We start from the raw sequence: 47,187 nt of genomic DNA on the forward strand, positions 1-47,187 counted from the left end.
TCCTTTAATGCTACGATTTTCTTTTCCATTTCGTTAATGCTCATAATTTGTAATCTCCTTTAATTTTTTTATTTGCGCCGCTTGCCTTGCCCTGTCTTATGCGCTGTCAGGTGTAACGTAATCGCAAGATAACGAGCCGTTTGTCATCGGGTGTTCGCTTTCCCTTTCACTGTCTATATTATACACCGAAATCCGTGAATAGTCAATGTGTTAAACTGCACAAACATTCACCGAATTTAATGTATAATTTGTACATTGAAATTCGTGCATATTTGTGCTATAATGTGTATAGTGGAATAGAGGGCTTATAAATTTCAGCCCAGAAAGGAGCATAATATGTCATTAAGCTATGAAAAATTATTTATATTGATGAAAGAAAAAGGTCTAACAACATATAGAATAAGAAAAAAAAATATAATATCTCAAAGTGCATTATCAGCATTGAAAAATGGTAAAAGCGTAACGACTGAAACCATTGAAAAATTGTGTAGAGCATTAGGATGTCAACCCGGAGATATTATGTCATATATAGATGATAAGCAAGAAAATTTTTTTGACGATAAGAAATAATTTTGAGCAATTCAAAAATCAACAACTAAATTCTATTTTTATTTTAATTTTGTTAGTTTGGAGGTATTATTATGAGTAACAGAGAAATAGCAATGAACATTGTTAATACATTGACCGATGAGCAAATAGAGGCTTTTATTACTCTTTTTGCCTCCGAAAATGCACAGGCAATGATGGAGACTGAAAAAATTGCAAATGACCCGAACAGAAAACATTATAACAGTTTTAACGAGATAAAGAAGGAAATATTTGCAAATGAGTAAGAAATACAAAATTGATTTTACCTCTGCATTTTCAAAGGATTTGAAGAAAATCAAGAAAAGAGGATATAATATTGACTTGCTGGAGTCGGTAGTTGATAAATTGCAAACAGGCGAACAGCTCGAACCAAAGTATAAAGACCATTTGCTAACTGGTAATTGGAAGGGCTTTAGAGAATGTCATATCCAGCCTGACTGGTTACTTGTTTACAGAATTTACGATGATAAATTGTTGTTAGTTCTGACTCGCACAGGTACACATAGCAATTTAAGATTAACATAGTTAGTTTTGCAAAACAGATAGGAGTAATGATAAATGAAAAACAAGAGTTTACAACATCCATTCCCGACTTTTGCTGACAAATTTTTTGACAAGAACAAGGACGGCAAGCTCGGAACGGTAGAAACCATTTTTAGAGACGCTTATATTAACGAATCCAAGAAAAAGCAAAGTGATTTCAAAAACAAAAAGTAATTGCTTGACAAATTAAGATATTACATCTATACTAAACATATCCATAAAGAGTGCGTAAGGGAGCAAGCCCAATGACCGCACACCAACCTACCGATAGGCAAGGTGGTAATGCTTGACCGATGGAATATATAAAAATCTATCCCCATCGGAAACGATGGGGATTTTTTCTGCACTCTTTATGTAAAACTTAAAGGAGTGTTAATTGATGACAAAAAGAAATTTATCGGAGCTGTTGAAATTCGAGGGTTTAATTTACATTTACCTGAAAGATTCAAAAATTTGCAAAAGGTTTTATAGTCAAGCTGAATCTGAAGGCTTTATGTTCGGAGATGGTAAACCGACAGAAAAGCACACAACAGATTTAGTGAGATTGTATAACGATAAGCGAATCAGTTATTGTTCTACGAATGGGCGAATTGCCTTCGGCAGAGGTAAAGGCACAAGTGGAAATATATTAAGAATGGATTATTCAAAATTTATATCCGGTGAAAATTATTACTTGTTCCGCTGCGATAACAAATAAATTAGAATGCCCCATACAATCCGAGAATTGACCTGTATGGGGATTTTTATGCTTATTTGTAAAATTTCATCACTAACAAAATAATGCGATACAATCGGAATAACACGATGATTTTATTGTCGTAAAATTTGTATCAATTCTGGGCGGTTCAGTAAAGACAATTCCTGATTTCATCAATTCAATAATAGTATTATTCAAATAAAGATAAACCTATTTGTGCATCATTACTATATGATTAACCATAGAGAAGCAAATTGGTTTATCTCATACAATTTCTTATTTATATATAATACAATAATATATATAAGAATCGTATTAAATAAGGAATTGTATGTAAATCAATATTATTCTTAATTTCTATAAGAATAATGAATAGTATATAAGTAATACTATACATAAAGGCGTATTATTGCTGTATGGTAATTCCGCATATCAAACTATTGGTTACTATTGACATAGTTACAACCTATGTTGCACTATAAATTTATTGATACTATACAATATTTTTGATTTTTGCTATTGACAAATCAAAAAGATATGTTATAATAAAGAAAATTAAATCAATCTTAACCGCAATGTGCGGAGTGATTTCCTTCATATTTAAGTATGTTAAGGCTGTGCTTGATTGAGTATAGAATGTTAGCCGATTTTGGCTAATAAAAAAAATCATACCAAGTCTATATTTTGAAAAAATTAGACTTGATATTGATTTGATTCTGTATTCAATTCTGCATAGCCTTTTTTGCGTTTATGCGGAAAATTTCAAAAAAAAGAAAGGATGTATAAGCAATGACAGAAAGAACTCTACGAAACAGAATGAAAAACGAGGGTTACAGATTGAGAAAAGGTCGTGATGCTTACGGTATGATAGGCTATCAGATTATCGACTGCAACTATATTATAATTGCCGGCGAACACTTTGAGCTGGATTTATATGATGTTATTGATTTTCTAAATAAATAAGCGTGTATTTTAGTTGATTTACTCAATTTATATTTCCAAAATTCAAATGTTAAAAATTTTTCAAAGGAGCAAACGAAATGAACGGAAAAAGTCAAATGATAACACAGTCAACAATCCTTGCTATGGGTTGGACAAAAACAATGATTAAAAACCTGTTGCCTGAACCAACGGAAAGACCGAATCCGCATTACAAGTGTGCCGCCCCTATGAAATTATGGGAGCAAGGAAAAGTGCTTGAAATAATGGAAACGGAAGATTTTAAAAGGGCATTGGAGAAAGCAAGTAAAAGGAAAAATGCAGCGAAATCAGCGGCAAAGACAAAGGAAAATTTATTATTAAATGAAATAAACAAATTGGTTGAAAATATAGAAATCAAAGTAATACCCGATGATAAACTTATCAAAAAGACGGTTGCGGCTAAAAATTTATGGTATAGCTATCAAGACGATATGCGAGGAACTTTTTATGAACATCGGGTTAATTGTAATAATATTGACGATTATACTTTAGCAAGATGGATAGTAAATTATATTCGACATAATTTAGTAAAGTATGACCAAACCATAGAAAACCTAAAAGGCAAAATCGGCAAAGATAAAGCATATTTTGTATTCAAAAAAGCCGTACTTGATAAGATAGCCTCTGTATATCCGAAGTATGCCGCTGAATGTCAAAAGCAAGCGGAAGCAATAGGAGTTGCTTGTTATGCCTGATATTCCATTCAGAACAAGTTGCACAGACTGCAAATTTTATGATTTCAAATGTTTACTTGATGTGAACAGTAGGATGGTTAAAAAGAGATGTTATATTGATACAATAGCGGAAAAGTTAAAAATTAAACCAAAAACAGTTGTTGCAAGATGTAATTCGGTTTTAAGAAAAATTGGTATGGATAATTTCTCATTTATACCCAAAACAAAAGAGGAAGGATGGTTCAATAAAGAAGAATGGACAATTTTAAGCAATACGCAGAGAATACAAAAAATAGATAATATGTTATACTATTTATCTAATCAGTTATCAGATGATACTCTTCCTGATGTAGATTTACCAACATTTTCCGAAATAAAAGTAGTTGTTGCTATATTGAACTGCTATTTTTCAGCGTGGAAAGATGAGCAATATATTCGTTGTGTTGGTTGCGGCGAACTGATTAAAAACAGCAAACAGCGAAATCGGAAATATTGTGATAACTGCAAAGTAAATAGCAGAAAAACTAATAATAAATCCGAAATCTTAAAGACTTGTATTGACTGTGGGGTGAAATTTTATCCGAATAGTAATCGAGAAGTAAGATGTATAGACTGCCAAATCAAGGCTAATAAAGCATCTGCAAGAGAACGAGCAAGACGATACAGAGAAAGAAAGCGTAACGGTTTAGAAAGCAAAAGTTAAAGACATAAAACCGTAAAAACGCCTATAATAAAGGCTTTTTTTGAAAACTCCTTTTTTGGTCTAATGGAAGGGAGATAGAGAAAACAAAAATAATCTCGCTCTAAAATCGGACATAAAATAAAATATCTCCCTTCTTTATATTTTTTATCACACATATAAACATAAATATATGTGTAAAATTTGGAAAAGGAGGACAATATATGAGCTTAATTGAAAGATGTCAAAAAATGCTTGATGAGTTAGGGATTCCTATTACTTCATTCTGTCGAAAAGTAGGAATATCAGCATCCTACTTTTACGCTTGTAAAAAAGGAACTCTTAACTTTTCAAAAGAAGTTGATGAACGAATTAACGATTATTTGACAAAGTACGGATTTTAACAAATCACATCAAAATATCAAAATGAAAGGAATATCAAAAATGCAAAACAGAGAAAATAATTTAATCAAAGTGAAAGAGGCTGCGGAATTTTTAATCCGCACAGAATTTGAAAATGCAGACAAAAAAGATGAGCAATACAAATTGGCGTTAAAAAAGGCAAAAGCAAAAATTTACACAGCAATTAAAAAGCATCAGTTAGATATATTCGGAGAAACAACAATATTGCTAAATAGAAATCAAGTTAAAGATTTCAAGGACGGAAAAATAACTGCAAGAAGTATATATTCTCCATTCGGAAATATGGAACTTGACTTTGACGAGTCTGTTAAATTCATTGAAAGTTTCCACAATCCAAACAGCATTAAAGAGCCGTTAAAATATAAAAGCCGATGCCAATATGGAGTTACAAACAAAGGAAGAGTGTTAGATTTAACATATCGCAGAGAATTAAGTCAAAATAAAGCGGCTCACGATTATTTGCAGGTGAATATAAGAGCCAACAATAAATCATTCCCTGAAAGAACACACGTATTAGTTGCTTTTACTTGGTGCGAAAATGGAAAACTAAAAAATGAGGTGCATCACATTGACGGAGACATTTTTAATAACAATTTCATCAATTTAATATGGATGACACACTCTGAACATCTGAAAGCCCACAAATTGTTAGATGATGCAAAAGTAAGTAATGACTTTACAGAATACAATAACTATATTGATGAGATACGTAAAGATAACAAATGGGAAGAAGAATACCGCTGTATAGCCTTTGAAAAAGATAATGCTATAATTTTTGTTTGGATTACTAAAAAGGCATATACCGATTACAAGAACGGTATTAGAACATTGGACGAGATATATTTTGACGAGATAAAATCTGAAAGGATAGTGAGAAAATGGTCGACAGAGAAACAAGTTTAATGACGATTTACAGCCAGCGTTTAGCTGGCTATTTAATGCTCCACGGCTTTGTTTTGATACGATTATTGCCGAACGAAACCGATAACCGTAACCGTTTTTTATTTGCCAATACGCTGGCATTAAGAGATTGTATTGATAAATGGCAAATTCAAAAATTGGAAAGAATAAAAAATAATGAGTGAATTAAAAGGATATGAATATATCGTAGATGCCTCCGGTGAAACAAAAGCAGTACAGCGTTCAACCGGTGAAATCACAGAAACAGTCTGGATGTGTGTACCTATTGGCTCGCAAATTTGGACTCCTGATGAAATAGTTGCACAAACTGAATATCTTAAACTAAAAGAGCAAAATGAGTTAAGGCGATTATCAAATAAAGATTTAGGTAAATTCTTTTTTATATCAAATGATGAAGATTTCAAGGACTTGCTACCTCAAACCGTTACAAGGCTGATATACCTGAATACATATACTCATTTTGGCGATAACAAGTTAATGCCAACGGAACGTACACCGATAAAAAGAAAAGATTTAGCCAAAATTCTTGGTGTTTCAAAGGCTGTAATAACAAAGTTTTGGAAAGAAGTCAGTCCTAAATATATACAAGAACAAGATGACGGATTGATATTTACAAACACAGATATATTTATTAAAAGAAAATTAAGCCAAAGAGGAAAATATAATCCATACCAAAAGTTTTATATCAAAGGTATAAGAACATTATATAAGGCTACTAATATATCAAATCATAAGCATTTAGGCTATATATTTAAGATGTTACCATTTATAAATCTTGAATATAATGTACTATGTAAAAATCCAATGGAAAAGGATTTAGACAAAATTCAATTCCTGTCGTTAGCGGAATTTTGTAATATTATAGGCTATAACATATCTCAACTTAATAGGTTGCTAAATATATACAAAAATATTACATTCGATACATTCGATGTAAAAGGTAAACAAGAAATTTTTTGTGCATTTGCTTATAGCGGATTAGACCGCAAGACTTCAAGAATATTTGTCAACCCTCACATCTTATATAACGGCACAAATTACAACAAGGTTAAAGTGTTAGGAGCATTCTGCAAAGAGTGATTTTCTCGACATTTTGTAAATGCTATGTTTTTGCCGGTTTTAAGCAAAATCGGAAGAACAACTGCTCAATTATTGAGTGTTTGTATATTAGAATATGGCTTTTTTACAGTAAAATAAGCTCGACATTTTGTAAACGCACGAAAATGCCTGAAAGCCTTATAATTACTGGGTTTTCGGGCATTTTTCGAATGACGAGTTATCTATTCTATGTATCTTAATAAATAATTAAATATTGATTATTTTATGCACAAAAATAAAGCATAAGCCTATTTGTTAAATAAAAATTAAGATATACCAATCATCAATAACAAATGGGATTATGCCCTATACCTTAAATAAAATACATTATAGTAAAAAGTCGAGGTATAGGTAAATATTTAAGAATAGTCTTAATCCTTTTACAATTCCTTATTTAATACGATTCTTATATATGTGATATAGTATAAAATTAAATAATGAATTGTACGATAACCCTATTACACTTATTCTCTGGTTTATCAAAAATTCATAAGTGAAATAGGCTTATCGAATCAAAGCATTGTAATACAATTATGGAATTGACAAATCAAGAATTGTCTTTACTGATACGCCACATATGATTGTTTTCGGTGATTTTCGGTGGGATGAATTAGTAACCATTATTCGAGGATTTATTGCCTCAATTTTTCGGAGTCGGAGAAAAAATTTCATTAACAGAAAGAAAAACATAATAAAAACACCCTATTTAAAGCAAAGGAGGACAAATGTACAACTACGCAAATAAATTACTATACAGTGCGAAAAATCGCAATAACATAAAAAATGGAAGGTTGAAATACTGCATTTGTCGAGAATTTGACGGCAAAAATCTTTACATTGAAAAAATTAAGAGTCTGCCTATGAATATGGCTATTTCCAATTCCAAAATAGAGCGATTATATTGGTATATTCACAATTTAGACATTCTTGCAGAAAAATATAAAATTATAGTAATTGATAATGAACTTGATAGCGAGGATAACAACAATGGAAGTTAAACAAGGATTTTATATAGGAGAAAATTTGAATAATAATCATTATTTGATTTTAGATGTAGATAATAAACACATTAAAGTTGTGAACTATGGTGGAACTCCATTAAATGCTACTATTTTTGATTATGAGAATTTAATTGCCGATGGATATACAATAGATATAATGAATAAAAAAGATGTTGATTGCACCACAAAATACAATACATATTTGAAAAATGGAATACCTTCCTCTTATCCTGCGGCTATACAATATCGGTGGAGCAACAAAGAATATACTATCCCATTAAAGCAAAAATACTGGAATGGCTCAAAATGGGCTGAAATCCCTGAAGGTTTTTACAAATGAAACCTGAAACAAAAAGAATAAAAGAGTTAGACCGGCAGCAAAGAGAAAAAATTATTAGAGAAGCAAGGAAAATTGCATATGATTTCAAACGGTGGGGATTTCGTCTTGATATATTTCCGCTGCATCCACATACTGGGTGGGCGAAAATGACACCCGAGCAAGTATATACACCCGAAATATACAATTTATACTTGAATGATGAGTGCGTTGCAGAGGATATGTATATTACAGATTTAAGAAAAATTCATCTTGAGGCAAAACGGTATAGACACGACCACGGCATTAAAAAACTACAAGAAAATATTGAGGATATATTAAAATGATAAATAAAGATAAGATTAAATATAATGAACCAATATACTATATGCCAACATATGGCGGAACGATGAAAATATCCGTTATAAAGGCAAAAACCGACAATCTGATGTTGGTTAAGCAATATTCAAAGAAAAAGGATTTCAAGGCTTTTGTTACTCCGATTGAGCATATATTCAATAAGCCTGAACACGCACAGCGTGGAAGTCGTGAATGGGAACATTATATGCGACATCGAAAAAACAATAAAAAAAGTAAATAAAACTACGATTTTATAGTCAGCCTTCGGGCTGGCTATTTTCTTTTGTAAAGGAAGTGATATATATGAGCAATTTTGAAGCAAGAATTACCGCAAAACTTGATACTTCAAAGTTTGAGCAACAAATGAATAAGCTTCAAAACAAGAAATTTAATTTAAATGTTGATACAACCAACGCCCTGCAAAGATTAACTGCATTAAGGCGTGAACTGGATGAACTTATCAACGCTGCAAATAATATCCGTGTCAATCTTTCAAACGGAAATAACACAAATAACGTATTTACAAATGTTGTAAATCAGGGTACATATGCTTACCGACAATTACTTGATATACAGCGTAGAATTGGCAACATTTCAATTAAACTTAACGGTTTAGATACTACCAAAAATACAAATCAAATATCTGTACTGTCACGGCAACTAAACCAATTAAGGGCTGATTATCAAGCGTTACAGCGGATTTTTAATGTTCATTTGAATACAGACCAAATGGGCAGAATACAGACAGTCATTGAAGATACGGAACTAAAGCTTCAAGAACTTAATGCAAAAATGCAGGACACAAGAAATAATCTTGCTAACAGCATAAATGTTCAGATGAATAACGGTAAATTCAAATCTGAAATATCAGATATTAGTGTTCAAATTTCTAAACTTTCAGGCGAATATGCTAATATAAATTCTCTATCAGCGGAGCTAAATAATAACTTGCGAGCTATGGAGAACTCCCGAACTCCTGAACAACTCACAACCGCATATCAGAATTATGAGAACACATTAAAGCGTATTAAAAACGAGTTAAAAGAAGTTGCAAATCAGGATAAAATTGCAAATAATGCAACGACACTTCAACAGCAAAAGAACAATCTTTCTTTGGGAATGGATGTGTGGTTGAAGAAAAATTCCGCTGCCGCAAAGGAATTTGGAACAAGAATACAAGAACTGCAAGCCGAGTTAAAAAATTGCGATGCAACAAGATTGAACGGTATTAAGACTGAATTTCAGGCAATAACCAAAGAGGCTACAATAGCCGGCAAATCCACATTATCTTTCAGCGATAAATTATCGGCACAAATAAAAAGGTTAAGTGCCTATTTCAGTGCAACAATGCTGTTTATGGAGTCAGCAAGAGCAATCAGGGCAATGTATGACAATGTGCTTGATGTAGATACCGCTATGACTGAACTTTATCGTGTTACTGATTTGACTAATAGCCAATACGATAAATTATATCAGGATATGATTAGCGGTGCAAAAGCCTATGCTTCAACGCTGGATACTATCATAAACTCAACAGCCGAATGGGTAAGATTAGGTTTTGATGCAGATACAGCGGAACAATTAGCTGAAATCTCAACTATGTATCAAAATGTAACTGACCTTGATGAAAGTACAGCTAATGAAAATCTTGTGACGGCTTATAAAGGTTTTGAGAAACAACTCCTTGAATTAAGCAACAATGACTCCGCTGCCGCTATTGAGATGATAACGGATATTTATGATAAGCTCGGTAACGAATTTGCTGAATCCGCTGCTGATGTTGGCGATGGTTTGTCAAAGTCTGCTTCTGTATTGTCGCAAGGCGGTGCATCAATTCAAGAAGCAGCCGGTATGTTTACCGGCATTCAAGAAGTCCTTCAGAATAGCTCGACATCCGGTACTGCATTAAAAATTTTGACCTTGCGTATTAGAGGTATGAAAGGTGAGCTTGAAGAACTTGGAGAAGAAGTTGATGATAATGTTGATTCAATTTCTAAAATCCAAACTCAAATATTAAATCTGACTCACGGAAAAGTTAATATTTTTGATGATGAAGGTAACTTTAGAAATATTTATGACGTTATGGCTGATATTTCTAAAATATATGATGAATTATCCGATGCGAACAGAGCTTCTTTGCTTGAAATCATTGCAGGTAAAAATAGGGCAAATGCAGTTCAGGCTCTAATCAATAACTGGGGTAATGTTGAAAAAGCAACCGAAGCAGCATATAACTCTGCCGGCACAGCATACGCCGAAAACGAAAAATATCTGAGGTCATTAGAAGGTCATATTGCACAGCTTGAAACAACGTGGCAATATCTTTCAAACGATGTATTAGATTCCGAATTTGTAAAAGGATTAGTGGACGGACTTGCAAATGTATTAGATACGACCGATGACATCGTAAAGACGATTGGTACACTCCCTACATTATTAGCCGGCATTGCCGCTGCACTATCATTGATAAAAAATAAAGGTATATTTACCGTTGATGCTGCAAATAAAATTCAGCTGTTGGGAAATAATCTTGCAGGAACAAAAACAAGAATCTCTGAATTGTCGTTTGCAATGCAAAGATACAATAATGTTTCTTCTAAATCTGCAAGTTTTCAAGCATCCTATAATCAATCCTTGCAAAATAGCAAATCATCAATGGCGCAGTATTTGCGTAGCTTGAACGGTGCTAATGCTTCATTATCCGGTTATGCGACTTATTTGCTTAAAGCAAAAGTTGCGACCATTGCATTAAGAGTTGCATCCGCTGCATTAAACACAGTTGTAACTATGGGTATAAGCTGGGCTATTTCTGCTTTAATTTTCAAAATCGGAGAATTGATTAATGCAGAAGAAACAGCATACAATCAAGCAAAGGAAGTCGCAGAGGCATCAAGAGAAAAGGTTGAAAATATATCTAATGAGCAAAATTCTTTATCAGAGTTAATAGAAAAATACAAAGAATTGGCTAAATCTGATATGACTGACTCAACTAATAGAGCAGAAATTAAAGATATTCAAGATGAAATTACTAAATTAGTTGGTGCGCAAGCTGATAATCTTGACCTTGTAAACGGCAAACTTGATGAAGAACTTGCAAAATTAAAGGATATACAATCAACACAATTACAGACTAATATTTCCACTTTTGAAAAAGCCTATGTAGATGCCGCCGATGAAGCATCAAAAAAAACATTCCACGAAGGAAATATTGTTTCGGACTGGAACGATGATAACAATGTTATAACCTTTGATTATTGGGGCGATGCTGAAAGCAGAGATAAAGCCGCTGAAATTATTGATAAGGTTTGGAAAGAAAAAGGTTATGGCAGTACTTTTGTTGATTATGAAGAATATATATTGGGTTTTGGTGACAGATTTACAAAACTCATATTCAATGCGGATTTAACTTTGCAGGACAAAATCAATGCTATCAATGACGCCATAGATGCATTAGAAAATACAGACGGATTTGATTATAACAATAATCAGACCTGGAAAAAGTTAGTTGAAATCAAAGATGCTCTGGCAGGCGGAGAAGGCGTATTCACAAAACAGGTTGAGGCTGCAAAAACATTGCTTGATGAACTTACGACATCAGAGGTTGCAAACAATAACGCTGATATTGATTCTCTTGAAGATTACGAGAAATACAGACAAGAAATTATTGATAATATTACCAATAATAAAACGATTTCACAAGCAATAAAGGATAAAGCGTTAAGTAGTGATGCTATCGAAACAGAGGTAGATAATTATTTAAGTACGCTTGAAGGATTTTCTAAATACTATAATGAATGGTACGATAAATTTGCTTCTGATACCGCAAAAGGTGCAGAAGAAGTCAAAAACAGATTCCGCAAATCTATTGAAAGTGATACTAATAATTTCAATTTTCCAGACTTGAATAGTAAAGCAAGTGGAATAGAGATTTTCACTAATCCGGAACTTACATTCCCTACCCCTAAACTTTCAGACGAAGCAAAGCAAGAAATCAACGATTTTAATAATTGGATAGATAGTTTATCTAATTCCGATAAAGATATAGTATATAAAATTTCTACTGATTTTACTTCTGCCAATGTTGAAAATCAGTTAAAGAATTTATCTGAAGGCGATTTTGATAAATGGAAACAAGCTGTAGCCGATTACGAAATCCCAGAAGTAGATAAATTCCATTTTTCAGACCTTGTAGCGACAGAAGATTTTCAAAATAGTGTTAAGGATTATGAAGATAAAATAACTAAATTAGCGGATGCTCTGAAAAATTTGAGAAATGGTGAATTATCCGAATCCGACAAAATTGAACTATTTGAAAATTTCCCTGAATTGGCGAGTCAAGCGGATAATCTTGATGGAGCTATTGTTTCTCTATTAGATAATCTTGATGCTGATATAGTTGAAGATTTTAATAATAAACTTAACTATATGGAAACCGATGATGATGTTGCAGCACTAAATAATTTGAAAGATAGTATTCTAAATATATCAAGTGGTGCGAGACAAATATCTAATGTTACATCCGAGATTACTTTATTAAGAGATTCATTGAGCAACCTAAAAGATACTTATAATAGCGTAACAGATATAATGGATAATTATAATAAAAACGGTTATTATTCATTAGAAAATCTACAATCCCTATTAGAGTTAGAACCCGAATATATCAATACCTTAATTGACGAAAACGGACAAATCAATCTAAACTCTCAAGCATACAAGGATTATGTAGCCGCAAAAGCAAAAATGCTTGTTGTTGACCAAATTAAATCTCTTTATGAAAACATACTTGCTATGACGGCAGAGGAAGCACAAGCCTATGCTAATGCCACCGCTTATCAGGTTGAAAGTGGTAGTTTGCAGGATTTAATTACAACCACAACGCAATATTATCTTATGTTGGCAAAGACAAAGGATGCCGAAAGCGGAACAACTGTATATACAGAAAGCCTTCAAAAATCTTTTGGCACAGTTGCCAATTATGCGGCGGTATATGATAGTTGGTTGAGTAGTTTAAATTCATCTACCAATGAATTTACAAATCAGACCAATAAAGCAACTTCCGCTCTTGAAAATAAGAAAAACGCTCTTGAAGATATTAAAAGCGGTTATGAAAATGCCATTGATTCTATTAAGTCTTTAATTGATTGGACTGAAAAGTATATCAAGCAAACCAAAGAAGATGAAATTAAATCTTTAGAGGATAAAAAGAAAAGCGTTGATGACCTTATTGAATCCCAAAAAGAACTTTTGCAAGCACAAAAAGATGAATATGATTGGAACAAGGAAATTTCAGACAAACAAAATACTGTTGCCAAAGATGCGTTAGCAGCTTCAATAGCAAATCTTGATGATAGCAGTGCTGGCAAGAAATCTCAAAAGGAAGCTACTGATGCATTATCTGAAAGCCGTTCAGATATGACAGATTCTTTGTATGAACATTCGATTGACTCTCGTATTGATGCTCTTGATAAATTAAAAGATTCATCAGACGAATACTACGATAGTGAAATTGATAAAATTAATGAATTTCTTGATAACGAAGTCACTTTATATAAAGCCGCTTGCAGTATGATTGACAACGATAACGGCACATTATATGGTAATCTGCTTAATTATTGTAAAACTTACACAACAACAAGTGAAGCAGAATTTAACTATATGTGGACTTCTGCACAGTCAGCAATGCAAGACTATAATATTGCTAACCTTGATACATTTAATCTGCTCAATAATTTACAAGTTCATATATATGAAGTTGATACAGCCATAGATACAATAGCAGATAGCATACAATCATATGAAGATAAAATCAGCGGTGTGCAAACTAAATTAGACAGCTTGAGTGATTCTGCACAAACAGCAGTATCTAATATTTCTGCCGCATTAAATAAAGAGAGTGAGCTTAATAAAGCCAAATGGTATTATGATTGGCAAGGAAAAAGATACGAATCAAGTTTGAGCGATAAAGATTCGGCAATTCAAGATATTTTACGAAGAATTGAAAATAAATATGGTGGTAGATTTCCAGCAAGTGCGGCCACAATTTATGGCACAATTAAGCATTATGCGAAGGGCACACGCAATTCTAATGGTGGTTTATCGGTAACACAGGAAGATGGTTTTGAAGCGATATTCGGTAAATTACAAAGTGGAGAATATACTATGATGCCAGAAGGCTCACAAGTGTTCAGCAACAAAATGACGGATAATCTTTTTAATTTCTCGGCTGACCCACAGAGGTTTATCACAAAACTTTCAAGCAAATTTAACTATTTGAATTATTTTGATTCTATTCAAGGCAATATTGACAGAAAGGCTAAAAACATTGTTAATAATTCCCGTCAAAAGAATATAGGAGATATTACTGTAAACTCTGCACCAATCTATATTCAAGGTGATGCTACACAATCAACGGTTAATGCCTTAAGAGCCGAGGCGGACAAGATTGTAAATAGAGCCACAAAAAATGTAATGAATATTGCGTTAAGAAATAAAAATATTATATAAAACAATTGATAAAGCACCTGCTAATCAAAAGTGGGTGCTTTTGTTATAGCAGGAGGTGACTTAATGTTTCGAGGTAGCTGTTTTGAATATGCAGGTACATATTCAGGCGATTATAACTTAACAATAATGTATGTAGAAAATTCATATAATAAATTTGATACAGGTGGCTCTTATAAACCTGTTACCGATACAATTCCAAAAGTGGCAGAAGATTTGTTATATGGCTTAAAACATTCAGAAAATCCTTTGAAATTTTCTATTGAGATTGTGAATACTGACGGTGCTATACCTATAGAACAGATGAAAAAAATTAAGGATTGGTTATTTGGGCAAGATGGATGGAAGAAATTCGTCTTAATAAATGAACGGCAAGATTATTATTTAAGAACATTACTTATTCCTGATGAGGATATACCAGCAAAATAAGAGTGTTGAGGAAACAAAAAAGCAATATGAAGAAATGCTTGCTGCTGCAAAGAAAGTAAAAGCTAATTATGAAGAAGTCTTGCAAGAAGTCAAAGCAAAATCGGCAGAATATAAGAAAGCATTTCAATCATTGATAAAAGCTATGAAAAAACAACATAACTAAAACAAAGGCACTCGCATCTTTGTGATGTGGGTGCCTTCATAATTATAAAGTGAAACAAAGAGGTAAAGAATGAACAATAAAGAAATATTTGCGGAATACCCTGATGTGGTTACTCCGGATGATTTACAAACTATGTTGAAAATTGGTAGAAGCTCGGCTTATGATTTATTAAAAAACAAACTGATAAAGTCAATACGGGTGGGCAAAAAATACATTATTCCAAAAGAAAATGTAATTGATTTTCTTAAAACAGCCACATAATCAAATTTTGAATATACACAACGGTCAATCTATGATATAATTAAACCATCAGATTGATTGACTGTAAGCCAAAGAAAGGAGTAGATAATTGTATGGCAATTACAGGCAATCTGCAAGAGAAGTCAGGTAAATGGTATGCTGTACTTAATCTAAAGGATGGAAAAGGTAAACGCAAGCAAAAGTGGATAAATACAGGTTTGCCCATTAGGGGAAACAAAAAGAAGGCAGAAAAGTTTTTGCGAGAACAGATTGCAGAATTTGAAAAATATTCCGTTCCCTATAACGATATTATGTTATCGGAATATTTTAAAAGATGGTTGAAATCAATCGAAAAAGAAGTACGCCCGAATACATATCGCAGTTATAAGGGGAATATGGAAAACCACATAATTCCGTATTTTGAGGACAAGCGTATTCCGCTGCAAAAACTGAAAGCCATACATCTTGAAGATTATTATAAGTCAAGATTAGAACTTGGCTTATCGCCTACAACTATAAAGCACCATCATCAGAATATCAGTAAAGCACTATCCGATGCGGTAAATAGAGAATTGATATTATACAACCCGGCTTCCACTGCAAAAACTCCAAAATCCGAAAAGTACAAGGCAAAATTTTTAAATCCAAAACAGTTAGAACAGTTGTTAATTCTCGTTAAGGGGAATGTAATAGAGTTGCCTGTTCAGCTTTCCGCTGTTTATGGTTTCCGAAGAAGTGAAGTGCTCGGCTTAAAGTGGCAATATATTGATTTTGACCGAAGAACAATAACGGTAGCTGAAACGCTCCAACAAAATGTAGGTGGCAGTTACACAGATAAGCCGAAAACGGAAAGCAGTTACCGCACTTTACCAATGACGGATAAAGTTTTTGAGATTTTGCAGAAGCAGAAAAGGCAACAAGAAGAACGAACCGACATAATGGGTGATTACTATTTCAAAAGTGATTATGTTTGCACTTGGGCAGATGGTAAGGTTATTCAGCCGAACTACCTTACAAAGCAATTCCACAAGATACTCAAAGAAAGTGATTTGCCTATGGTTAGACTTCACGACTTGCGGCACAGTACGGCAAGTAATTTATTTGATAAGAATTTTTCCGCTGTGCAAGTCGGAGATTGGTTAGGTCACAGCAGTCCGGCAACGACATTAAACTTTTATGCGCACGCAAACAAAACTTCCAAAAATGATATTTCTAACGCCTTGCAGGATATGATTATCATTAAGTGAAAATACGAAGTGTTAGAAAAGTGTTAGAAATACAAAGGGGTATGGTGTTAGAAAGCCCATAAGCAGAAAAGAAAAAATCCTCAAAAACGGCTTATTTAAGCCATTTTCAAGGACTTGTAATTGGCAGGGGCAGAAGGACTTGAACCCTCGGCACGCGGTTTTGGAGACCGCTGCTCTACCAACTGAGCTATACCCCTATATCTGTTTAATTTTCAAGACAAGATGTATTATATCAAACTTTGCGTAATTTGTCAAGGAATTTTTGAAAAATAAATCATTTTAATGTTGTTAGACATAAAAACACATATTTAAACAAATATAATAACATTATTACACTTCATAAAGAAAATTTGGTCTTTGCTTAATGTACTGCAATAAAATATATTAAAATTCTTGCAGACAACTATATGGGGTTATTAAATTCAAAACTTGACAGTAACAGCTTTACACGCTTTGGTACAAAAGAACCTCGCCAAGTTAAATGATTTTGGCGAGGCTTTTATTAATCAATACTCTTAATTGTTTTTAATACCCATTTAAAATAAACACCGCAATTTACAAAAAGAAACTTATTATCTGTAACATCAATTGCAAGTTCTTCAATAGAATTTGCACGATAACCGTACATACCAAACTCAAGGTCTGACAAACCTTCGCCTATCACCAAACGATTAAAGAAATTGTGTGTATCTTTATTTATATTGACAAGTTCTTTAATATAAGCTGTGGCTTTGCGAGTTTTTCCAAGCTTATAATATAAAGTTGACAAAGGCAATAAAAATTGCGTCGATTTTTGGCAGTCATACCTTTCAAACAACTTAACCGCTGATTTTTCATCTTCAAAATATGCGTAAATATGCATTAAAATAAATCTTGCACCTAAATTATCATCATTGTTCAAATCCAAAATTTCCAAGCAAGCATTTTTTGCCATACCGATTTTTCCGCAATCCAATAACAACCGCATACGATTATAGAGCAATCTCATATAGGGTCGGGTTTCTGTTAACAGCCAAAAATCCCCTATATTTTCCTCTGTTAATAAATGTTCCTCAACAAGTTTCTGTTCGGCAGCCTTTTTTATCTTTTCAAACTTGTTAAGCAGCTTTATATGATCATATATTGAATTTTCGGCAATTATCACCTGTGCGTCAATATTATCAGGCTCAATCTTCAAAGCCTTTTTAGCATACTTTATTGCTTCTTGCCTGGTTTCGGCTTGAAAAGTCATATCTAAATAATAATATAAATCTTCTAAATCTTCTTCATCTGCCAAATCTTCATAGTCAATATTATTTTGCTTTATAAACTCATCTATTTTTTCTCTCATTTCTTTACCGGAAAGATTTTCTTTTTCTAAGCTGTCGAAAAAATCATTTATTGTGTCACTCATAAAAATCAACTCCTTTTTTATCTTATCATACAATTAAATATTCATCAATACCATTTTAAAATACCGCCCTGCAAAGCTTAATCACTCTGCAAGGCGGTGTAAATTTGTGAATTCTTAAATTGTTATTTTGCAAATCAAGTGTTTGCACCCTCTATAATGCCTTTAACCGTATTAAAACTTGTACTGTAGCCGCCAAATACTTGTACCTGTATAATCGTTGTAGTAAGTTCTTAACAAGCCGTTTTGCGAAAGAGTTTGCGTTTAAAGTTGTAAAGCCTGCCGACAGCAAGATTTATTTTCAGACATACATTTAAAATTAAAAACTGAATTTCAACAACTGAATACTACCGCTTAAACGATAAAATCAACCGCATATAAAAAAACGGTTGATTTTATTTTTTATTATTGTAAACTAATAGCATAATACATTGAGGAGGTAAAGATTTGAAAGTTGAATTAAAGATAGATAACAATTACAAAACTCCGTTATGCGTCATTTACACCGACCAAATAACCGAAGAGATAAAATCATACATAACTAAGCTTTCCTGTACTACACAAAATACTGTTACAGGTAAAAGCGGAGATGATGTTTCGATTATAAACCAAAATGACATTATTAACATTTATGCAAGTAACGGTAAAGTTTTTGCGGTAACCGATCGAGGAGAATTTACGGTTACACAGCGTTTATACGAACTTGAAAACAGTCTTGACTATAATAAATTTGTAAGGATTTCAAAATCAGAAATTATAAATTTAGAAAAAGTCAGCAGATTTAATCTTAAAATTTCAGGTACTGTTTATGTTCTGTTTAAAAGCGGAAAAAGCACATATGTTTCAAGAAGATATGTATCAAAAATTAAAGAAAGATTGGGTGTATAAAATGAGTATTAAAAAACAGTTATTAATTCGTGGATTAATCGGAGCGGCAGTCGGATTTTTTATATGTTATTTTATAACAATAATCACATCCGTTATAATCGGAAACGGAGAATTTTACCCTGTTGTTCCGCAGGCAATTGAATTGTTTGGAACAGAATTAAATGCAGTAATAGCTCAAACAATTATAAGTATGATATACGGCGCAATTTTAGGCGGTACATCGGTCATATGGACAATAGACAGGTGGAGTTTAATAAAGCAAACAATTACTCATTTACTGATTTATTCAACAGCTACATTTCCTGTTGCCTACTTTCTGTATTGGATGCCGCACAATGTAATTTCGATTTTGATTTATTACAGTGTTTTTATTACAATATATTTCTTTATATGGCTTATATCATATACCAAAACAAAAATTGCAATAAAAAAAATAAACACCAAGCTATAAGCAAACAACGGCAGCCGGATTAAATCCCGATTGCCGTTGTTTTATTGAATATTAAGTTAAATTATTTAGCTGTATCGTTTGTTGAAGAAGCAAGCTCGCCGCCCTCGATTACAAGCTGATTCTCGTAATCCTTACCATAGGTTTCGAGGAGTGTTGCCTCGTAATCTTTGTGGAAGAAGTTTTCTTTACCGAGCGCTTTAATTTCATCGTTAATCCAGTTAAGGAGTGTATCGTTGCCCTTTGTTACGGCAGGAGCAATTGTATCTGCCGAACCAAGCTCAGGAATACCTACAACAAAGTCACTGTTCTGGTTTGCGTATGCGATAACCTCTGTATTGTCATTTGCCCAAGCTGCGCCGCTGCCGTTTTCAAGAGCTGTCTTTGCCTGTGCATATGCGTCATACTTCTGAAGTTTGATGTTCGGATAGTTCTTTGTAAGGTAAGTTTCGGCAGTTGTACCTGAAATTACAATCATACTGTCGCTTTCGTTCCAATTGTCAAGGCTTGTTATTGTTTTGCTCTTCGGAGATACAACACCGAGTGAAACGCTCATATAAGGAAGTGCAAAGTCAACCTCTTCTTTTCTCTCGTCTGTAACTGTAAAGTTTGCAAGAATGAGGTCTACCTTACCTGTCTGGAGGTATTCGATTCTGTTTGCAGCCTCAGTTGAAACAAAGTTTACTTTTACGCCGAGGTCCTCGCCAAGTCGGTTTGCAAAGTAAACATCGTAGCCCTGATACTCGCCGTTTTCGTCAACATAACCGAATGGGTTTTTGTCGGAAAATACGCCGATATTGATTGTACCCGATGATTTGATTTCATCAAGTGTTCTAAAGCCGTTAGCGGTTGAATTGTCGTTTGAACTTGAGCAGCCTGCAAACACCGCTGTAACAACTAACACTGCAAGGATTGCAGAAATGATTTTTGTAATTCTTTTCATAATAATCTCTCCTCTTTCTTAAAGAAAATTTATTTTATTGAGTCAAACTCAAAAATATCAAGAAATTTTTTAGCTCTCTCGGTCTTTGGATTTGTGAAGAACTCTTCGGGTTTACCCTCTTCCACAATGTGACCGCCGTCAAAAAATACTATTCTGTCGGCAACCGCACGGGCAAACTGCATTTCGTGAGTTACAATAAGCATTGTTCTTCCCTGCTTTGCAAGTCCAAGCATTACATCAAGCACTTCCCTTACCATTTCGGGGTCAAGTGCGGCTGTAACCTCATCAAAAAGCAAAATGTCCGGGTGCATACACAAGGCTCTTACAATTGCAACTCTCTGTTTCTGACCGCCCGAAAGCTGTCGTGGATAGCTGTTGCTCTTTTCGCTTAATCCGACTTTTTCGAGCAGCTCTTCCGCCTCTTTTTTTACTTCCTCTTTATTTCTCTTCTGCACTTTTGTGGGGGCAAGTAAGATATTATCCATAACGGTAAGGTGTGGAAAAAGCTCGTAATTCTGAAACACCATACCGATTTTCTGGCGAATTTCCGCTATATTTTTGCTTTTGCGGTCGATTAACTCGCCCTCAAAAGAAATTGTGCCCTCCTGTATAGGTTCAAGACCGTTTATACATCGTAAAAAGGTACTCTTGCCACAGCCGCTTGGGCCGATAATTACCACAACTTCACCCTGACGGACTGTCATATTAATGCTTTGAAGTACGGTGTTATCATCGTAACGCTTTGTAAGATTTTCTATTTTTAACAGTTCCTGCGACATTTCCTCAACTCCATTTCTTTTCAAGATGTTTTGCAACCATACTTATTGAGAAGCAAACTATAAAGTACATAATGAATACTACAAGGTACACACCGAACGCTGCGTTCGGGCTTGTGGCACGGTTTGCCTCAATAATCTGTTGTGCAACCTTTATAACCTCTACAACACCAATCATAAGGATAAGGCTTGTAGTCTTTATCATTCTTGTAACAAGGTTGATTGAAAGCGGCAAAAGTCTGCGTACCGTCTGCGGAATTATTATATATAAATAGGTTTGTGCTTTGCTGAGTCCGAGCGCAAGACTGCTTTCCGACTGGTGTTTCGGAATACTGATAATTGAGCCTCGCACCAAGTCGCCCATCTCTGCCGTACCCCAAAGCGTAAACACTATTACCGAGGCAACCTCGCCCGAAAGGTTAATTCCCATAGTTCTTGTTGCACCGAAGAACACTATAAAAAGCAACACAAGCTGCGGCATTATTCTGATAATTTCAAGATAAATTTTTGTTATAACTTTTATTGCTTTGTTTGGTATAGTCATTACAATGCCAAGCAAAATGCCAAGCGGTATGCTAAGACCGACTGAAATAAGACTGATTTCAAGTGCAGTCCACAAGCCGCCCAAAAGGCGTATAAAGTTTGTTCCCTTAAAAAGAACATCAATCCCCAAATCCGGCATATCTCAGTTTCCTTTCCAGCACACTTCCAAGTATTGAAACAGGCAGTAGTATAATAAGATAGAACACAACAAGCATAAACAGACACTCTGTTGTTTTGTAGTAAAGACCGATTAAGTCCTTTGCAACAAACATAAGGTCCATAAGGCTTACTGCGCTGAATACACTTGTTTCTTTAAGCAAGAATATTACATTTGCCACAAACGGCGGTACACTTGTTGAAAAAGCCTGCGGCAGTATTACATATCTCATAATCTGCGGATGCTTCATACCAAGACTTAAAGCACTTTCGGTTTGAATTTTATCTACAGATTCAAGTCCGCTCCTGAAAGTTTCCGACATATAGCTTCCGCCCAGGAAAGCAAGACCGATATAGCCTGCCATTTCAGAGCTTACCTGCACGCCAACCTTTGGCAGCGCATAGTAAATAAAAAACAACTGAATAAGCAGCGGAGTGTTACGGGATATTTCAATATATACCGTTGCAATCTGCCTTAGCACGGGCACTTTGTAATACTGAACCAATGAACAGAAAAGACCGATTATAATAGAAACGGCGATTCCGATAAGTCCGATTTTTAAAGTGAGCAAAGCTGCCTCTTGGTACAAAGGAAGATATTTAAAAATAAATTCCCAATTCATTTTTTCACCTTTTTCCTAATCTCTTAACATTTTATGCACAGAATAATAAAAAGCATTAAAAAAGACCGAAGAACATATGCACTCCGGTCAGTAAAACTTTATCTGGTCAAAACTTTTCGTCGGAGAGCATGGGAAATAAACACATACACATTGTGCACATGCAACAGCAACACATAGAGCTTTTTACATATGAAACAAGCTTTGTCATAAGGTTGCTCTCCTCTCTTGAAGTCCTATAAACCTAATAGGTTTTATATGTTCTGATAATACCATATTAATTGATAAAAGTCAATACATCTGCGCCAATCCGTTAAAAACTCATTGGAAATTCTTGTAATAAATATCTACGCCCAAGAGCCTGTCAAATTTGAATCCTACGTTTTTAATTCTTCCGCCAAATTCAAATCCGAACTGTTTATGTAAATAAATGCTGTGCTCGTTCTCGCTTGTGATAAGCGAAACCACAGTCAAGAACCGATTATTCTTTTGCGCCTCTTGAAGTGCATACTCAATAAGTTGAGTGCCGATGTGCCTGTTTTGACAATCGTTTTTTACATATACCGAAAGCTCTGCTGTAATGTCGTATGCATCTCTTTTACTGTAGCGGGAAAGTGCAACATAACCGATTACATTGCCGTTTTCCTCATACACAGAGAGCAAATACTTGCCTGTATGCTCATTTAACATATCAACAAAGTATTTGTCATCTTTGGGATTTATGTCATAGGTTGCGGTAGTGTTTAAAACCGCATAATTGTAAATTTCTTTGACGGCCGGCAAATCAAGCACCGTGGCTTTTCTTATCATAATAAATTTTCCTTCTTAAATGCCTGTTCAAGGTCTGCAATAATATCTTCTGCATCTTCAATGCCGACGCTGAATCTGAAAAAGCCGTTGTGGAATTCTTCGGGATAAAGATACTGTCTTTCGTCATTTTCTCCGAGGAAAACGATAAGGCTTTCATCGTGACCGAGAGAAACTGCCGAAGTTATGACATTCAAATGGCTTACAAATCTGTTATATGTATCATGGTCAGCCTTGAGTACGAACGAAAGCACACCGCCGAAACCGTTTGTCATCTGCTTTTTGGCAATATCGTGGTTCGGGTGGTCTTTAAGTCCCGGATAAGCCACAAAACTTACACCCTTTACAGTCTTTAAATATTTAGCGACTTTGAGTGCATTTTCATTGTGCTGTTTCATTCTAAGCGGTAAAGTAACCGCACCACGCATAATAAGCCAAGCATTGAACGGGCTGATTGTTGCACCGAGGTTAATCTGCGACTGTGCTCTGATGATGTCGAGGTATTCTTTTTTACCGATAATAGCACCGCCCATTGCGTCACCGTGACCGTTGATATATTTTGTAAGGCTTTCAATCGAAAAGTCTGCGCCAAGCTCAACGGGTCTTTGGTTGTACGGAGAAGCAAATGTATTGTCAACAGATAACAGCGCATTGTTTTCGTGCGCAATGTCTGCAATCGCCTTGATGTCCGAAATTGTAAGTGTGGGGTTGCCCGGAGTTTCTATATGAATAAGTTTTGTGTTCGGGCGGATTGCCTTTCTTACATTTTCTGGGTCGGAGGTATCAACAATTGTTGTTTCCACACCGAATTTATTGTTTAAAAGCTCGTTTAAAAGTCTGTAAACCGCAATATAAGTAACGCTTGAGAAAATTACATGGTCACCGCTTTTGAGTAAAGCAAAGAACAGTCCCGACAAAGCGGCAACACCGCTTGCAAGCACCACGCAATCTTCACCGCCCTCAAGAGAGGCAACTTTTTCCTGAAGATACTGCTGGTTTGAGCCTCCGTTTCTTGTATAAAGGTTTTTACCTGCACTGCTCCAGTTAAGGTCACTTGGGTCATAGGGCAATTCATAGCTGTTTGCCATAGTTATAGGCCTCTTAATTGCTCCTGTTTCGCCGTCAACACCGTTGCCTGTATGCACGGCTCTTGTCTGAAAGCCTAAATCTTTTACATTCTTTTCGCTCATATTATCACCCTTCTGATTTTAAATTTCCGCATTGTGTGCGGATATATAATAATATTACTTTAAAAAGCGGGAATTCTCCTAAAACTTAGTATTCCTACCGATAAAGTAGGTTTATTGTAACACCACCGTTTCCGTTTGTCAATAGGTTTTAAAAATCTTTTTGAAAATAATGTAAATCGGATTTGTTTTTATGTTTGGAATATTTAAAACTATGGTTTAACAAATTGTTTCGACAAGCAATTATAAAAGTTTGGTCAACCTTTAAAAAGGCAAAACAAAAAGGGCGGAAAACCGCCCTTAAATTCTGAAAGAGTATAAATTATTTAACTTATTCAGCAAAACCTGACTCAACGAGAGCAACAAGACCGTCAACAGCCTCTGTTTCGTCTGAACCGTCAGCAATAACCTTGATGGTTGTACCGCCGATAATACCAAGTGACAATACGCCGAGAAGGCTCTTTGCATTAACTCGTCTTTCTTCCTTTTCTACCCATACAGTTGACTTGTATTCGTTAGCCTTCTGAATGAAAAATGTAGCTGGGCGAGCATGTAAGCCTGCCTTGTTCTGTACTAATACTTCCTTAACATACATTTTAAAATCCCTCTCTTGCCATATAATTTAACCCGTTTTGTAATCCGACTGCATTTTGCAATCTTTTAATAAATATTATAGTATTTTTTCAAAAAAAGGTCAATAAGTTAATTAATTTTTGGTTTAATACTCACTTACAACCAAAAATTTTGGTCTGTTGTTGTGCAACTTTACTAAAACTGAAATTAAATTATATTAAGTATTGCTAAATATTATTTTGCAGCACTAAATTATTGTTAATTCTTATTGCTGTTCTTTTATCTTTTCAAGCAAGTCCGGGCGCTTTGCACGGGTTACCTCAAGACTTTTTTCTTTCTGCCACTTTGCTATGTTTGCATGATGACCGCTCAAAAGCACTTCGGGCACTTCTTTGCCCCTCCATACCGACGGTTTTGTGTATTGAGGATACTCAAGCAAACCGTTAAAATGGCTTTCTTCGGTAAAACATTCATTATTTGAAAGTACACCCGGCACCATTCTTGAAAGTGCGTCCGTGAATACCATTGCAGGAAGTTCGCCGCCTGTAAGCACATAGTCGCCGATTGAAATTTCCTCGTCTATAAATTCATCAAGCAAACGCTGATCGACACCCTCGTAATGACCGCACAATATGCAGACATTCTCAATCTCGGCTATTTCCTTAAGTCTTTGCTGCGTAAGAGTTTTTCCCTGCGGCGACATATAGACAAAATGCGGTCTTTTGCCGATTTTATCGCATATATCCTCAAAGCAAAGCGCTATAGGCTCGGCTTTCATCAACATTCCCATTCCGCCGCCGTACGGGGTATCGTCAACTCGTCTGTGCTTGTCAAAAGCATAGTCACGCAGTTGATGACAATGTATTTCAAGCGCACCGCTTTTTTGTGCTCTGCCGATTATACTGTCACCCAAAACAGGAGTAAACATCTCGGGGAATAAGGTTATTATATCAATCCTCATCGTCAAATATTCCTTTCATCGGGCGAATAAGAACATATCCGTCATCAACATTGGTTTCTGTAATAACCTCGTCAATAACGGGTGCAAGATATTTTTTGCCGTTGTCATCTGTTATCTCATAAACATCATTAGCACCTGTGCGCAAAACATCTGTAATTTTGCCGTAAACAGTTGCATTGTCGGCGTCTTTTACCTCAAGACCGAGCAAATCCTGAACAAAGTTTACACCCTCGTCAAGGACGATCTCCTCTCGGTCGATATAAATTGTCTTGCCTCTCATTTTATCCGCCTGCTCAATTGTATCTATTCCGTCAACCTTGCAAAGCACAATATTTTTGTGAGGGCGTGACTTAACTTTTATGCTCTCTCTGCCCTGCTCGTCAAGATAAAGCTTTTTAAAGCAACACAAAAATTCGGGACTGTCGCACCACGGGTCAATTCTTAATTCGCCTTTTATGCCGTGAGTGCCTACAATTTTTCCGCTGTCAAGAAATCTTTTTTTCATATATACACCATCCGTAATTTTTTCTTTCATTTGACTACATATTTTAACATAATTTTCGGCTGTGAGCAACTATTATATATGACTGTGCATACTGATAAATATTTCGCTTATAAGGTCGGCGATATATTCTTCGCTCTCTGCCATTCCGCCTCTTACCCACTTTTTTAAAATACCTGACGCACCGCTTTCGAGAAATGTAAACATATACTCAAGTTTGGTCTGCGGAATATCCTTTTTGCCAAATGCCGCACAATACTCTTTTTTGAGCTCCGCATACATTTCGTCAAGTAATTTAGTCTGGATATTGTTATTGAAAACCACTCTGTAAAAATCCGAATACTTCTTTACAAAGCGCACAATCCAAAGGAAATTCACCTTGCCGTTCTGCGTAAATTTAAAATTGTAATCCTTTAATTCTTCAACATAGCTGATTTCTATTTGAGAAATCATATCGTAAACATCGGCGAAATGGTGATAAAAGGTAACTCTGTTCACTCCCGCCTGCTTACAGAGAGAGGTTACTGTAATTTTGCTCAAAGGCATTTGCTCAAGCATATCAAAAAGTGTCTGCTTGAGTGCCTTTGTGGTATTTTTTACTCTTTTATCCATAAAATTTCACCTTAAATTTTTTTGAAAAAATAAACAAATTTTAATAATTTGTAAAATAATTTACATAAAAATTAAAATTAACTCTTGTATATTTGTGTAGAATATATTATACTATAAACATATAATTAAATCAAGGGAAACACTGTAAAAGCATACTGCGGATTTATTTTTTGTAAAAACGAGCAATATGCGCCCTTTTCCCAAATTTCTTAAAGAAAAGAGGATATTAAATGGCTTTTAGTTTAAATGACAAAAGAACTCCGCTTGAACAGTTTTTGCAGGGCGAATCTGTTACAGCTTATGAATTTATGGGCTCTCATTTTGTAAACTGGGGCGACAGAGACGGCGTTGTGTTCAGAGTATGGGCACCAAACGCACTTTCCGTATCCGTTGTAGGTGATTTCAACGATTGGAACCCCGATGCAAACTATATGTATAAAATCGACAATTCAGGCGTATGGGAATTGTTTATTGAGGGTGTATGGGAATATGCTTGCTATAAATATTGCGTAGAAACTCCGTCAATGCAAAAGGTAATGAAAACCGACCCATATGCATTCCATTGCCAGACAAGACCTGATAACGCATCTCGTGTATATGAAATTCACGGTTATGAATGGAACGACAGCGAGTGGCTTGAGCACAAGAAAGCTCACCCGCACAAGAACGCTCCTATCAATGTATATGAAATGCACGCAGGTTCTTGGAGAAAATACGAGGACGGCAATGTATTCAGCTATAAAAAGCTCGCCGAGGAGCTTATTCCTTATGTAAAAGAAATGGGCTACACTCACATTGAGTTTATGCCTCTTACAGAATATCCGTTTGACGGCAGCTGGGGCTATCAGGTAACAGGTTACTTTGCGGCAACTTCCCGTTACGGTACTCCTAAAGACCTTATGTATTTTGTTGACAAATGTCATCAGGAAGGTATCGGCGTTATTCTTGACTGGGTACCTGCTCACTTCCCTAAGGACGAGCACGGTCTTGGCAGATTTGACGGTACAGGCTGTTATGAATACGAGGATTGGAGAATCGGCGAACACAAGGAATGGGGTACATATATCTTTAACTATGCCCGTTACGAAGTAGCAAGTTTCTTGCTTTCATCCGCAATGTTCTGGCTTGACCAATATCATATTGACGGCATCAGAGTTGACGCCGTTGCATCTATGCTCTACCTTGACTACAACCGTAAAGACGGCGAATGGCTTGCAAATATCTACGGCGGCAGAGAAAATCTTGTTGCTGTTGATTTCTTACAGAAGCTTAACACTGTTGTGCATATGTTCCACCCGGAAGCTATGATGATTGCCGAAGAGAGCACAGCATGGCCGAATGTTACCGGTTTCCCGCCAAAGGATATGGGACTTGGATTTGACTACAAGTGGAATATGGGTTGGATGAACGATATGCTCTCATACATCAGCCTTGACCCGCTTTACAGAAATTATCACCACGATACTCTTACATTCAGTATGGTTTACGCATTCAGCGAAAGCTTTATGCTCCCTATCTCTCATGATGAAGTTGTTTACGGCAAAGGCTCGCTTATCAACAAAATGCCGGGTCTGTATGACAACAAGTTTGCGGGCGTAAGAGGATTCCTTGCTTATATGCTTGCTCATCCCGGTAAAAAACTTATGTTTATGGGCAGTGAGCTCGGACAGTTTGACGAGTGGAATTCTACCGAACAGCTCCAGTGGAACTTGCTCGGCTACGAAAAGCACCGTCAGCTTAATCACTTCTTTGCTACAGCAAATAAATTCTATTGCGATACACCTGCAATGCACGAAAACGACTACGACTGGAACGGTTTTCAGTGGATTGCGCTCGACGATTACAAGCATAGCATTATTTCTTTCAGAAGAATTGCTTATGACGGAAGCGAAGTTATTGTTGTATGTAACTTCCAGCCAATGCTCCGTGAGAACTACAAAATCGGTGTTCCGAAGTTTGGTATCTATAAAGAAGTTCTCAACTCCGAGGCAGAGGAATTCGGCGGTTGCGGTATCGTAAACGAGGGCGAATTAAAGGCACAGGATGCAGCCGATCACGATCTTCCGTACTCAATCAACATTACGCTTGCACCGCTTTCTGTAATCTACATTGAGCTTGACAAGGAACTTCCTGCACCCGAAAAGCCAAAGAAGGAAAAGACTACAAACCGCAAGGCTGCCGCTCTTAAGAAAGCGAAGGCTGAAAAAGCCGCAAAAGCTGAAAGCAAGGCAGAAGAAAAAGTCGATGAAAAGCCTGTAGTCGAAGAAAAGGAAGAAACTAAGGAAACTAAAGCTGAAGAAAAAGTTGAAACAGTTGAAAAATAACAACTGATTAGGTAAATTTTTCAGTTTTTAAATTAATTTTATATTAAGGTCATTTTTGTCCGACCTCTTTATAATCGGAAATGCAGACAGGGATCTTCCCTATCTGCATTTCTTTTTGGGCTCTTTATCAAAAGTTAGGATGAATTATGGTTTGGCGGAGTGTCGGTCGGGCATTGAAATTTAGCTAACGCTAAATTATCCTCCCAAAAACAAAAAAGTTTACTCAATTTTTTCAAAAATTGCGGGTTTGGGCAGCGCCCATAAAATCTTCCGATATAACAATTTATCTGGCGCAAACAGAATGCTGCTGTTTGGCTATCCTTAGATTGCATAAACGGAAAGTATTTGTGGGCTTTGCCCACACCCACGACCTTTGAAAAGGTCGACCAAACTTTTATAATTGATTGGCAAATCAATTTGTTAAACCATAATTTATTATTGTTACCCAGATATTCAGAATAGTACCTTTTAGTTTTGTGCAAAAAATGATGATAAAATCTCTCTTATTGCAGCCGCTTTTGAAAGAGTGCATTTGACTGCGTATTTTTCAATTTGAGAATTTAATTCATCATCAACCCTAACTTTTATATCATGAGTAAGATTTTCACTCGGTCTACCCATTTTGGGGTTATCTGTTTTTTTAATATAAGCCGTAAATATAACTTCCTTTCTCTTGATATTAAATATAAGGCTCTGATTTAATCGTCAGAGCTTGTTCTTTTTGCCTCGGCAATTACTTCATCAATTAACTCTTTTGCTTTATCAATATTATCACTGTCAAGCAACGCTTTGATAGATAGCAATAAAGTAAGTATCTCAAGTCTTGTCATATCTTCTTTCATTTTAATCTCCTTTCTGACGCTTGCAGTCTATTCGTCTTTGTTCACCTCTATTGAGTGTAATTATATCATGTTCTTTCAGAACTCAAAAGTCAAGCCTTTTTTTTAATTTATTGCAATGCATTTTTTCTGTAGTACACTGTTTTTCCTTGTATTTCTGTGTATCACGATATAAAAACAACCGCATTAAAAAGCTGAAAAACAGTTTTCTAATGCGGTTTTTGCTTGGTGCGCCAACAGGGACTCGAACCCCGGACCGACCGGTTATGAGCCGGTAGCTCTAACCAACTGAGCTATTGGCGCATATTTATTTTACGCAAGTGATATTATATCATATTATATCTGTATTGTCAATCTTTTCATTTAATTTTATAAGAATTTTTGTTTCTGTATTATTCAAAAAGTATATAAAAGCACTGCTTTTTACAACAAATTTATTGAAATTCCTACATATTCGTGGTACAATATATATGATAGTATTATTTTTACTTATAATTCTTATAATTTTATATTCCTTGTTCGGGAATTTTATTAATTCAATTGGAGGTAACGGCTATGGCAGTTATTAAAGCATTCAAAGGTATGAGATACAACACCGCAAAGGCAGGCGAAATTTCCTCTCTTTGCTGTCCTCCGTACGACATAATCAGCGAGCAAGAAAGACTCGCTTTTATTAAAGAAAACGAATACAACATTATTCGTCTTGAATTGCCAAAAGAGGGTGAAAATCCTTACGCTTGCGCAAGCGATATTTTAAAAATGTGGCAGGATAAAGGCATTTTGAAAATTGAAGATAAGCCTGCTATCTATATTTACGAGGAAGAATTTTCCGTTGGAAACACACGCAAAAGCATAAAGGGAATTATTGCGAGAGTTCAGCTTGAAGAATTTTCAAAAGGCATTATCTTACCGCACGAATTTACCCTTTCAAAGGCTAAAGAAGACCGTTTAAATCTTATGAAAGCAACAAACTGCAATTTCAGTCAGATTTACGCTCTCTATATGGACGAAAAACATACAACTCTCGCTACCATTGATGAGCAGTCAAAGGCAAAAGCCGACCTTGAATTTACAGACGAAACAGGTGTTACACATCGCCTTTGGATTGAAACCGACGAAGAAATCATTGCGAAGCTTGTTGCCGATTTTGCAGACAGAAAACTATATATTGCCGACGGTCACCACAGATACGAAACCGCTCTCAATTACAGAAATTATTGCAGAGAAAACGGCATTTCAAAGCCGGGCGATCCGCAGGACTTCCAGATGATTTACCTCGTAGATATGGAGCATCCGGGACTTGTGGTATTCCCTACCCACCGCCTTGTGAGAGATTTACCGAACTTTGACAAAGAGGCGGTACTCGAAAAGTGCTCCGAATTCTTCTACATAGACGAAAAAGAAGGCACGGACACCATGGAGGAAGATTTGAAAAAACTCTATGACGAGGGCAAAAAAGCATTCGGTTTCTATTGCGGCAAGGGCGAATGGTTCTTGCTGACACTCAAAAATATCGACTTTATGAGCCAAATGCTCCTCGATGTAAGCAAGGCGTCACAGTCGCTTGATGTTTCTGTTCTCCATACACTTATTCTTGAAAAAATCTTTGGAATTGACAAGGAAAATATGGCAAAACAGATTAACCTTACATACACAAAATTCTTTACAGAGGCAATTGACGGAGTTGACAAAGGCGAGTTCCAATGCTCATTTGTACTCAACCCTACAAGAGTTACCGAAATTCGTGATGTTGCCGCCGCAGGAGAAAAAATGCCGCAGAAATCCACATATTTCTATCCAAAAATGATTACAGGTATGGTAATGAACAATCTTGGAGTTGATTAATATGAAAGACTATGAAATCCGCAGAAAAGACAGAGCAGTTGACGAAAATGCCACCTTAGAAATTCTGAAATCGGGCAGCTTCGGTGTGCTTTCTACCATCGGCGCAGACGGCTATCCGTACGGTGTACCCGTAAACTACGCTTACGATGACGGCAAAATCTACTTTCACTGTGCCAAAAATGTCGGTCACAAACAGGATAACCTAAGATTTTCGGGCAAAGTTTCGTTTACTGTCGTTACAAAATCAGATGTTATTTCCGAAAAATTCACAACAGGTTATGAAAGTGCCATTGCCTTTGGTTATGCGTCAAAAACGGTTACCGAAAAAGAAAAAGCACTGCGGCTTCTGGTGCAAAAATACTCTCCCGAATTTGCGGAAGACGGTGAAAACCATATAAAAGGCGCATTTGAACGCACAGATGTTTTTGTGATAGAAATTGAAAAACTTACCGCAAAAGCTAATAAAAAGACGGTTTAATAAAATTTAGGTCAAGCCTTTTTAAAGGCTTGCGGGTTTGGGCAGCACCCATAATATCTTCCGATATTGCAATTTATCAGGCGCAAACAGCCACGCTGTTTGCGTGCTTGCACTTAGTTTGAAAAAAACAGGCGACAGCCATTAAAACAGAATTATTTATTTTTGAAAAGGTTGACCAAACTTTTATAATTGATTGGCGAAGCATTCTTCTAAACAATAATCTTTTACTCTCAACTCAACAAAAATTAACAGACAGCAAAAATCCCTGTTCAGCGCTGAACAGGGATTTTTTATATGGGGATGTTGTAAGCTTATTAAATATCGTAACATTTCCACTGACAATTTTTGCAGACTTCACTAAGTTTTCCTTGTGAAATTATCCTGCTTTTTGCCATATCTTTAAGCGCAAGCCACTCGATTTCGTCACCGATTTTTAAATTATATTCTTTCAGACAAGCATTGTCAAAACTTGCCACTTTATCATTATCGGCACAAAGCTGTGATTTATTATTCGGGCATTTACTGCAAAGAACATCATTACAACTGCCCGTTAAGGTAATCAGCGGATTTTCTTTATTCAGATATTCAATTACATTTGTCATATTCTGCACAAAATCACTGCTGTAGCCTTTTCCTACAAAAAATTGTATGCAAAGGCTGTGGTGCGGTCGCAGATTAAAGCTTGATAACTTTGTCAAGACGATTTACCAATACAGCTGAAAATGCAATTTTGAGTGCGTCAGCAATAAGATAAGGAACTACGCACAGTAAAAGTGACTCAACAAGTCCCATTTTCATTTGGAACATAAACCATACTGTGCCGAATGCATAACAAACAGCAAGGCCCAAAATCATAGAAACAATTTCAACCCAAAGTTTTTTGCCGAGTTTTTCTGTCATAAGACCTACAATTAAAGCTGTAAAAATAAAGCCGATAATATATCCGCCTGTCGGTCCGAAAAGTACACCTATACCTCCGCTGAAACCTGCAAACACAGGAACACCGGCAAGACCGAGAAGTACATAAACTATAACACTGAGTGTACCTCTTTTCCAACCGAGTAATGACGCTGCAATAAATACACCGAGAGTTTGAAGTGTAAACGGAACTTCTCCGAACGGAATCTGAATTTGCGCACAAACTGTCATTACAGCGGCAAAGAGTGCCACAAATACTAAATCAAGCAAAGCGGCTTTGCTTTTTGATGTTGCCTTTGATTTTACCTCTAACATTGTTCTTTCTCCTTATCGTCAACCTATTTGGTTTATTAAGTTGACAATATTATAACGCGGTTTTACAGAATTGTCAACCTGCAATTGAATTTTGGTTGACAATTCACAAAATCATATATTTTATATAATAACAGTTGTTTATATGAGGTTTTCTTTCTTAAGATATTCTTCAAGAATATCTGCCGCATACTTGCAAAGCTCCGGACAAGGACGCTTTTTATAGTATTCGTTGGTGCGTTCTGACGGCACATAGCTTTCTTTATTGGCTTTTTGAAGACCCAAAAGTTCTCTGCAAATAATAGAGCCGTTGTCTTCTTTAAACTTTGCGGCAAGCTCCTGAACCGATTTATAAACATTTTTCTTTGTGGTATTGTCTTTAGAATTGTCATTACCCATTGCAAGACCTATCACCATAAACATACCTGTAACAGTACCGCAAACTTCTCTCATTCTGCCCATACCGCCGCCGAACGGTTCGGAAATTTTTAATGCTGTTTCTTTTTCAAGTCCAAAATCCTCGCAAAATGCAAGCAGAACCGCTTGAGAACAATTGTAACCGTTCATAAAATTTTGCTTTGCAATATCTCCCTTAGACATACAAATCATTCCTTTTCATTATAATGTAATTTTATTTTAACACCGACTTATAATAATGTCAAAATTTTCATACCTTGTCCGTTACGATTATAAAAAGTTTGGTCAACCCTTTCAAAAGTTGTGGGTGTGGGCAAAGCCAACGATACTGTCTGCTAACAAAATTTTTCTGTAGCCGAACAGCCTGATGTTCGGCGGCTTGAACGAAACGGCAAAAAATTATTAATTGCGAACGCAAACAACCGTACAGTTTTTTACACTGTACGGCTGTTTGCAAGGGGTTTAGATAAGGAAATGGGTATGAGTGGAACGGATGCTTTCGCACCCTCTTGTTAGTAAATTTAAGCGGATTTATTATCGCTTGCGGTTTTTTTGGGAATTTTAATTGTGTATTCGATATAGTTGTTGTTTTCACTTTTGACTGCTTTGGCATCAATACCTGCAAGGCGCATTGTATCTACCGCTTTGTTGATGGTGTTTACAAAAATACGCACATCTTTTATCACCGCTTTGCTTTGTCCCATACTTTTAATATGCTTTGGGCAGTCATTCAAGACTTCGCCTACAAGATTGTCGGTCTGTTGAGTGTTAAGATTAAGAGCTATTACCTTGCTTAGGACTTCTCGCCTTTTGCCCTCGTCTTCTATTCGGAGTAATGCCCTGGCATGGCGCTCCGTAAGACCTGCCGAAATAATAAGCTCCTGTTCTTCGTATGTAAGCCTCAAAAGTCGGAGTTTGTTGGCTATGGTAGATTGAGTTTTGCCAAGCCTTTGAGCCGCCTCTTCCTGAGTAAGTCCGAATCTTCGTATAAGTCTTGAAATCCCGCGAGCTTCCTCGAACACGCCGAGGTCGCTGCGCTGTAGATTTTCAAGGAGAGCAAAGATCGCAGACTCTTTGTCAGAACACTTAACGATTATGCACGGCACTTTTTTAAGTCCTGCCATAACCGACGCACGAAGACGGCGTTCACCGGCAATCAGCTCATATTCACTTTGACTTGCCCTTCTGACAGTCAGCGGCTGCAAGATACCGTTTTCTGTTATGGACTGCGATAATGATGTAAGAGAGGCTTCGTCAAATTGTTTTCGAGGCTGAGCCTTGTTAGGTCGTATTCTTATTATTGGTATTTCAGTGATTTTGTTATCATTGTTAAATAAAAAAGTCAACCTTACCATCCCGTGTCTTTTAAGCATCAGGGGTTTGTCCCTGTGACATTATAATATCACATTACCAAAAAATGGTATGTCGAATTGTGTAGGCATAATTAATTTTGTTTTACAATATTGCGTTGATTTTACCGTTTTGTTGTCAAAGTATTTGGTTTTCTTTCTTATAATTAATAATTTTTTTTAATCAGTGATTACCGATTATTTTTGTTGATATAATCGAGTATAAAAAATATTACAACACATTACTGTAAAAACCTACTGCTTTACCCAGAATACGGACTTTGTTCATCTCATCTTTTTGATAATAAAGCGATTTGTAGGTCTTTTGCTCTGCTCTCGGAGCATTCAAAAACTTCATTTACAGGACGGGTTACATATCCGTTCTGCCTATCATTAAATGCCGTTACTACCTTTACTTTCATTCTGTCACCGCCTTTCTGATTTTGGGTATCAAAAAAAGCACTCAATCCGATTGATTAAGTGCTAATAATAAACTTATAAACCTGGTGTAATTTCTTTTATTCCCTTTGCAGCTTTATACATTCTTTGCATAATAGAGTTTTCTCGCAAATACTCAAGACCTTTTAAAGTGATTTCGGGTCTTGTCAATTCAACTTGCGGATAGGAACAATCATAAGACTCCCACACATTCACTCCTGTTATATATCCGCTGTCAAAAAGCATTTTTATTATTCTACACCATTTTGGTTTAGATATTTCCAACGATTTGTAACTTAATATTGAGTTATCAAATTCAGATATATCCATACTGTTTTCTAATTTCTTAAGTATTTCATATATAATCTTAAAATTCTCATCCATAAATACACCTTTCTAATGCGAAAACCGCTCACAAGGAGCGGTTAGTTAATAGTCGATTTGAAGCATATGTCTGCCTGTTTTTTTGAAATATTCTTCATCGGCTTTTTTAGCCTCTTTCTTAATTTCGTTTGGAGCGTCATCCTTAATACTTCTATATCCGTTTTTTAAGGGCGTCATCCACTTGTAAAATTTTGCAAAAGTGTCAGTCATTTAATCAACTCCAATTATTATATTTACAACTTCCTTCGCTGTAGCTCTTGATTTCTTAGTCATACTCTCAGCAATACATTCGGAAATAAAATCATCTATGTTAGTCATGGAATATCTTGATACCGAATATTTTTTTATATCAATATCTATCGGTTCATTTAAACCATCCATTATTTTACTTATTTGCTCAAGTTTATCATCCCACAATGGGTCATTTAATCTGTGTTCAAGCTGTATTGCATGACCTATTTCGTGTCTAAAAGTATGCAAAGAGTGAGCAGAAGACCATTCACCTGATTTTTTCATTTCTTGTGCCTTTTGTGCGTGCTTAGGCAGTGCGTTTTTCTTGTTTGCAAATCTTAGCAAAAGTTCTCCTGAATTGTCATAAAATGCACCGTAATCTGATGAAGTTTTGGAATTAAGCACTCCAACTCTTGAAATGGTTGTTATCTTGCCGAATTTGTCCTGCATTTTTTCAAATTCATTGGTAAAATTTTCTTGAACAGCTTGCGTAACACCCTTTTCAAATTCTATTATATCATTATTTTCGGAATTTTCAACACTTCTGTTTGTATTTTCTGTACTGCTGTCAGATTTTTCAATTTCTGTGTCAGTCAAAAACTTTTGCTCTTGAGTATCAGATATTTTATGAACAGAATTTTTGTTTTGCTCTTCAAGCCTATCCGCCCTATCGTGCCACTCGTCTGCTCTTGCTTTAGCAAACTTCTTGTTATCCTCGTCAAGGCTGTATTTTGCCCTGCGGTCAAAGCGTTCGGCTTGCTTTTCTGCGTGCTGTTGCTGTACTTCAAGTCCTCTTTGGCGGTCAAGCTCTGCAAGCTCGTCATCGGAGAGAGGTCCGCTCAAATCATCAAGTTCTGGGTAGTGGGTGCTTGTGCTGTCCTTACAGCGTGGGTGAAAAAGCCCCTCCGCTATGGCGGTTGAAAGCAGCGGATAATCACCGTCCGATTTTTTGCCGTTTGAATACACATCATCAATAAACACCTTGCCGATATATTTTGCACAATCAGGGCAACCGCCCTGCCTTGCCGCTTTGCCTGCGGTAGAAATTCAGCCGTATAAACCAACGGCGGGGTAAAATAAAAGCACCTATGCAATCAAATGCAAGGGTGCTTAACGCAGTAAATACGACCCTAACGGTGTTCCGCAGATTATACAGCCTTTTACAGCTCATTATTTAAGACATACTCACGCAACGAACTTGTTTTATGCTGGTTACGATGTACTTTATGTGCAACATCAACTTGGCCACAGCAAGCCCGAAACAACGATGAACATATATACACATTTTGTTCAACAAAAGAAAAAGACTAATGTATCAAAACTTGATAGTTACCTTGCCCAAATGTAAGCTAAAAGTTTGTGCAATTTTTTTCGCAAAAAAATGCTCCGAGAAGCTTGATTTTTTCTCGGAGCATAATTTTTTGAGCCACCTGTTTGCAATTTTTTATACCTTTTTACATAGTTTTAAGTGGATAATAAAAAACAACAAACCGCACTAAAACGCCTGAAAATGGCTTAATAGTGCGATTTTTCTATGGTCGAGGTGACAGGACTTGAACCTGCGGCATCTTGGTCCCAAACCAAGCACTCTACCAAACTGAGCTACACCTCGAAATTATTTAATTCTTGTCGCCTCAACAAGTCAGCTTCATTATTATATAACATAAAATTTGATTTGTCAACAATTATTTTTAATTTTTTTGAAACTTTCGTGATTTTTATTTTTCTTTAATTGACATACGCTGTTATGGGGTATAAAATATGATTACACTGATTAAATATATTACTTTGAAGGGCGGTTTTATATGTCTGACAATACAAAACTAAAAATCTCAAACGGGTTAAACGAGGATAAATATTCTGTAAAAAGCAAGTTTGTCAACTTCTTTTTGCTTGCGATGTTTACGCTCTTTCCCCTATTTTACACGGATTACTACTATAATATAAGACACGACAAATATTATTTTTTTCTTGTTGTCACTGCGGTGCTTGTTTTGATGATTGGCGCTGTTGCAATCACTAATTCCGATTCGCAAAGCGGAACAAAAGACAAAGCCGAATCCGTGCCTTGGTACAAAAAGTTATCGTTTACGGACTATGCATTTGGTGCATTCATTTTGGTATGCACCGTATCCACTGTTTTTTCTCAAGATCCTGCCGATGCTTTCTTGGGTCTTAGCGGAAGAAACAACGGTTTATTGCTGATGATTTTTTATGCGGTGGTTTATTTTTTAATTACCAGATTTTTTTGTTTTAAAAACTATGTCTTTGTTACCCTTGCAGGTTGTTCAATTGCAATATATCTGCTTGATATTCTCAACTGTTTTTACATAGATCCGCTTGGAATGTTTGCAAGCCTTACAGATGAGCAGACAATCACAAACTTTACCTCCACAATTGGCAACAAAAACCTTATGTCAAGTTTCATCTGCATTGTTATGCCCGTAACCGTCGCTTTTTCGGTTATAAGCAAAAATCGTAATCACCGTATCGTTTATCATATTTCGTCCGCATTCGGTTATATGGCTCTTATGACAGCCGACAGCTACTCGGGTATACTTGGCCTTGGTACTGTTTTTGCCGTGCTTTTAATATGGTTTTCACGCAGCGTTGCAAGACTTAAAAGATTTTTCCTCGCAACAACAATTATGCTGTTAAGCGGCAAAATTCTTCGTTTATTTTCCTTTTTTATGGGTGACAAATCAAAAGGTATCTCGGAATTTCAAAGTCTGCTTGTTTACTCAAAAATCATATGGGCGGCAATTGCATTGTTCGCAATAATTACCGCAATTTTATTTTTTGCAGACAGCAAAACTCCCGACAAGACTTTACCGCTTGCCGTTCCTATTATAATCGGCAGTATATTTGTTGCCTGCATTATTGCAATGCTTTTTGCCGTATATTATTTCAGCGTAATTGACACAAAAACAAATATCGGCTTTTTGAAAAGTTTTTTGAGATTTAATGACAGCTGGGGTACTCACCGTGGCTATATGTGGATAAGGTCTTTCTATATATTCGGAGATTTTTCTCTTTACAACAAACTTTTCGGATGCGGACCTGACACCTTTGCCACAGTGTTTGAACCGTATTTTGAGGGGCTTAAACATTACGGTGACAGCTCCACAAACTGTGCTCACAACGAATACATAAATTACCTTATTACTACGGGAATTTTCGGACTTGCTTCTTACCTTTCGATAATTTTCGGAGCGCTGAAAGGTGCGATTAAATCCGCAAGTAAAAATCCGATTGCAATTGCTTTTGCGGTATCTGTTATCAGCTATGCCGTGCAGGCTGTGGTAAACCTTGCTCAACCGATTACAACACCGCTTTTTATTATTTTTATTGCACTTTGCGAGGCAGTTGCCCGTAAGCAAAAAACAACTGAATAAGCACAAACAAGACAGCCTATATACTAAGCTGTCTTGTTATTTTTTACGCAGCTTTTCTGCGTGATGTATGCCTTGTTGCCGCATTTCGTTTCTTATTTTTTTGTTGAGATTGGGGCTTTTTGAACAATATTGACTTTACGGGATAACGCATAGCGTAGCTTATAATTACGAAAATGCAGACATTAACATATAAATCAGCGTCAGGCATTTGTACAACTCCTTAAGTTTATTTGGGGCTTTGTTATAATTAGCTTAAATGACAAAGTGAAGTTCCTAAACTTAATTTTCGGTAAATTCCACATTCAATAACTATCCTTTCAGACAATGATAAACGACTCATATTTTCCTGCTTTCCGCAGACAGTAACCGTTTTCATTTTACCATACTCTTTTGTCAAGGTGAACCCGTGGTATTTCTCGTTTTTCCCTCAAAAATCCGAACTTCACTTTGGCAATTTAGGTTTGTTATAATTAAATTATACAGTACCGGCTGGGTAATAAACAGGACTTTGCTATGATGTTTGCCGATTTTTCAATAATATTTTTTCGGTGTATTTAACGATTTTAAAATTTTTACAAAAACAAAAGCGCAATAACCGCAGTTACCGCACTTTTATTTGGAAAATATAAATTAGAAAGATTTTTAAACCAACATAACTTACTTTTATTAATCGTCAAAATTAGGAGTTTGAATTGCATCGTAGCCGGTTTCGCCTGTACGGATTTTTACCGCCTGCTTTAAGTAGTAAGTAAAGATTTTACCGTCACCCGGATTGCCTGTAAACGCAGTCTTTTTAATAGCTTCTATGGTTTTTGCTTCCCATTCTTCTGATGAAACAACTATTTCAAACTTGATTTTAGGCAATACCTGCACATCTACTTTTTGACCTCTTACATATTCGGACATACCTCTTTGAATACCGCAGCCTACAACCTGATAGGCTGTGATTCCGTTTACGCCTATATCCATTAACGCTTTTTTTACATCGAGGAACATTTCCTCTCTTACAACAGCCTCTATTTTAATAAGCTGAACTTCGTTATTGTTATCCATATGTTAATCCTCCGTTAATTATCAAGACCGTTAAATGACGGGTAAGCAGATTCACCGTGCTGTGTAATATCAAGTCCGAGCATTTCGTCACGCTTGCTTACTCTGATTTTACCTGTAATAATTCTTGTTAAGCCGTAACAGATAAGTGTACCTGCAACTGCAATTACAAGTGTAATTACAATACCTAAAGCCTGTGCGCCGAACTGAGCAAACTCACCGTAGATAAGTCCGTTGCCTGCGTCTGCGTTAATAGCTGTGCTTGAGAACACACCTGTAAGAAGTCCGCCCCAGATACCGCCTGTACCGTGACAGCTGAATGCGTCGAGTGCGTCGTCAAAGCCGAATTTCTTTTTACCGAATGAAATCATAAGGTAGCAAACAGGGCTTGTTGTAAGACCTATAATTACTGCCGCCCAAATCGGAACAAAACCTGCGCCCGGAGTAATGCCTACAAGACCTGCAACCATACCTGTGCTTGCACCGATAAGTGTAGGCTTTTTGTTTTTAATTACATCGCAAAGCATCCAAGAAAGGATTGCGGCTGCCGCAGAAACGGCTGTTGTCATAAATGCGTGTGCAGAAAGTCCGTTTGCCTCAAGTGCAGAACCTGCATTAAAGCCGAACCAACCGAACATAAGAAGTGAAGCACCTAAAACTACTGTAGGAATATTGTGGATTCTGTAGTTAGCGTGTTCGTAATCGTGGCGTTTGCCGAGGATAATACAAAGGACAAGAGCTGATACACCCGAACTGATGTGAACAACATCACCGCCGGCAAAATCAAGAGCACCGATACCGTCAAGACCGAGAAGTCCGCCGTCTGCCCATACCATATGAGCAAGAGGATAATAAACAATTAAAGACCAAAGAATGATAAATACGAAAAGTGATTTAAACTTCATTCTGCCCGCAACAGCACCTGTAATAAGAGCAGGAGTAATAATTGCAAACATCATCTGAAATCCGCAGAATACCATATTAGGAATAGCCGCACCGTCTATGTAACCCTCTGTGAGAGATACACCCTCAAGTCCTATCCAACTAAGGTCGCCGATAATTCCGTTTGAGCTTGGAGCAAATGAAAGTGAATAGCCGAAAAGCACCCACATTACAATGCCTGTACCGATGATGAAAATTGAAGTCATCATTGTGTTTACTACATTCTTTTTGCGAACAAGTCCGCCGTAAAACATTGCAAGGCCGGGAGTCATAAGGAACACCAAAGCCGAGCAGATAAGCATAAAAGCTATATTTCCTGCATCCATTTTAAAACCTCCACATAAACCGACTGAATAAAAACAAGGTTCACCATATCTTTGAAATTTGCAGGAAAATAAATTTAAATTGCAAATTCTTCAAAGATAAAGTGAACCTCTTTGTTCTTGATTATTCATTTTTAAATTAAATTAAAATAAGAAGTTTTCCGGAAACTTTACTTTACAACTTGAATTATAGCGTTATTTTTACCCTTTGTCAATAGATTTTTGCAAAAAATCAGCCGAAATTTAAAATTTTCTTATCATAGCCAAATTCAAGCACAAAGTATATAGATATTCAATTTTGCAAGAAATTTTATAAAACTTTCATAACGCCCATAAAAATCAGGATAACGCTTATACAGAAGTCAATGAATTCATAGAGTCTAACTTTTTGGGGTCGGCTCATTTTCAAGCCCACTCGTAACATTGCATTTTTCAAAAGTCATATCGGGATAACTTATTCTTTGCCTTTTCAAGCATATTTTCCGAATAATCCACACCGATAATATCTGCGTCTTTAAAACGGTTTTTAAGCACAAAGGTTCTGTTTCCCGAACCGCAGCCGATGCCAAGAATATTCTACGGGTCAAGGTAAGATATTCTGTTTATCAGATCAACAGACGGTTGTGTACGCTCGTTTTTAAACTTCATATATTGATTTGAATTCCAATCTGACATAAAAATCACGCTCTTTTAGCTTTTGTTCTAAATGTAAGCTAAATAATTTTAAAATTTAGGTCAAGCCTTTGAAAAGGTTGACTAACTTTTATAATTGCTTGGCACAAAAGGTTTGCTAAACCATAATTTACCCCAATTTCCTATAAAGGACCTCTGAATATTGCCCAACACTAAGTAAATTCTATTTTTATTATATCACAGCAAAAAGCATAAGAAAACCGCCCTACAAAAAAATTGTAGAGCGGTAAATTGTTATAACCGACAGTTAAATTCAGTCTTAATTATTGTTTTTTGCAAGGTAAATCTGATATGCTGTAATATCTGTTACATCAACCTTGCCGTCTTTATTGAAGTCGGCCTTTGAATCAAAGTTATCGGGCTTTTCTGCAGAACCTGCAACAACATGCTGTATATATGTTGCATCGTTTACATCAACTTTGCCGTCGCTGTTAATATCGTAATCAACATCCGACTTACTCTCTGCAAGAGTCCAAACCTGTGTACCGTAGAATGGGTTTGCTGTACCTACAACAAGGCTGTCATCTGTTACGGCAAAAGTACGGCAGCCGTGGTTATACGGATCACCAAAACCGTTTGTTGTAACAGTTTCTACATTAAGGTCGCTGTCAAGTGTGTAAAGGTCAAAGCCTCTTTCAGATGTGCTTAAGTAAGCCGCACACTCAACAAAAGAAATCATTTTCGCAATGTTTTCTTCTGTAAAGATTTTATCACTTAAGTCGCCGATTACACTTGAAATATCATCAGAAGCATCTGCAAATTCTTTGTAAGTAGCAATAAACTCTTTGCTTGCTTTTTCGTCAACAGCGTTTTCCACTTCATTGGCAAGCTCAATAACATCTTCTGCCCTTGCAGCAGTTGCTTTGCTGATTCTGCCTGCGTTATTTACACTCTTTGCCATATCTCTTGCATCGTTTCTTGAAACAGAAAATGCTGCCGGAGCAGTTACAGGCAGATGCGGTTTTTTGTATTTATTGAGAATAAGTTCTGCAAGCACCTTTATATACTCAATCTGTGACTGCCACTCTTCGTCTGTCATTTTAAGAAGGTCGCCGTTTGTAAGCTGACCGATAGGCTCAAGGAGTGAGCTTGTATCAAATGTGCCTACATAAAGTTTATCATCATAAACCTGCATTCTCCAGATATACTGGTTTTCGTTGCGGTCAAAGCCCGAACCTAAATCTGTAATACTGCCGTCAGGGAACATCTTGTCCGCATCGCCTACAACAAGGTCAATGTTTTCGTCTGCATCCATTCTGTAAAGGTTTACGGACTGCTCAAGGTTAGCGTTTACAAAATCGCAGCTCCGGTCAAACAAAACTTTTTCAAGAGCAATTTCTTCGTCATTGTACTCACCGATATAGAGGTAACCGTCGTATATGCAAAAGTTTGCCGCACCCGAGCGTGTTCTTTCAGGGTCAATACCGTAAGTATATTTTGCGTTATCCTTTTCCTGATCGCCTACAACAGATGTCCATGTCCACTTGCCGTTGTCATCTCTGTCGCCCTTGATGATAGCAAATGACTGCATTGTATTGTCATCAGGCTTGTTTTCAGGTCTGCCTGTGCAGATTGAAACATACAAAGAATCATTATATGCAGCCATATCCCAAATTGAACCGCCGTAGATGCTGTCTTGATAACGATAAGCAGGATAATTGAACATATCGTCCATAGTAGCAATTACTTTAAATGAATCGGGATCTTCAGGGTTGTCGCTTTCACAGATATATGCACCCTCAAGACCTACAAGGCTGATTATAAGTTTGTTCTCGTAAGTGCTGATACCTCTGATACCAACGCTTATACCCATCTGATAAGCCTTATAATAATCTGCCTGACTGATACTCTGATAAACTTTCTTGTATTCATCGGTTTCAGGATCTACCTGATAAACAGTCGGCAAACCGTTTACAGAACCGCAGAAGTAGAACTTGCCGTTTAACTCTACAACATTTCTGAACTGTACATTTGTGTCGGTTGTAGCCTTTGACATAAGGAGTTTTACTTCGCCTGTCTTTGTATTTACCTTAACAAGAATACCCTTAGGATCTCCGCCGTCCTCTTCCGATGTAAAGAAAGCGCCGTTAAACATAGCGTTAAGAGTAGCTATCATAACTTCTTTATCAAATTTATTTCCGAGCACTGTACCCATAAAGTTAAGTGTCTGTGTCATAGCATTCGGGCAAGTACCGATATATACCCAATCACCGTGACCGATAGCAGACCACGCATAGTTCTGTGCACGGTCACCCACGCCTGTAATCTCATCGGTAACTGTGCTGTTGCCAATGTAATCAACAATACCGTCCGGAGCTTTTAAACCGTTTTCCGGATGTGTGATTTTGTTAGCGGTAAAAGTATTATACTCATAAGTAGTACCGTTTACAGTATCACCTGCCGCCATAGCAGTGATTGAAGAAACGCTTGCCACAACCAATGTTGCGGAAAGCAGCGCTGAAAGAATTCTTTTTTTCATTGTCCATTCTCCTTTATTATATCTTTCCCAAATTGTACTATAAAAGGTGAATTTTGTCAATGAATATTTGCACTTAAATGTCAATTATTCTTTACAATAATGCACAATTTTATAACAATTAAACGGTATATAGATATTTTAATGCTTAATAATCATAAAATTAAAATATAACTGTAAATATACATTTTATAGACTGCTTTATATTAAAATTCCGTTGCAATGGTCTATTTCGTGCTGAATTATCTGTGCCGTAAAATTTGTGAAAGTGCGTGTAACCGTTTTGAATTTATCGTTGGCATATTTTACGGTTACAGTTTTATAACGCTTTGTTTTGCGCTCCCCGTCAAGTGACAGACAGCCCTCTTCGGTTTCGTATTCACCGTAAGCCTTAACGATTTCAGGATTAAACATAAGAATATACTTTCCGTTATCGCTTATTGCAATAATTCTTTTTGAAACGCCAATCATATTTGCGGCCATACCTACACAGCCCTCAAAATTTGCTTTTAAAGTATCAAGCAAATCAATGGCTATCGGCATATCCGACATATTTGCTTCAACCGATTTTCTCTGTAAAAACATCGGATCTCTTACTACTTCTCTTACCATATTTATCCCTCGCTTAGTTTTTTCTGATTATAGCATATCGGGGATAATTTAACAACATAAAAAGAGTCAAATATAAAAACATCTCAATACACAATAAAGACGCACTCCGAAATTGAGTGCATCTTTAGCAATTCTAAAACACTTATTCAAACTTTTTTATTAAACCGTAATCTTTAAAATCATAATTTTACAAATGCAATTCCACACGCATTTGTGCCTATGTGACTGCCTATAACCGCACCGACTTTTACAGTTTCAACGCTATGCACATTCGGCAGCAGCCTTTTTATGTCGCTTGTCAAATCATTTGCAAGGCTTTCGTTGTCGGAGTACATTACATATACAGGGAAAAGAGGATTAAGCTCTTCCCTTTCAAGCCTTTCGGCAAGGCTTTTTATGCCACGCTTAATGTTAAAACTTTTTGCAAGCAGCTCAACATCGCCGCCGCTGAGTCTTATTACAGGCTTTATACGGGCAACAGTCGCAAGCATTGCTTTTGTCTGACTTACTCTGCCGCCGTTATGCAGATATTCAAGGGTATCGAGGCAGGCAAGCAACGATATTTTCGTTTTTATGCGCTCGATTTCTTCATAAATTTCTTTTGAGTTTTTCCCTTGTCTGCGCAGTTTTACCGCATATTCAACAAGCAGTTTTTGACCTGCCGAAGCGGTCAGTGAATCAATAACATACACATTTTTGCAGCCGATCATATCGCAGGCAATTTGTGCGGTATTTGCCGTTCCGCTGATTTTTGACGACATAAAAATTGCCACACCTCCGTCTTTGCTATGCTCGGCAACCTCAAATTCTTCTACTATATCATGCAGTGACGGTTGCGAAGTTTTGACGGTTTCCGTTGTGTTTTTTAGTTTATCGAAAAACTCATCTTTT

At 36.3% G+C, this 47,187-nt stretch carries 56 protein-coding genes, 3 tRNA genes and 1 riboswitch (1 of these 60 cut by a window edge); of the genes, 27 read left to right on the top strand and 32 right to left on the bottom strand.

The genetic code is table 11. The features are described 5' to 3' along the window. On the bottom strand, positions 1-44 hold the beginning of the coding sequence (locus I2E21_RS07765) for a hypothetical protein (protein WP_195410938.1). It extends 232 nt beyond the left edge of the window; only the first 44 of its 276 coding nucleotides appear in the window; it begins with the start codon at positions 42-44; the stop codon falls past the left edge of the window. A 292-nt stretch (positions 45-336) separates the two neighbouring features. On the opposite strand from I2E21_RS07765, the gene I2E21_RS07770 reads away from it, so the two are divergent. The 21 genes from I2E21_RS07770 (at position 337) to I2E21_RS07870 (ending at position 16,864) form a co-directional block, all read left to right on the top strand. Then, on the top strand, positions 337-570 hold the full coding sequence (locus tag I2E21_RS07770) for a helix-turn-helix transcriptional regulator (protein ID WP_195410939.1): 234 nt from the start codon (positions 337-339) through the stop codon (positions 568-570). Positions 571-641: 71 nt separating this feature from the next. Next, positions 642-833 carry a hypothetical protein gene (locus I2E21_RS07775; RefSeq protein WP_195410940.1) on the top strand — a complete coding sequence of 64 codons (192 nt, stop codon included), beginning with the start codon at positions 642-644 and terminating at the stop codon, positions 831-833. Next, complete coding sequence (locus I2E21_RS07780) at positions 826-1,113, top strand: type II toxin-antitoxin system YafQ family toxin (RefSeq protein WP_195410941.1); 288 nt, start codon at positions 826-828, stop codon at positions 1,111-1,113. Before I2E21_RS07775 ends, I2E21_RS07780 begins: the two co-directional genes overlap by 8 nt. Before the next feature lie 33 nt (positions 1,114-1,146). Then, positions 1,147-1,305 (top strand): hypothetical protein, encoded by a 159-nt coding sequence (locus tag I2E21_RS07785; RefSeq protein WP_195410942.1) that lies wholly within the window; start codon positions 1,147-1,149, stop codon positions 1,303-1,305. 38 nt (positions 1,306-1,343) lie between these two features. Further along, a riboswitch (SAM riboswitch) is annotated at positions 1,344-1,466 on the top strand. Between the two features lie 44 nt (positions 1,467-1,510). Beyond that, positions 1,511-1,828 (top strand): hypothetical protein, encoded by a 318-nt coding sequence (locus tag I2E21_RS07790; RefSeq protein WP_195410943.1) that lies wholly within the window; start codon positions 1,511-1,513, stop codon positions 1,826-1,828. 789 nt (positions 1,829-2,617) lie between these two features. Beyond that, a complete protein-coding gene (locus I2E21_RS07795) occupies positions 2,618-2,791 on the top strand; it encodes a hypothetical protein (RefSeq protein ID WP_195410944.1) in 174 nt (57 codons plus the stop codon). Between the two features lie 77 nt (positions 2,792-2,868). Further along, entirely contained in the window at positions 2,869-3,504 is a 636-nt protein-coding gene (locus I2E21_RS07800; RefSeq protein WP_195410945.1) for a hypothetical protein, read from the top strand. Beyond that, positions 3,497-4,186 (top strand): hypothetical protein, encoded by a 690-nt coding sequence (locus I2E21_RS07805; protein WP_195410946.1) that lies wholly within the window; start codon positions 3,497-3,499, stop codon positions 4,184-4,186. The genes I2E21_RS07800 and I2E21_RS07805 overlap by 8 nt, the downstream gene beginning before the upstream one ends. Before the next feature lie 200 nt (positions 4,187-4,386). Further along, positions 4,387-4,566: a hypothetical protein gene (locus I2E21_RS07810; protein ID WP_195410947.1), complete on the top strand. Its 180-nt coding sequence runs from the start codon at positions 4,387-4,389 to the stop codon at positions 4,564-4,566. A 40-nt stretch (positions 4,567-4,606) separates the two neighbouring features. Beyond that, positions 4,607-5,488 (top strand): HNH endonuclease, encoded by an 882-nt coding sequence (locus I2E21_RS07815; RefSeq protein ID WP_195410948.1) that lies wholly within the window; start codon positions 4,607-4,609, stop codon positions 5,486-5,488. After that, positions 5,464-5,670, top strand: a complete 207-nt coding sequence (locus I2E21_RS07820) for a DUF5659 domain-containing protein (protein WP_195410949.1) — start codon at positions 5,464-5,466, stop codon at positions 5,668-5,670. Before I2E21_RS07815 ends, I2E21_RS07820 begins: the two co-directional genes overlap by 25 nt. Beyond that, complete coding sequence (locus tag I2E21_RS07825) at positions 5,663-6,586, top strand: hypothetical protein (protein WP_195410950.1); 924 nt, start codon at positions 5,663-5,665, stop codon at positions 6,584-6,586. Before I2E21_RS07820 ends, I2E21_RS07825 begins: the two co-directional genes overlap by 8 nt. 743 nt (positions 6,587-7,329) lie before the next feature. Further along, complete coding sequence (locus I2E21_RS07830; RefSeq protein WP_195410951.1) at positions 7,330-7,602, top strand: hypothetical protein; 273 nt, start codon at positions 7,330-7,332, stop codon at positions 7,600-7,602. Then, positions 7,592-7,945 carry a hypothetical protein gene (locus I2E21_RS07835; protein ID WP_195410952.1) on the top strand — a complete coding sequence of 118 codons (354 nt, stop codon included), beginning with the start codon at positions 7,592-7,594 and terminating at the stop codon, positions 7,943-7,945. Before I2E21_RS07830 ends, I2E21_RS07835 begins: the two co-directional genes overlap by 11 nt. Beyond that, on the top strand, positions 7,942-8,268 hold the full coding sequence (locus tag I2E21_RS12135) for a hypothetical protein (protein WP_207735321.1): 327 nt from the start codon (positions 7,942-7,944) through the stop codon (positions 8,266-8,268). The genes I2E21_RS07835 and I2E21_RS12135 overlap by 4 nt, the downstream gene beginning before the upstream one ends. Continuing rightward, entirely contained in the window at positions 8,265-8,522 is a 258-nt protein-coding gene (locus tag I2E21_RS07845) for a hypothetical protein (protein ID WP_195410954.1), read from the top strand. The genes I2E21_RS12135 and I2E21_RS07845 overlap by 4 nt, the downstream gene beginning before the upstream one ends. A 62-nt stretch (positions 8,523-8,584) precedes the next feature. Continuing rightward, complete coding sequence (locus tag I2E21_RS07850) at positions 8,585-14,788, top strand: phage tail tape measure protein (protein ID WP_195410955.1); 6,204 nt, start codon at positions 8,585-8,587, stop codon at positions 14,786-14,788. 63 nt (positions 14,789-14,851) lie between these two features. Then, a complete protein-coding gene (locus I2E21_RS07855) occupies positions 14,852-15,214 on the top strand; it encodes a phage tail domain-containing protein (RefSeq protein ID WP_195410956.1) in 363 nt (120 codons plus the stop codon). Then, the gene (locus I2E21_RS07860) at positions 15,192-15,377 is read left to right on the top strand and encodes a hypothetical protein (RefSeq protein WP_195410957.1); all 186 of its coding nucleotides are present in this window, start codon (positions 15,192-15,194) and stop codon (positions 15,375-15,377) included. The genes I2E21_RS07855 and I2E21_RS07860 overlap by 23 nt, the downstream gene beginning before the upstream one ends. Positions 15,378-15,446: 69 nt before the next feature. After that, on the top strand, positions 15,447-15,638 hold the full coding sequence (locus tag I2E21_RS07865) for a helix-turn-helix domain-containing protein (protein ID WP_195410958.1): 192 nt from the start codon (positions 15,447-15,449) through the stop codon (positions 15,636-15,638). Between the two features lie 92 nt (positions 15,639-15,730). After that, positions 15,731-16,864, top strand: a complete 1,134-nt coding sequence (locus tag I2E21_RS07870) for a tyrosine-type recombinase/integrase (protein ID WP_195410959.1) — start codon at positions 15,731-15,733, stop codon at positions 16,862-16,864. Between the two features lie 121 nt (positions 16,865-16,985). Here I2E21_RS07870 and I2E21_RS07875 read toward each other — a convergent pair. Together I2E21_RS07875 and I2E21_RS07880 are read right to left on the bottom strand one after the other, a co-directional pair. Further along, a tRNA-Trp gene (locus I2E21_RS07875) sits at positions 16,986-17,061 on the bottom strand. A 305-nt stretch (positions 17,062-17,366) separates the two neighbouring features. After that, positions 17,367-18,257 carry a hypothetical protein gene (locus I2E21_RS07880; RefSeq protein ID WP_195410960.1) on the bottom strand — a complete coding sequence of 297 codons (891 nt, stop codon included), beginning with the start codon at positions 18,255-18,257 and terminating at the stop codon, positions 17,367-17,369. A 444-nt stretch (positions 18,258-18,701) separates the two neighbouring features. Here I2E21_RS07880 and I2E21_RS07885 point away from each other — a divergent pair, with 444 nt between their 5' ends. Both I2E21_RS07885 and I2E21_RS07890 read left to right on the top strand, forming a co-directional pair. Further along, positions 18,702-19,142: a LytTR family DNA-binding domain-containing protein gene (locus I2E21_RS07885; protein WP_195410961.1), complete on the top strand. Its 441-nt coding sequence runs from the start codon at positions 18,702-18,704 to the stop codon at positions 19,140-19,142. Position 19,143: 1 nt separating this feature from the next. Next, positions 19,144-19,593, top strand: coding sequence for a DUF3021 domain-containing protein (locus tag I2E21_RS07890; RefSeq protein WP_207735322.1), 450 nt, complete (start codon positions 19,144-19,146; stop codon positions 19,591-19,593). Between the two features lie 61 nt (positions 19,594-19,654). Here I2E21_RS07890 and I2E21_RS07895 read toward each other — a convergent pair whose 3' ends face one another. From I2E21_RS07895 to I2E21_RS07940, 10 genes are all read right to left on the bottom strand, one after another. Further along, a complete protein-coding gene (locus I2E21_RS07895) occupies positions 19,655-20,533 on the bottom strand; it encodes a transporter substrate-binding domain-containing protein (protein WP_195410962.1) in 879 nt (292 codons plus the stop codon). 29 nt (positions 20,534-20,562) lie between these two features. Continuing rightward, positions 20,563-21,312 (bottom strand): amino acid ABC transporter ATP-binding protein, encoded by a 750-nt coding sequence (locus tag I2E21_RS07900; RefSeq protein WP_022234872.1) that lies wholly within the window; start codon positions 21,310-21,312, stop codon positions 20,563-20,565. Positions 21,313-21,316: 4 nt separating this feature from the next. Further along, on the bottom strand, positions 21,317-21,991 hold the full coding sequence (locus tag I2E21_RS07905) for an amino acid ABC transporter permease (protein WP_022234871.1): 675 nt from the start codon (positions 21,989-21,991) through the stop codon (positions 21,317-21,319). Further along, the gene (locus I2E21_RS07910; protein WP_186935404.1) at positions 21,972-22,631 is read right to left on the bottom strand and encodes an amino acid ABC transporter permease; all 660 of its coding nucleotides are present in this window, start codon (positions 22,629-22,631) and stop codon (positions 21,972-21,974) included. Before I2E21_RS07910 ends, I2E21_RS07905 begins: the two co-directional genes overlap by 20 nt. Positions 22,632-22,949: 318 nt before the next feature. Beyond that, complete coding sequence (locus I2E21_RS07915; RefSeq protein ID WP_195410963.1) at positions 22,950-23,438, bottom strand: GNAT family N-acetyltransferase; 489 nt, start codon at positions 23,436-23,438, stop codon at positions 22,950-22,952. Next, a complete protein-coding gene (locus tag I2E21_RS07920) occupies positions 23,435-24,625 on the bottom strand; it encodes an aminotransferase class I/II-fold pyridoxal phosphate-dependent enzyme (RefSeq protein WP_195410964.1) in 1,191 nt (396 codons plus the stop codon). Before I2E21_RS07920 ends, I2E21_RS07915 begins: the two co-directional genes overlap by 4 nt. Positions 24,626-24,953: 328 nt before the next feature. Further along, positions 24,954-25,217, bottom strand: a complete 264-nt coding sequence (locus I2E21_RS07925) for an HPr family phosphocarrier protein (RefSeq protein ID WP_022234867.1) — start codon at positions 25,215-25,217, stop codon at positions 24,954-24,956. A 243-nt stretch (positions 25,218-25,460) separates the two neighbouring features. Beyond that, a complete protein-coding gene (gene trmD / locus I2E21_RS07930) occupies positions 25,461-26,156 on the bottom strand; it encodes a tRNA (guanosine(37)-N1)-methyltransferase TrmD (protein WP_022234866.1) in 696 nt (231 codons plus the stop codon). Next, a complete protein-coding gene (gene rimM / locus I2E21_RS07935; protein WP_022234865.1) occupies positions 26,146-26,661 on the bottom strand; it encodes a ribosome maturation factor RimM in 516 nt (171 codons plus the stop codon). The genes trmD and rimM overlap by 11 nt, the downstream gene beginning before the upstream one ends. 72 nt (positions 26,662-26,733) lie before the next feature. Beyond that, the gene (locus I2E21_RS07940) at positions 26,734-27,270 is read right to left on the bottom strand and encodes a TetR/AcrR family transcriptional regulator (RefSeq protein ID WP_022234864.1); all 537 of its coding nucleotides are present in this window, start codon (positions 27,268-27,270) and stop codon (positions 26,734-26,736) included. 230 nt (positions 27,271-27,500) lie between these two features. On the opposite strand from I2E21_RS07940, the gene glgB reads away from it, so the two are divergent. Continuing rightward, positions 27,501-29,594 carry a 1,4-alpha-glucan branching protein GlgB gene (gene glgB / locus I2E21_RS07945; protein ID WP_195410965.1) on the top strand — a complete coding sequence of 698 codons (2,094 nt, stop codon included), beginning with the start codon at positions 27,501-27,503 and terminating at the stop codon, positions 29,592-29,594. 468 nt (positions 29,595-30,062) lie between these two features. On the opposite strand, the gene I2E21_RS07950 is transcribed toward glgB, so the two are convergent. The 3 genes from I2E21_RS07950 to I2E21_RS07960 all read right to left on the bottom strand — a co-directional run bounded on the left by I2E21_RS07950 (position 30,063) and on the right by I2E21_RS07960 (position 30,736). After that, positions 30,063-30,215: a CopG family transcriptional regulator gene (locus I2E21_RS07950; RefSeq protein WP_186935408.1), complete on the bottom strand. Its 153-nt coding sequence runs from the start codon at positions 30,213-30,215 to the stop codon at positions 30,063-30,065. 77 nt (positions 30,216-30,292) lie between these two features. Beyond that, positions 30,293-30,436: a hypothetical protein gene (locus I2E21_RS07955; protein ID WP_186935409.1), complete on the bottom strand. Its 144-nt coding sequence runs from the start codon at positions 30,434-30,436 to the stop codon at positions 30,293-30,295. 223 nt (positions 30,437-30,659) lie between these two features. Continuing rightward, positions 30,660-30,736, bottom strand: a tRNA-Ile gene (locus I2E21_RS07960). Between the two features lie 252 nt (positions 30,737-30,988). Between I2E21_RS07960 and I2E21_RS07965 the strand changes: the two genes are divergently transcribed. Together I2E21_RS07965 and I2E21_RS07970 are read left to right on the top strand one after the other, a co-directional pair. Then, entirely contained in the window at positions 30,989-32,278 is a 1,290-nt protein-coding gene (locus tag I2E21_RS07965) for a DUF1015 domain-containing protein (protein ID WP_195410966.1), read from the top strand. A 1-nt stretch (position 32,279) separates the two neighbouring features. Then, entirely contained in the window at positions 32,280-32,756 is a 477-nt protein-coding gene (locus I2E21_RS07970) for a pyridoxamine 5'-phosphate oxidase family protein (RefSeq protein WP_195410967.1), read from the top strand. Between the two features lie 314 nt (positions 32,757-33,070). Here the strand turns inward: I2E21_RS07970 and I2E21_RS07975 are convergent, their stop codons facing one another. From I2E21_RS07975 to I2E21_RS08015, 9 genes are all read right to left on the bottom strand, one after another. Continuing rightward, positions 33,071-33,454 (bottom strand): DUF1284 domain-containing protein, encoded by a 384-nt coding sequence (locus I2E21_RS07975; protein WP_186935412.1) that lies wholly within the window; start codon positions 33,452-33,454, stop codon positions 33,071-33,073. Beyond that, positions 33,432-33,989 carry a biotin transporter BioY gene (locus I2E21_RS07980; RefSeq protein ID WP_186935413.1) on the bottom strand — a complete coding sequence of 186 codons (558 nt, stop codon included), beginning with the start codon at positions 33,987-33,989 and terminating at the stop codon, positions 33,432-33,434. Before I2E21_RS07980 ends, I2E21_RS07975 begins: the two co-directional genes overlap by 23 nt. 138 nt (positions 33,990-34,127) lie before the next feature. After that, a complete protein-coding gene (locus I2E21_RS07985) occupies positions 34,128-34,586 on the bottom strand; it encodes a C-GCAxxG-C-C family protein (RefSeq protein WP_195410969.1) in 459 nt (152 codons plus the stop codon). Between the two features lie 338 nt (positions 34,587-34,924). After that, complete coding sequence (locus I2E21_RS07990) at positions 34,925-35,749, bottom strand: ParB/RepB/Spo0J family partition protein (protein ID WP_243240610.1); 825 nt, start codon at positions 35,747-35,749, stop codon at positions 34,925-34,927. A 293-nt stretch (positions 35,750-36,042) separates the two neighbouring features. Further along, complete coding sequence (locus I2E21_RS12475) at positions 36,043-36,174, bottom strand: hypothetical protein (RefSeq protein ID WP_279310059.1); 132 nt, start codon at positions 36,172-36,174, stop codon at positions 36,043-36,045. Positions 36,175-36,247: 73 nt separating this feature from the next. Beyond that, complete coding sequence (locus tag I2E21_RS07995) at positions 36,248-36,574, bottom strand: YjcQ family protein (protein WP_195410970.1); 327 nt, start codon at positions 36,572-36,574, stop codon at positions 36,248-36,250. Positions 36,575-36,619: 45 nt separating this feature from the next. Further along, positions 36,620-36,784: a hypothetical protein gene (locus I2E21_RS08000; protein WP_195410971.1), complete on the bottom strand. Its 165-nt coding sequence runs from the start codon at positions 36,782-36,784 to the stop codon at positions 36,620-36,622. Beyond that, positions 36,785-37,786, bottom strand: coding sequence for a hypothetical protein (locus I2E21_RS08005; protein WP_195410972.1), 1,002 nt, complete (start codon positions 37,784-37,786; stop codon positions 36,785-36,787). It lies immediately after the preceding gene. A 554-nt stretch (positions 37,787-38,340) separates the two neighbouring features. Next, positions 38,341-38,417, bottom strand: a tRNA-Pro gene (locus I2E21_RS08015). A 193-nt stretch (positions 38,418-38,610) separates the two neighbouring features. Here I2E21_RS08015 and I2E21_RS08020 point away from each other — a divergent pair. Continuing rightward, positions 38,611-40,200, top strand: coding sequence for an O-antigen ligase family protein (locus I2E21_RS08020; protein ID WP_195410973.1), 1,590 nt, complete (start codon positions 38,611-38,613; stop codon positions 40,198-40,200). 43 nt (positions 40,201-40,243) lie between these two features. Here I2E21_RS08020 and I2E21_RS08025 read toward each other — a convergent pair whose 3' ends face one another. The 7 genes from I2E21_RS08025 to I2E21_RS08055 all read right to left on the bottom strand — a co-directional run. Continuing rightward, a complete protein-coding gene (locus I2E21_RS08025) occupies positions 40,244-40,408 on the bottom strand; it encodes a hypothetical protein (protein ID WP_022234814.1) in 165 nt (54 codons plus the stop codon). A 458-nt stretch (positions 40,409-40,866) separates the two neighbouring features. Beyond that, positions 40,867-41,253 (bottom strand): P-II family nitrogen regulator, encoded by a 387-nt coding sequence (locus I2E21_RS08030; protein WP_022234815.1) that lies wholly within the window; start codon positions 41,251-41,253, stop codon positions 40,867-40,869. A gap of 14 nt (positions 41,254-41,267) precedes the next feature. Then, positions 41,268-42,518, bottom strand: a complete 1,251-nt coding sequence (locus tag I2E21_RS08035) for an ammonium transporter (protein ID WP_195410974.1) — start codon at positions 42,516-42,518, stop codon at positions 41,268-41,270. 429 nt (positions 42,519-42,947) lie between these two features. After that, positions 42,948-43,088: a methyltransferase domain-containing protein gene (locus tag I2E21_RS12480; protein ID WP_337786041.1), complete on the bottom strand. Its 141-nt coding sequence runs from the start codon at positions 43,086-43,088 to the stop codon at positions 42,948-42,950. Between the two features lie 379 nt (positions 43,089-43,467). Beyond that, positions 43,468-45,687, bottom strand: coding sequence for a dockerin type I domain-containing protein (locus I2E21_RS08045; RefSeq protein ID WP_195410976.1), 2,220 nt, complete (start codon positions 45,685-45,687; stop codon positions 43,468-43,470). Between the two features lie 198 nt (positions 45,688-45,885). Further along, positions 45,886-46,296: a peptide deformylase gene (locus I2E21_RS08050; RefSeq protein ID WP_195410977.1), complete on the bottom strand. Its 411-nt coding sequence runs from the start codon at positions 46,294-46,296 to the stop codon at positions 45,886-45,888. Between the two features lie 179 nt (positions 46,297-46,475). Continuing rightward, positions 46,476-47,187, bottom strand: a 712-nt coding sequence (locus tag I2E21_RS08055; RefSeq protein ID WP_195410978.1) for a DegV family protein, incomplete at its 5' end; no start/stop codon positions are given.

Source organism: Ruminococcus sp. BSD2780120874_150323_B10 (assembly GCF_015553695.1).
Taxonomy (GTDB): Bacteria; Bacillota; Clostridia; order Oscillospirales; family Acutalibacteraceae; genus Ruminococcoides; species Ruminococcoides intestinale_A.

What these genes read in the sequence shown, in the direction of transcription:
- I2E21_RS07890 (WP_207735322.1), top strand. Translation starts at nt 19,144, where the DNA reads ATGAGTATTAAAAAACAGTTATTAATTCGTGGATTAATCGGAGCGGCA.
- I2E21_RS07815 (WP_195410948.1), top strand. Translation starts at nt 4,607, where the DNA reads ATGCAAAACAGAGAAAATAATTTAATCAAAGTGAAAGAGGCTGCGGAA.
- I2E21_RS07985 (WP_195410969.1), bottom strand. Translation starts at nt 34,586, where the DNA reads ATGTCTAAGGGAGATATTGCAAAGCAAAATTTTATGAACGGTTACAAT.
- I2E21_RS07790 (WP_195410943.1), top strand. Translation starts at nt 1,511, where the DNA reads ATGACAAAAAGAAATTTATCGGAGCTGTTGAAATTCGAGGGTTTAATT.
- I2E21_RS07995 (WP_195410970.1), bottom strand. Translation starts at nt 36,574, where the DNA reads ATGGATGAGAATTTTAAGATTATATATGAAATACTTAAGAAATTAGAA.
- I2E21_RS07955 (WP_186935409.1), bottom strand. Translation starts at nt 30,436, where the DNA reads ATGAAAGAAGATATGACAAGACTTGAGATACTTACTTTATTGCTATCT.
- I2E21_RS07835 (WP_195410952.1), top strand. Translation starts at nt 7,592, where the DNA reads ATGGAAGTTAAACAAGGATTTTATATAGGAGAAAATTTGAATAATAAT.
- glgB (WP_195410965.1), top strand. Translation starts at nt 27,501, where the DNA reads ATGGCTTTTAGTTTAAATGACAAAAGAACTCCGCTTGAACAGTTTTTG.
- I2E21_RS07870 (WP_195410959.1), top strand. Translation starts at nt 15,731, where the DNA reads ATGGCAATTACAGGCAATCTGCAAGAGAAGTCAGGTAAATGGTATGCT.
- I2E21_RS08025 (WP_022234814.1), bottom strand. Translation starts at nt 40,408, where the DNA reads ATGCCTGACGCTGATTTATATGTTAATGTCTGCATTTTCGTAATTATA.
- I2E21_RS08000 (WP_195410971.1), bottom strand. Translation starts at nt 36,784, where the DNA reads ATGACTGACACTTTTGCAAAATTTTACAAGTGGATGACGCCCTTAAAA.
- I2E21_RS07795 (WP_195410944.1), top strand. Translation starts at nt 2,618, where the DNA reads ATGACAGAAAGAACTCTACGAAACAGAATGAAAAACGAGGGTTACAGA.
- I2E21_RS07880 (WP_195410960.1), bottom strand. Translation starts at nt 18,257, where the DNA reads ATGAGTGACACAATAAATGATTTTTTCGACAGCTTAGAAAAAGAAAAT.
- I2E21_RS07855 (WP_195410956.1), top strand. Translation starts at nt 14,852, where the DNA reads ATGTTTCGAGGTAGCTGTTTTGAATATGCAGGTACATATTCAGGCGAT.
- I2E21_RS07915 (WP_195410963.1), bottom strand. Translation starts at nt 23,438, where the DNA reads ATGATAAGAAAAGCCACGGTGCTTGATTTGCCGGCCGTCAAAGAAATT.
- I2E21_RS07970 (WP_195410967.1), top strand. Translation starts at nt 32,280, where the DNA reads ATGAAAGACTATGAAATCCGCAGAAAAGACAGAGCAGTTGACGAAAAT.
- I2E21_RS07785 (WP_195410942.1), top strand. Translation starts at nt 1,147, where the DNA reads ATGAAAAACAAGAGTTTACAACATCCATTCCCGACTTTTGCTGACAAA.
- rimM (WP_022234865.1), bottom strand. Translation starts at nt 26,661, where the DNA reads ATGAAAAAAAGATTTCTTGACAGCGGAAAAATTGTAGGCACTCACGGC.
- I2E21_RS07905 (WP_022234871.1), bottom strand. Translation starts at nt 21,991, where the DNA reads ATGCCGGATTTGGGGATTGATGTTCTTTTTAAGGGAACAAACTTTATA.
- I2E21_RS07805 (WP_195410946.1), top strand. Translation starts at nt 3,497, where the DNA reads ATGCCTGATATTCCATTCAGAACAAGTTGCACAGACTGCAAATTTTAT.
- I2E21_RS07980 (WP_186935413.1), bottom strand. Translation starts at nt 33,989, where the DNA reads ATGTTAGAGGTAAAATCAAAGGCAACATCAAAAAGCAAAGCCGCTTTG.
- I2E21_RS07825 (WP_195410950.1), top strand. Translation starts at nt 5,663, where the DNA reads ATGAGTGAATTAAAAGGATATGAATATATCGTAGATGCCTCCGGTGAA.
- I2E21_RS07950 (WP_186935408.1), bottom strand. Translation starts at nt 30,215, where the DNA reads ATGGGTAGACCGAGTGAAAATCTTACTCATGATATAAAAGTTAGGGTT.
- I2E21_RS07810 (WP_195410947.1), top strand. Translation starts at nt 4,387, where the DNA reads ATGAGCTTAATTGAAAGATGTCAAAAAATGCTTGATGAGTTAGGGATT.
- I2E21_RS12475 (WP_279310059.1), bottom strand. Translation starts at nt 36,174, where the DNA reads ATGAAAGTAAAGGTAGTAACGGCATTTAATGATAGGCAGAACGGATAT.
- I2E21_RS08030 (WP_022234815.1), bottom strand. Translation starts at nt 41,253, where the DNA reads ATGGATAACAATAACGAAGTTCAGCTTATTAAAATAGAGGCTGTTGTA.
- I2E21_RS07895 (WP_195410962.1), bottom strand. Translation starts at nt 20,533, where the DNA reads ATGAAAAGAATTACAAAAATCATTTCTGCAATCCTTGCAGTGTTAGTT.
- I2E21_RS08020 (WP_195410973.1), top strand. Translation starts at nt 38,611, where the DNA reads ATGTCTGACAATACAAAACTAAAAATCTCAAACGGGTTAAACGAGGAT.
- I2E21_RS08035 (WP_195410974.1), bottom strand. Translation starts at nt 42,518, where the DNA reads ATGGATGCAGGAAATATAGCTTTTATGCTTATCTGCTCGGCTTTGGTG.
- I2E21_RS07910 (WP_186935404.1), bottom strand. Translation starts at nt 22,631, where the DNA reads ATGAATTGGGAATTTATTTTTAAATATCTTCCTTTGTACCAAGAGGCA.
- I2E21_RS07775 (WP_195410940.1), top strand. Translation starts at nt 642, where the DNA reads ATGAGTAACAGAGAAATAGCAATGAACATTGTTAATACATTGACCGAT.
- I2E21_RS07780 (WP_195410941.1), top strand. Translation starts at nt 826, where the DNA reads ATGAGTAAGAAATACAAAATTGATTTTACCTCTGCATTTTCAAAGGAT.
- I2E21_RS12135 (WP_207735321.1), top strand. Translation starts at nt 7,942, where the DNA reads ATGAAACCTGAAACAAAAAGAATAAAAGAGTTAGACCGGCAGCAAAGA.
- I2E21_RS07920 (WP_195410964.1), bottom strand. Translation starts at nt 24,625, where the DNA reads ATGAGCGAAAAGAATGTAAAAGATTTAGGCTTTCAGACAAGAGCCGTG.
- I2E21_RS08050 (WP_195410977.1), bottom strand. Translation starts at nt 46,296, where the DNA reads ATGGTAAGAGAAGTAGTAAGAGATCCGATGTTTTTACAGAGAAAATCG.
- I2E21_RS07850 (WP_195410955.1), top strand. Translation starts at nt 8,585, where the DNA reads ATGAGCAATTTTGAAGCAAGAATTACCGCAAAACTTGATACTTCAAAG.
- I2E21_RS07865 (WP_195410958.1), top strand. Translation starts at nt 15,447, where the DNA reads ATGAACAATAAAGAAATATTTGCGGAATACCCTGATGTGGTTACTCCG.
- I2E21_RS07860 (WP_195410957.1), top strand. Translation starts at nt 15,192, where the DNA reads ATGAGGATATACCAGCAAAATAAGAGTGTTGAGGAAACAAAAAAGCAA.
- I2E21_RS07925 (WP_022234867.1), bottom strand. Translation starts at nt 25,217, where the DNA reads ATGTATGTTAAGGAAGTATTAGTACAGAACAAGGCAGGCTTACATGCT.
- I2E21_RS07770 (WP_195410939.1), top strand. Translation starts at nt 337, where the DNA reads ATGTCATTAAGCTATGAAAAATTATTTATATTGATGAAAGAAAAAGGT.
- I2E21_RS07820 (WP_195410949.1), top strand. Translation starts at nt 5,464, where the DNA reads ATGGTCGACAGAGAAACAAGTTTAATGACGATTTACAGCCAGCGTTTA.
- I2E21_RS07900 (WP_022234872.1), bottom strand. Translation starts at nt 21,312, where the DNA reads ATGTCGCAGGAACTGTTAAAAATAGAAAATCTTACAAAGCGTTACGAT.
- I2E21_RS07830 (WP_195410951.1), top strand. Translation starts at nt 7,330, where the DNA reads ATGTACAACTACGCAAATAAATTACTATACAGTGCGAAAAATCGCAAT.
- I2E21_RS08045 (WP_195410976.1), bottom strand. Translation starts at nt 45,687, where the DNA reads ATGAAAAAAAGAATTCTTTCAGCGCTGCTTTCCGCAACATTGGTTGTG.
- I2E21_RS07845 (WP_195410954.1), top strand. Translation starts at nt 8,265, where the DNA reads ATGATAAATAAAGATAAGATTAAATATAATGAACCAATATACTATATG.
- I2E21_RS07965 (WP_195410966.1), top strand. Translation starts at nt 30,989, where the DNA reads ATGGCAGTTATTAAAGCATTCAAAGGTATGAGATACAACACCGCAAAG.
- I2E21_RS07800 (WP_195410945.1), top strand. Translation starts at nt 2,869, where the DNA reads ATGAACGGAAAAAGTCAAATGATAACACAGTCAACAATCCTTGCTATG.
- I2E21_RS07940 (WP_022234864.1), bottom strand. Translation starts at nt 27,270, where the DNA reads ATGGATAAAAGAGTAAAAAATACCACAAAGGCACTCAAGCAGACACTT.
- trmD (WP_022234866.1), bottom strand. Translation starts at nt 26,156, where the DNA reads ATGAGGATTGATATAATAACCTTATTCCCCGAGATGTTTACTCCTGTT.